This is a genomic window from Paenibacillus sp. J5C2022 (assembly GCF_025567625.1).
Classification (GTDB): Bacteria; Bacillota; Bacilli; order Paenibacillales; family Paenibacillaceae; genus Pristimantibacillus.
In genome coordinates this window covers 1-57,671 of the sequence record NZ_JAOQJC010000044.1, presented here as the reverse complement: position 1 = coordinate 57,671, position 57,671 = coordinate 1, and the positions used below count along the sequence as shown (strand labels likewise).

General features: G+C 53.7%; 43 protein-coding genes and 1 riboswitch (1 of these 44 running past the window's edge). Of the genes, 35 read left to right on the top strand and 8 right to left on the bottom strand.

The window, feature by feature from the left end:
• Both acpS and M6D81_RS26110 read left to right on the top strand, forming a co-directional pair.
• A protein-coding gene (gene acpS / locus M6D81_RS26115; protein WP_262680116.1) for a holo-ACP synthase crosses the window boundary here: on the top strand, nucleotides 1–181 show its final stretch. Its footprint begins 212 nt before the window's first position; only the last 181 of its 393 coding nucleotides appear in the window; its start codon lies off the left edge, out of view; its stop codon occupies nucleotides 179–181.
• Between the two features lie 63 nt (nucleotides 182–244).
• Entirely contained in the window at nucleotides 245–484 is a 240-nt protein-coding gene (locus M6D81_RS26110) for a hypothetical protein (protein ID WP_262680115.1), read from the top strand.
• A 17-nt stretch (nucleotides 485–501) separates the two neighbouring features.
• Here the strand turns inward: M6D81_RS26110 and M6D81_RS26105 are convergent, their stop codons facing one another.
• Together M6D81_RS26105 and M6D81_RS26100 are read right to left on the bottom strand one after the other, a co-directional pair.
• Nucleotides 502–678 (bottom strand): hypothetical protein, encoded by a 177-nt coding sequence (locus tag M6D81_RS26105; protein WP_262680114.1) that lies wholly within the window; start codon nucleotides 676–678, stop codon nucleotides 502–504.
• Entirely contained in the window at nucleotides 641–1,033 is a 393-nt protein-coding gene (locus M6D81_RS26100; protein WP_262680113.1) for a c-type cytochrome, read from the bottom strand. The genes M6D81_RS26105 and M6D81_RS26100 overlap by 38 nt, the downstream gene beginning before the upstream one ends.
• Nucleotides 1,034–1,189: 156 nt before the next feature.
• Between M6D81_RS26100 and mutY the strand changes: the two genes are divergently transcribed.
• The 4 genes from mutY (at nucleotide 1,190) to M6D81_RS26080 (ending at nucleotide 5,395) form a co-directional block, all read left to right on the top strand.
• Nucleotides 1,190–2,383: an A/G-specific adenine glycosylase gene (gene mutY / locus M6D81_RS26095; RefSeq protein WP_262680112.1), complete on the top strand. Its 1,194-nt coding sequence runs from the start codon at nucleotides 1,190–1,192 to the stop codon at nucleotides 2,381–2,383.
• Nucleotides 2,384–2,423: 40 nt separating this feature from the next.
• The gene (locus M6D81_RS26090; protein ID WP_262680111.1) at nucleotides 2,424–3,065 is read left to right on the top strand and encodes a bifunctional 4-hydroxy-2-oxoglutarate aldolase/2-dehydro-3-deoxy-phosphogluconate aldolase; all 642 of its coding nucleotides are present in this window, start codon (nucleotides 2,424–2,426) and stop codon (nucleotides 3,063–3,065) included.
• A 23-nt stretch (nucleotides 3,066–3,088) separates the two neighbouring features.
• The gene (locus M6D81_RS26085; protein WP_262680110.1) at nucleotides 3,089–4,051 is read left to right on the top strand and encodes an alpha/beta hydrolase; all 963 of its coding nucleotides are present in this window, start codon (nucleotides 3,089–3,091) and stop codon (nucleotides 4,049–4,051) included.
• Between the two features lie 126 nt (nucleotides 4,052–4,177).
• A complete protein-coding gene (locus tag M6D81_RS26080) occupies nucleotides 4,178–5,395 on the top strand; it encodes a transglutaminase domain-containing protein (RefSeq protein WP_262680109.1) in 1,218 nt (405 codons plus the stop codon).
• A 115-nt stretch (nucleotides 5,396–5,510) separates the two neighbouring features.
• Here M6D81_RS26080 and M6D81_RS26075 read toward each other — a convergent pair whose 3' ends face one another.
• Nucleotides 5,511–6,665: a conserved virulence factor C family protein gene (locus tag M6D81_RS26075; RefSeq protein ID WP_262680108.1), complete on the bottom strand. Its 1,155-nt coding sequence runs from the start codon at nucleotides 6,663–6,665 to the stop codon at nucleotides 5,511–5,513.
• Nucleotides 6,666–6,876: 211 nt separating this feature from the next.
• On the opposite strand from M6D81_RS26075, the gene M6D81_RS26070 reads away from it, so the two are divergent.
• The 3 genes from M6D81_RS26070 to M6D81_RS26060 all read left to right on the top strand — a co-directional run bounded on the left by M6D81_RS26070 (nucleotide 6,877) and on the right by M6D81_RS26060 (nucleotide 10,757).
• Entirely contained in the window at nucleotides 6,877–7,941 is a 1,065-nt protein-coding gene (locus M6D81_RS26070; protein WP_262680107.1) for an MBL fold metallo-hydrolase, read from the top strand.
• Between the two features lie 15 nt (nucleotides 7,942–7,956).
• On the top strand, nucleotides 7,957–9,027 hold the full coding sequence (locus tag M6D81_RS26065; protein ID WP_262680106.1) for a Gfo/Idh/MocA family protein: 1,071 nt from the start codon (nucleotides 7,957–7,959) through the stop codon (nucleotides 9,025–9,027).
• Nucleotides 9,028–9,134: 107 nt separating this feature from the next.
• Nucleotides 9,135–10,757 (top strand): ABC-F family ATP-binding cassette domain-containing protein, encoded by a 1,623-nt coding sequence (locus M6D81_RS26060; RefSeq protein WP_262680105.1) that lies wholly within the window; start codon nucleotides 9,135–9,137, stop codon nucleotides 10,755–10,757.
• Between the two features lie 93 nt (nucleotides 10,758–10,850).
• Here the strand turns inward: M6D81_RS26060 and M6D81_RS26055 are convergent, their stop codons facing one another.
• Nucleotides 10,851–11,009 carry a hypothetical protein gene (locus M6D81_RS26055; RefSeq protein ID WP_262680104.1) on the bottom strand — a complete coding sequence of 53 codons (159 nt, stop codon included), beginning with the start codon at nucleotides 11,007–11,009 and terminating at the stop codon, nucleotides 10,851–10,853.
• Nucleotides 11,010–11,339 (bottom strand): DUF2306 domain-containing protein, encoded by a 330-nt coding sequence (locus tag M6D81_RS26050; protein ID WP_262680103.1) that lies wholly within the window; start codon nucleotides 11,337–11,339, stop codon nucleotides 11,010–11,012. It lies immediately after the preceding gene.
• 249 nt (nucleotides 11,340–11,588) lie between these two features.
• Between M6D81_RS26050 and M6D81_RS26045 the strand changes: the two genes are divergently transcribed.
• Together M6D81_RS26045 and M6D81_RS26040 are read left to right on the top strand one after the other, a co-directional pair.
• Nucleotides 11,589–12,485, top strand: coding sequence for a cation diffusion facilitator family transporter (locus M6D81_RS26045; RefSeq protein ID WP_262680102.1), 897 nt, complete (start codon nucleotides 11,589–11,591; stop codon nucleotides 12,483–12,485).
• A 371-nt stretch (nucleotides 12,486–12,856) separates the two neighbouring features.
• A complete protein-coding gene (locus M6D81_RS26040) occupies nucleotides 12,857–13,936 on the top strand; it encodes a C40 family peptidase (RefSeq protein WP_262680101.1) in 1,080 nt (359 codons plus the stop codon).
• Between the two features lie 86 nt (nucleotides 13,937–14,022).
• Here the strand turns inward: M6D81_RS26040 and M6D81_RS26035 are convergent, their stop codons facing one another.
• Nucleotides 14,023–14,628, bottom strand: a complete 606-nt coding sequence (locus M6D81_RS26035; RefSeq protein ID WP_262680100.1) for a YqaA family protein — start codon at nucleotides 14,626–14,628, stop codon at nucleotides 14,023–14,025.
• Between the two features lie 265 nt (nucleotides 14,629–14,893).
• On the opposite strand from M6D81_RS26035, the gene M6D81_RS26030 reads away from it, so the two are divergent.
• The 16 genes from M6D81_RS26030 to M6D81_RS25955 all read left to right on the top strand — a co-directional run bounded on the left by M6D81_RS26030 (nucleotide 14,894) and on the right by M6D81_RS25955 (nucleotide 45,915).
• Nucleotides 14,894–17,014 (top strand): hypothetical protein, encoded by a 2,121-nt coding sequence (locus tag M6D81_RS26030; RefSeq protein WP_262680099.1) that lies wholly within the window; start codon nucleotides 14,894–14,896, stop codon nucleotides 17,012–17,014.
• A 70-nt stretch (nucleotides 17,015–17,084) separates the two neighbouring features.
• Complete coding sequence (locus tag M6D81_RS26025) at nucleotides 17,085–19,358, top strand: helix-turn-helix domain-containing protein (RefSeq protein WP_262680098.1); 2,274 nt, start codon at nucleotides 17,085–17,087, stop codon at nucleotides 19,356–19,358.
• 113 nt (nucleotides 19,359–19,471) lie between these two features.
• Nucleotides 19,472–20,611, top strand: coding sequence for a sialidase family protein (locus tag M6D81_RS26020; RefSeq protein WP_262680097.1), 1,140 nt, complete (start codon nucleotides 19,472–19,474; stop codon nucleotides 20,609–20,611).
• An 18-nt stretch (nucleotides 20,612–20,629) separates the two neighbouring features.
• The gene (locus M6D81_RS26015; RefSeq protein WP_262680096.1) at nucleotides 20,630–22,315 is read left to right on the top strand and encodes a type 2 periplasmic-binding domain-containing protein; all 1,686 of its coding nucleotides are present in this window, start codon (nucleotides 20,630–20,632) and stop codon (nucleotides 22,313–22,315) included.
• Nucleotides 22,312–23,205, top strand: a complete 894-nt coding sequence (locus M6D81_RS26010; RefSeq protein WP_262680095.1) for an ABC transporter permease — start codon at nucleotides 22,312–22,314, stop codon at nucleotides 23,203–23,205. The genes M6D81_RS26015 and M6D81_RS26010 overlap by 4 nt, the downstream gene beginning before the upstream one ends.
• Before the next feature lie 25 nt (nucleotides 23,206–23,230).
• Nucleotides 23,231–24,115 carry a carbohydrate ABC transporter permease gene (locus M6D81_RS26005; RefSeq protein WP_262680094.1) on the top strand — a complete coding sequence of 295 codons (885 nt, stop codon included), beginning with the start codon at nucleotides 23,231–23,233 and terminating at the stop codon, nucleotides 24,113–24,115.
• 97 nt (nucleotides 24,116–24,212) lie between these two features.
• Nucleotides 24,213–26,024 carry a glycoside hydrolase family 55 protein gene (locus M6D81_RS26000; protein ID WP_262680093.1) on the top strand — a complete coding sequence of 604 codons (1,812 nt, stop codon included), beginning with the start codon at nucleotides 24,213–24,215 and terminating at the stop codon, nucleotides 26,022–26,024.
• A 106-nt stretch (nucleotides 26,025–26,130) separates the two neighbouring features.
• Complete coding sequence (locus M6D81_RS25995; protein ID WP_262680092.1) at nucleotides 26,131–27,363, top strand: Gfo/Idh/MocA family protein; 1,233 nt, start codon at nucleotides 26,131–26,133, stop codon at nucleotides 27,361–27,363.
• A gap of 1,126 nt (nucleotides 27,364–28,489) precedes the next feature.
• The gene (locus M6D81_RS25990) at nucleotides 28,490–29,437 is read left to right on the top strand and encodes an ABC transporter permease (protein WP_410795796.1); all 948 of its coding nucleotides are present in this window, start codon (nucleotides 28,490–28,492) and stop codon (nucleotides 29,435–29,437) included.
• Nucleotides 29,438–29,481: 44 nt separating this feature from the next.
• Nucleotides 29,482–30,366, top strand: a complete 885-nt coding sequence (locus M6D81_RS25985) for a carbohydrate ABC transporter permease (RefSeq protein WP_262680090.1) — start codon at nucleotides 29,482–29,484, stop codon at nucleotides 30,364–30,366.
• A gap of 53 nt (nucleotides 30,367–30,419) precedes the next feature.
• On the top strand, nucleotides 30,420–32,120 hold the full coding sequence (locus M6D81_RS25980) for an extracellular solute-binding protein (RefSeq protein WP_262680089.1): 1,701 nt from the start codon (nucleotides 30,420–30,422) through the stop codon (nucleotides 32,118–32,120).
• Nucleotides 32,121–32,147: 27 nt separating this feature from the next.
• Nucleotides 32,148–33,170, top strand: coding sequence for a DUF4838 domain-containing protein (locus M6D81_RS25975; protein ID WP_262680088.1), 1,023 nt, complete (start codon nucleotides 32,148–32,150; stop codon nucleotides 33,168–33,170).
• 40 nt (nucleotides 33,171–33,210) lie between these two features.
• Nucleotides 33,211–34,989 (top strand): sensor histidine kinase, encoded by a 1,779-nt coding sequence (locus M6D81_RS25970; RefSeq protein ID WP_262680087.1) that lies wholly within the window; start codon nucleotides 33,211–33,213, stop codon nucleotides 34,987–34,989.
• A 14-nt stretch (nucleotides 34,990–35,003) separates the two neighbouring features.
• Nucleotides 35,004–36,578 carry a response regulator gene (locus M6D81_RS25965; protein WP_262680086.1) on the top strand — a complete coding sequence of 525 codons (1,575 nt, stop codon included), beginning with the start codon at nucleotides 35,004–35,006 and terminating at the stop codon, nucleotides 36,576–36,578.
• A gap of 54 nt (nucleotides 36,579–36,632) precedes the next feature.
• Complete coding sequence (locus M6D81_RS25960; protein ID WP_262680085.1) at nucleotides 36,633–43,784, top strand: DUF2341 domain-containing protein; 7,152 nt, start codon at nucleotides 36,633–36,635, stop codon at nucleotides 43,782–43,784.
• Between the two features lie 169 nt (nucleotides 43,785–43,953).
• Nucleotides 43,954–45,915, top strand: coding sequence for a DUF4838 domain-containing protein (locus M6D81_RS25955; RefSeq protein WP_262680084.1), 1,962 nt, complete (start codon nucleotides 43,954–43,956; stop codon nucleotides 45,913–45,915).
• Between the two features lie 412 nt (nucleotides 45,916–46,327).
• Here the strand turns inward: M6D81_RS25955 and M6D81_RS25950 are convergent, their stop codons facing one another.
• Together M6D81_RS25950 and M6D81_RS25945 are read right to left on the bottom strand one after the other, a co-directional pair.
• Nucleotides 46,328–46,876 (bottom strand): phosphoribosyltransferase family protein, encoded by a 549-nt coding sequence (locus M6D81_RS25950; RefSeq protein WP_262680083.1) that lies wholly within the window; start codon nucleotides 46,874–46,876, stop codon nucleotides 46,328–46,330.
• 54 nt (nucleotides 46,877–46,930) lie between these two features.
• A complete protein-coding gene (locus M6D81_RS25945; protein WP_262680082.1) occupies nucleotides 46,931–48,013 on the bottom strand; it encodes an NCS2 family permease in 1,083 nt (360 codons plus the stop codon).
• A 114-nt stretch (nucleotides 48,014–48,127) separates the two neighbouring features.
• Nucleotides 48,128–48,229: riboswitch (purine riboswitch) on the bottom strand.
• Nucleotides 48,230–48,333: 104 nt separating this feature from the next.
• Here M6D81_RS25945 and M6D81_RS25940 point away from each other — a divergent pair.
• From M6D81_RS25940 to M6D81_RS25900, 8 genes are all read left to right on the top strand, one after another.
• Complete coding sequence (locus M6D81_RS25940) at nucleotides 48,334–48,564, top strand: hypothetical protein (RefSeq protein ID WP_262680081.1); 231 nt, start codon at nucleotides 48,334–48,336, stop codon at nucleotides 48,562–48,564.
• A 452-nt stretch (nucleotides 48,565–49,016) separates the two neighbouring features.
• Entirely contained in the window at nucleotides 49,017–49,913 is an 897-nt protein-coding gene (locus tag M6D81_RS25935; protein WP_262680080.1) for a sugar phosphate isomerase/epimerase family protein, read from the top strand.
• Nucleotides 49,914–49,915: 2 nt separating this feature from the next.
• Nucleotides 49,916–51,676 carry a Gfo/Idh/MocA family protein gene (locus tag M6D81_RS25925; protein WP_317259168.1) on the top strand — a complete coding sequence of 587 codons (1,761 nt, stop codon included), beginning with the start codon at nucleotides 49,916–49,918 and terminating at the stop codon, nucleotides 51,674–51,676.
• Complete coding sequence (locus M6D81_RS25920) at nucleotides 51,666–52,865, top strand: N-acetylglucosamine-6-phosphate deacetylase (RefSeq protein ID WP_262680079.1); 1,200 nt, start codon at nucleotides 51,666–51,668, stop codon at nucleotides 52,863–52,865. Before M6D81_RS25925 ends, M6D81_RS25920 begins: the two co-directional genes overlap by 11 nt.
• Complete coding sequence (locus M6D81_RS25915; RefSeq protein WP_262680078.1) at nucleotides 52,862–53,713, top strand: sugar phosphate isomerase/epimerase family protein; 852 nt, start codon at nucleotides 52,862–52,864, stop codon at nucleotides 53,711–53,713. The genes M6D81_RS25920 and M6D81_RS25915 overlap by 4 nt, the downstream gene beginning before the upstream one ends.
• Before the next feature lie 32 nt (nucleotides 53,714–53,745).
• A complete protein-coding gene (locus M6D81_RS25910) occupies nucleotides 53,746–54,669 on the top strand; it encodes an AraC family transcriptional regulator (RefSeq protein WP_262680124.1) in 924 nt (307 codons plus the stop codon).
• A gap of 16 nt (nucleotides 54,670–54,685) precedes the next feature.
• On the top strand, nucleotides 54,686–55,789 hold the full coding sequence (locus M6D81_RS25905) for a Gfo/Idh/MocA family protein (protein ID WP_262680077.1): 1,104 nt from the start codon (nucleotides 54,686–54,688) through the stop codon (nucleotides 55,787–55,789).
• Between the two features lie 528 nt (nucleotides 55,790–56,317).
• On the top strand, nucleotides 56,318–57,574 hold the full coding sequence (locus M6D81_RS25900) for an MFS transporter (RefSeq protein ID WP_262680076.1): 1,257 nt from the start codon (nucleotides 56,318–56,320) through the stop codon (nucleotides 57,572–57,574).
• Nucleotides 57,575–57,671: the final 97 nt, after the last annotated feature.

The following is a 57,671-nucleotide window of genomic DNA, read 5'->3' as shown; positions in this document are numbered from 1 at the left end:
CGCCGTGCTCGGCTTTCAGGATGTGGAGATCTTGCCTGATGCGAACGGCAAGCCGGTCTGTACGATTGGCGAAGCGGCGTGGAGCAGATTAGGGTTGCAGCCGGAATATATACGGCTCCATCTGACAATTACGCACGAGAAGAGCATCGCTTCCGCATTTGCGGTTGCGGAGCGGGTATAACGGTAACCTTTTGCCCATACTTGGAATGTATTGTAGCAAGCGGGGCGAAAGGAGTGGTCCTTGATGGATAGTTATAACAACCGCGGCGCAAGGCGAAGCCGTCCGCATCGCTTCAAGACGGGGGATTGGGTGCAGCTAGGCGGCCTGTATTGTGATGATTGGGGAGAGAATATTATGCTTCTTCAAGGCGATCTGTTCCCCGGCAACCCTCAGATGGGAGATACAAGCTGGACGCTGCATGGACCTTCCATGGGCATAAGGCAGTCGCCCGGCGGCTGGAACAGGTATGATGCGGGCTTCTAACCGGCCGCACTTCTTCATTAGGCCGAGAAGCGGGGGATCTCGTGCTCTTGCCGATCAAGCAGCGATAGAAAGGATATGCCGGGGTTGCCGTGAGCAAGCCGTCTGGACATATCCTTTCTCTTCGTGCGGGAGCCGTCTCCCGTCAATCCGTTCGTCTTACTGATCTTGCCCGGAGCCTGCAAGCCATGTGGCAAGCCCGTTAATTTCCTCCTCGCTCAGCACGTCCTTGTACGGCTGCATAAGTCCGCCGCCCTCCTCTATTTGCATTGCAATCGCTTCGTAGCTCATGCGCTCTCCTACCTGCTGCAGATTCGTGTTGCCGCCGACAAGACCTTGAAGCTCGCTGCCGTGGCAGCTCAGGCATTGGGCTTTATATACGGCTTCAACCGCGGCTGGCGCATCCTTCAGTCGGACCTTGTCTCCTTCATTCACGCTCTGGCCGCAGCCAGCGGCAAGCGTAAGCGATGCGGCCGCTATGACTGTAATGAGAGGCATGGCGATACTTCGCTTCTCTTGTATTCGTGTACGTTGACGAGCAGCCTTTCCCATAAGCGAATCACTCCTATGTACATAGCCTGTTACCCCGTATAATATAGGATAGGGAATGAACAAACAACATAGAGCGCGCGGAATGTGCGATAATGGACACAATCCGTGTAACGCAATGTACACAATCGTGGAAGGCATAGGGGAAAGGGAGTCATAATGACAATATCAACAGAGCAATATTTCAGCACGGAGCTGCTAGCCTGGTACCGAATGCAGAAGCGCGATCTGCCGTGGAGACAGAATCGCGATCCCTACCGAATATGGGTATCGGAAATTATGCTGCAGCAGACGAGGGTGGACACGGTCATCCCGTATTATCTGAGGTTCATGGAGAAGTTCCCGACTGTGCGCGCGCTGGCGGAGGCGCCGGAGGAGGAAGTGCTCAAGTGCTGGGAAGGGCTCGGCTATTATTCCAGGGCAAGGAATCTGCAGGCCGGCGCCAGAATGGTCGTAGAGCTGTATGACGGCATCATTCCGGACGATACGGCCTCCGTATCGGGTCTGAAGGGAGTGGGGCCCTATACGACGGGCGCCATTATGAGCATCGCCTTCAACCGGCCCGAGCCTGCCGTGGATGGCAATGTGATGCGCGTGCTGTCGCGTTACTTCTGTCTAGAGGAGGATATCGCGCGGCCTGCTACCCGCGTCGGCATTGAGAAGCTTGCCGCTTCGCTTATACCGGAAGGAGAGGCGGGCGATTTCAATCAGGCGCTGATGGAGCTTGGAGCGCTCGTATGCACCCCGAAGTCGCCGAGCTGCCTGCCTTGCCCGGTCATGGAGCATTGCGCAGCGCGCATAGCGGGCCGCGAGCTGGAGCTGCCCGTCAAGACGAAGGCGAAGCCGCCACGAGTGGAGCTGCGCGCGAGTGTCATCGTAACGGGACAAGGCGAACACGAGGGCAAGGTGCTCGTCCGGCAGAGAGCGGATTCGGGACTGCTGGCAGGCATGTGGGAGTTGCCTCATCTCCTGATACCGGAAGGAGGCAAGGTGTGGTTCCCGGAGGCGGAGCGGGAGCGGAACGGCGAGGTGGCTGAGCAGTTGGCGCGAATGATCGACGAGGAAGCCGGCGTGTTGATCAGACCGCATGGCTTGCGCGGCGATGCGGATCACATATTCAGCCATATTCATTGGAAGATGCGCATATATGAAGCGGATACGGGCATGGCGGACAAGGTCAATGCAGACAAGGTCAATGCGGTCGAACCGCTTGCCGCGGCGGAAGCGCCGGCTGTCTATAACGTGTCTTCGCCTTATAGATGGATCGGCAGGGAGGATATGGACGAGCTTCCGTTCCCTAATCTCTTCTTGCGCATACTGAACGGCTTCTGGGAAGGCAGTAGGCAGCAGTAATAAGCAATCATATTCTTAGATGATGAAGGAGATGGCAATCATGGCATTCGAGGGCAATATGCAGGAGCTGCTGGTGAAGCACAAGATCGTTGCGATTCTGCGAGGTGTGGAGAAGTCTTACGCCGACGATACGGCCAAAGCGTTGATCGAGGGCGGCATCCGGCTGATGGAGATCACGATGAATACGGAAGGCGCTACCGGCATGATCGAACGCTGGCGGACGGTATTCGGAACGGAAGCGGCGATCGGTGCCGGCACCGTAACGGATATCGAGCTGGCGGAGCAGGCGGTGGCCGCCGGAGCGCAGTTCCTCATCTCGCCTAATTTGGACGAAGAGGTGATCGCGTACGGCAAGGAGCGCGGCGTTGCGGTGTGGCCGGGAGTGATGACGCCGACCGAGATCGTGAAGGCCTGGAAGGCGGGAGCGGAAGCCGTCAAGCTGTTCCCGATGGGAACGCTGGGCGTCGGCTATCTGAAGGAAATTCGCGCACCACTTAACCATATCCCGATCATGGCTACCGGCGGAGTCGATCTGCACAACATTCGGGATTACTTCCAGGCCGGCGCTTGCGCGGTCGGAATGGGCGGCAAGCTGGTCAATCTGGACTGGGCCAGAGCGGGCGAATTCCATAAGATCGCGGCAAGAGCCAAGTCGTTCACGGATGCTGTTAAAGACCTGTAAGGTGAGGAGGCGCATCTAGCGCAATGGGATTATTGGTAGCAGTAGTACTACTGGCAGCCGCGGCAGCGCTTCTCGCCGCTGCCGCGTTATGGCGCATCGGAGCTGCGAGCCAGCAGCCGAGAATCGTGCAGAACGACGCCCTGCCGGATGAGCGAATCGAGTGGAGCGAGACAACCTTCACAAGCGGCAGCTCCCGACTGGCGGGATGGCTGCTGCAGCCAGTTGGCGGCGCGCGTGCGAGCAATCCGCTGGTCATCGTCGCTCACGGCTGGGGCTCCAATCGTTCCAGAGTGCTGCGTTATGCCTATCCACTGTGCGAGGCGGGGTATGCCGTACTCATGTACGATGCCAGAAGCCATGGGGAGAGCGAGCGGATTAAGGCTCCGTCTGCGCTTATGTTCAGAGACGATGTGCTGGCCGCTGTGCGCTATGCCCGGACGCTGCCGGGTATTGATCCCGAGCGGATCGCGCTGCTGGGCCATTCGTTGGGCGGCTTCGGCTCCTTGCTGGCAATTGCGGAAGGGCTGGACGTAAGCGCGATCGTGACGGATTCCATGCCGGTCAAGTTCGAGACGATGCTGCAGGCGGAATTGAAGCGCAAGGGGCTGCCGAAATTCCCGTTAGCGTATGTAATTCCGGCGGTATGGCTGCTCCGGGCGGGCATATCGCGGGAGCAGTTCCGCAGGGCGGATATCCCCGCGATCCTGGGGGATTGGTGCCGGCGCACGAAGTCTCGCATCCCGATACTGATGATTCATTCCCATGGAGACGATTTCATCCCGGCTACGGACTTGCAGCAGCTGGAGAAGCAGCAGTCGGCGGGATGCTTGCAGACGTTGTATGTGTCGTCGGAAGGGCATAGCGCTTCCCAGCAGGACCCTGCGTTCTGGAATAGCGTGCTGCCGTTCCTGCATGCTGCGCTCGTTCCATGCGGGCAGGAGAAGCAGCCGGATAAGCGGCTTGAAGCGAGAATCGGAGAGAGCTGAGCAGGGGTCGGAGCTAAGGGGTCCGGTAATTCAGGATGTTGAGTTTCTGATCCGCCTGCAGCGTTCCGGGCATCATTTTGCAATGGCAGCATAAGATGGGTATGAGGACAAGGGAGGTGATGACGGTTGAGAGGGACGGTAATGAAGCTTGTATTGCTGCTGCTTGCCGTGGGAGCGATATACGCCATGGAGCTCAAGCTGGACTTGTTCCCTGCCGCTATGGAGGCGGAGGACAGCATGTCCGTCCATTATCGGCCGCCGGAGACGACGCAGGCTCCGCCTGCCGCTGAGCGAACCGAGCATCACCAGGTTGTCTCCTCCCCTGTCGACAAGGAATACGAGGAGCTGGAATTGGAGATCGCCGAAGGCTTCCGTTCCCGCTTGGACCGGTTCACCCTCTCCCATAAAGGGGAGAGAGAGAAGCTGTCGGAGAAGATGGGCGATATTGTTCGAGCTGCGCTCAGGCGAGACGATTACTCCGCCTATATTCTGGAGTCGTATATGTATACGATCCGCAGCTTGGGCAATCTGTCCAGAATTACGATCGAGGCGCGTTACCGGGAGACGAAGGCGGAGACGGCTGCGGTAGACCGAAAGGTGAGCGAGACGCTGGCGGAGATCATAAAGCCGGCTATGAACGAGCACGAGCAGGTCAAGGCTATTCACGACTGGATTGTTACGCATGTCGCTTACGATGAATCGTTGACCTATTACACCGCTTACGACGCGATTGATCACGGACAGACGGTATGTCAAGGTTATACCTTGCTGGGGTATAAAATGCTGAAGGAGTCCGGTATTCCCGTTCTTATTGCGGAAGGATCGGTGAACACGGGCGAACATGCGTGGAATATGGTTCAATTGGATGGCAAGTGGTATCACCTGGATATGACGTGGGATGATCCGGTAGGCGCCGACCCCGATAACGGAATAAGCTATTCGTATTACTTGAAAAGTGATGATGAGCTTCGCAGGGATCACGACTGGACGAGAGATTATCCCAAAGCCGGCTCAGTCTATGCGGATACACTGACTGCACTGGCGGAATCGGGCAGCGAGCGGGAAGCGCAGCGGTACGGGAAGCTGAAGCTGGCGTTGGGACTGCACTGGCTGGATGCAGAGCGAACGGTAAGCGGAAAGGAGCAGTTAAAGCGAATAATTGCAGAGGCGGTGCGTACCGGCACGTCGCAATTGCAGTTCCGCTATGTGGACGGAAGCTCCTTCCCCGACGCGCTCAAGGCTGCCGTCCAGCACGAAAGCGGCTCGTACGGGTACAGAGCGAGCTACGAGCCTTACGGCGGCGACGGCTCCCTGCTCGTAGATTTGCAACTGCAATACCGGTAAGCTGCGCATGAACTGCTCTTACGCGTTGTGCTGCACGGCAATCCTCCCGAAGACGAAGGAAGGACGCCTGGAGGCGTCCTCGTCCTGAGGCTACTTAACAGACGGACCCTCAAGCTTATGCTTGGGGGTCTTCCTTGCGCGCGGCGGTCATCTGCTGCCATATCGTGCCGGCCGCTTCTTCGCCGCGCTGGATGCGCTCCATCGCGATCTTCGCTTGCAGTTGAACCTCGAATTCGGGATCGTTCGCCGCATTCTGCAAGGCAGGAAGCGCAGTATCGTCCCCGACTTCATAGAGGAAGCGGGCTGCACGCCATCGAACCAGCTTGTTCTTGTCCTCCAGCGCTTCGATCATGGCGCCGATCGCATCCTTGTCGCCCAGATCGGACAGCGTGTCGCCAGCCGTCCGCCTGACGGATGCGGAGGAGTCCTTCAGCGCTCTGATCAGCAGCTGAAGCGCCTCCTTATTGGCGATATCGCCGAGATAGATGACGGCAAGCCGCCTGACGGAAGTGTTGTCATCGGCGATTGCCCGGGCAAGCAGCGGCAAGCCTTCCGGCGCGCTTACATATCTATCCAGCGCCGCGTATCGCTCCTGCCACGTCTCCGACTTGAACTGCTCCTGCACCTCTTCCAGCGACAGCGGCGCGGGACGAACGGGCAGTGAAGCCTCGCCAGTATCCGATGATCCCATCGCTTGAGCGGCCTTCACCAGCTCGTCCAGCCTCTCATCTGTATAGGAAGCTTCCAGCTCGCGTACAATCTCTGAGGCGATATCCTCCGGATCGCCGTAGCGGACGCCGAACTCTTCCAGCTTGCGTTCGCGGATCATGGAGGAGCCGGCGGCCTTGCCCACCGCTTCGGCGAATTGGGGCGGCAGCGCGGAACGGACCTCGCTGTCTCCTGTGCGTACTCGCACCTGCATCGGAATGCCGCGGAACATCTGGACTAGCACCTCCGCTTCTCCGAAGCTGGTGGCGATGCCTTCGCCGTCAGCCACGCCGTCCCCGCCTTCTTCACTGGCAAGAAGCGTTCTGGCGTCCGCCAGTATGCGCGCCCAATCCGCTCCCGGCTTGCGGTCCAGCGCAATGAAGTCGGCGGTTCGGAACAATCCTCTTACCCCGTCGATGCGCAGCAGGCTTCCGAGCGGCTCCGGAACTTCTTCATACTGCGAGGATGTATAGGTTAAGCGCCGACCGCGCGGCAGCATTTCGTCAACGTTCAGCTTCATGGAATTCGGACTTGGCGTCGGTTCTATAGAGATTAACTTCATATTGAGTATCCCCTCCTTACCTGTAACTATATCATGATTACAGAAGGACGATCAAAATCGGCTGAATGTCTATAAGCGCCTGCTCCCGGCTTCGTCCTCGCGAGGGGTTGCGGGATTTGCAATGACTTCTTGACGCTGGTATCTTTAAGGAAAGTAGAAAATGTCACCATACAGACTTTTGGAATGATGAGACGACAAGGAGGAAGACCGTTTGCGTTTAAAAAGATATGCCAATCAAGAGTTCATCGAACAGCACAATTCATTCAAGCAATTCAAGAGATGGCGTAAGGAACGCGTCCGCAAGCTTCGCCAGAAGGACTACTCTTATGTCGTTCCCAACGTCAAGCCTGATACAGCTTTCATAAAGACTAACAAGCTGCTGCCCACGATTACCTGGATTGGCCATTCCACCTTCTTCATACAGCATAGCGGTCTCAATGTAATGACAGATCCCGTATGGGCGGGACAGATGGCATTCCAGAAGAGGCTTGCTCCACCCGGCATACCGATCGGCGACGTTCCTCCCGTCGATGTCATTCTTATCTCGCATTCCCACTACGACCACTTGAATGTTGCTTCCCTCCGGCGATTGACGGGCGACAAGCTGCTGTTGGTTCCATCGGGGCTGAAGTCCAAGCTGAAGCTGAAGGGGTTCCCGCAGGTGGAGGAGCTGAATTGGTGGGAGTCTGTGACGGTAGGAGATGTCAAGTTCACATTCGTCCCGTCCCAGCACTGGACGAGACGCAATCCGTGGGACATGAACAGCTCGCATTGGGGGGGCTGGGTGATGGAGTCCGTCGGCGGCAGATCGAGCGACTGGAGCGAGGAGGCGGCCGCTCAATCCGCCGCCTCGGCTGCGCAACATCCCGCATCTGCCGGTTCCACGCCACAGTATCTGCCTGCGCACAAGGCCCGCCCGGCGGTCTCGCCGGTGCCTACTGTTTATTTCGCAGGAGACAGCGGCTACTTCAAAGGCTTCAAGGAGGTAGGGGAGCGCTTCTCGATTGATGTGGCGCTTATGCCTATCGGCGCATACGAGCCGGAGTGGTTCATGGGACCGCAGCATGTGACACCGGAGGAGGCGCTGCAGGCGTTCCAGGATGTAGGAGCGCGCTGGTTCGTTCCGATGCATTACGGCGCGTTCAAGCTGGCTGACGATACGCCGCTGGAGGCGCTGGACCGGCTGGAGGCGGAGCGGGCGAGAAGAATGATCGAAGCCGAGCGGATGATTCTGCTTCCGCATGGCGAGACATGGCGATTATGGTCGAGACAATAGACAGGGGGAGATCGTATGGGACAATCTGATATGCAATTGGGCATTATCGGCGCGGGAGCGATTGGCAACGTTCACATGGGGACATTCTCGCAAGTGGAAGGGGTGCAGGTCGCGTCGGTAACGGATGTATACCTGCCCCTCGCCAGGCAGAGAGCGGAAGAGCATGGCATAACGCAGGTGCACGACAGCCCGCAGGCAATGCTGGAGGATGAGTGTATTGACGCCGTCGTTATCGGTGTGCCCAATCAGTTCCATGCCGAGCTGGCAATCGCGGCGCTGAAGCGCGGCAAGCACGTCCTGCTGGAGAAGCCGATGGCAATTAATGCGAAGGCGGCGCGCGATATTGTCACGGCTGCGGAGCAATCGGGGAAAGTACTTATGATGTCTCATCAGATGCGCTGGCTCGGCCTCAGTCGAGCAGCGAAAGCGCTGATCGACAACGGAGAGACTGGACGCATCTATCATGCGAAGGCGGGCTGGTTCCGCAGGAAGGGAATACCGGGCTGGGGCTCCTGGTTCACGCGGATGGACCAGTCGGGCGGCGGGCCGCTTATCGACATCGGCGTTCATATGCTCGATCTGACGCTGTACTTGATGGGCAATCCCAGGCCGATATCGGTATATGGCTCGACTTATGCGGAATTTGGTCCGAATCGTGAAGGGCTGGGCAACTGGGGAACGCCGAATTGGGACGGCTATTACGATGTCGAGGATCTGGCATCGGCGCTGATCAAGCTCGACAACGGCAGCACATTGTCACTGGAGGTTAGCTGGGCTGCGCATTCCGCATCATTGCCGGAGAAGCCGTTCGTGCATCTGATGGGAACGAAGGGCGGCATCGGCATCGTCGGCGATAAGGGCACCTTCGTGACCCATCGAGACAACGAAGCGGTCGAGAGCGAGATCGCTCCGCTGGAAGGCGAAGTCGAGCGCGTATTGATGGCGAATCACTTCGCGGAGTGCGTGCGGCACGGCAAGCAGCCGATTACTTCCGCCATGTCGGGTTATGTCAACAATCGCATTCTGGATGCGATCTACGAGTCGTCCCGCACGGGCGGCGAAGTGAAGCTGAGCTGGAACGAATAAACGTTAATTCTACCAATCATCCAATATGGCATAAAGCGTAGACTGTGCTATAATAGTTCGAGAATAGTTGAATAGTGAATATGGATAAGAAGGACGGGGTTTAATTCATGATTAGTACAAACGGTGTCACGCTTCGCTACGGGAAGCGCGCGCTTTTTGAAGATGTAAATATCAAGTTCACGCCCGGCAATTGCTACGGTCTGATCGGGGCCAACGGCGCGGGCAAATCCACATTTCTGAAAATATTGTCAGGCGAGATCGAGCCGAACTCCGGCGAGGTTCATATGACGCCCGGCGAGCGCTTCGCCGTGCTCAAGCAGAACCATTACGAATATGACGAGTTCCAGGTTCTGGAGACCGTCATTATGGGCCACAAGAAGCTGTATGATGTCATGAAGGAGAAGGACGCGCTGTATGCGAAGGCGGACTTCACGGATGAAGACGGCATGCGCGCCGGCGAGCTGGAAGCGGAATTCGCCGAGATGAACGGCTGGGAAGCGGAGTCCGAGGCGGCGGAGATGCTGAACGGCCTCGGCATTACGCCGGATCTGCACGACAAGAAGATGGCTGAGCTTGACGGCAACGAGAAGGTTCGCGTATTGCTGGCGCAAGCATTGTTCGGCTCGCCGCAAATCCTGCTTCTCGATGAGCCTACGAACCACTTGGACATCGAATCCATCCGTTGGCTGGAGAACTTCCTGGCAGACTATGAAGGTACGGTTATCGTGGTCAGCCATGACCGTCACTTCCTGAATACAGTATGTACGCACATCGCGGACATCGACTTCGGCAAAATCCAGATGTACGTCGGCAACTACGACTTCTGGTACGAGTCCAGCCAGCTGGCATTGTCGCTTATGCGTTCCGAGAACAAGAAGAAGGAAGACAAGATCAAGGAGCTTCAGGCGTTCATTCAGCGCTTCAGCGCCAACAAGTCGAAGTCGAAGCAAGCGACTTCCCGGAAGAAGCTGCTTGACAAGATCTCGCTGGATGATATTCGTCCTTCCAACCGTAAGTATCCGTTCATCCAATTCAAGGGCGAGCGCGAGGCGGGCAAGCAATTGCTGCTTGTGGAGGGCTTGACGAAGTCCATCGATGGCGAGAAGATTATCGACAACTTGACCATTACGATCAATAAAGGCGACAAGGTCGCATTCGTGGGGCCGAACGGCTTGCCGAAGACGACGCTGTTCCAATTGCTGATGGGCGAGTTGGAGCCGGATGCAGGCACGTATTCCTGGGGCGTTACGACGAAGCAGGCATACTTCCCTAAGGACAATTCCGCTTACTTCGAAGGTGTCGACATGAACTTGGTGGAATGGCTGCGCCAATACTCCACGGACCCGGATGAGACATTCCTGCGCGGCTTCCTGGGCCGCATGCTGTTCTCCGGCGACGAGGCGATGAAGAAGGCGAACGTTCTATCCGGGGGCGAGAAGGTACGCTGCATGCTGTCGAAGATGATGCTGGAAGGCGCGAACGTATTCCTGATGGACGAACCGACGAACCACTTGGATCTGGAATCCATTACAGCGCTGAACAACGGGCTCATGGAGACGGACTGCACCATTCTGTTCACCTCGCATGACCATCAGTTCGTGCAGACGGTTGCGAACCGCATCGTCGAGATTACGCCGGGGGGCGTCATCGACCGCATGACGACTTACGACGAGTACTTGGAGAGCAAGGAAATTCAAGCGATTCGCGAGCGCATGTACGCCGTACAATAATAGCAGAAACGCCGCTTCGGGACGATCTCCCGCAAGCGGCGTTTGCTATTTCTGTACATGGCTGATCCATGGTATAGGAAGTTTCTGATGCTATTATTCCACTTTGGCGCTTGTGTCCGGCCTTAGTTCAAGAATGCTTCGAATGACGAATTCAGCCAGCAGGAACAATGACAAGATCGTGGCGTATATAGCGATGGAATAGCTGACCGTATAAGATAGCCCGAAGCCGTGATGCAGAATCGATGTATACATTTAAGGGGCCATGTAGCCAGATGTGAGGACGACGACAGCGACACAACTCAGGTAGAGATAACCGCTCACACGATGCCATAATCGGAATTTCCGCCATACGGCGGGGATAAAGTTAATTAGCCCTGCAATCATAGCCATGCTCGCCAATATCGCATGCACCCGCATGACCCCGAGCCAGGCGTTCATACGATCAGGACTTCTGTCATCAGGCTTATGGCTCAAGAAGGCTGTTGCGTCGGGATCGCGGAATACGTACATATATACAATGTAGCTGATAAAAACAAGCATCATCAGGAAAACTAAGCCGAACAGTTTATTTTTTTTGTTCACGTAAGCCGCTCGCTCCTTACTCCTTATACCGATAGGGGATTCACCTATTCACCTATTAGCATATCGGATCTGCTGCAATGATTTCTCGACGAAATGTTACAAAAATCTGAAGAGTTCGAAAGCCGCAAGTTGTTGCCTCCGTGCATAAAAGTGCGCATAAGGTCAACACTGTTTCTCTAGACCCACACGACTTCAATCGGGTATGATACGAAAAGACAGTTTCTAGAGATTGGCAGGAGGCGTAGCAACATGACTCAGTATGATGATATTAAACAAGGAGAGAGAGGCGCTTGGGTCAGCATCTGCGCATATTTGGTGCTATCCGTCCTGAAGCTGGGAGCGGGCTATTGGTTTTTATCCGGAGCTCTCGTCGCGGACGGTTACAATAATTTGACGGATATTATCGCATCGGTAGCTGTATTAATCGGCCTGAGAATATCGCAAAAGCCGCCGGACAAGGATCATCCCTACGGCCACTTCAGAGCGGAGACGATCGCTGCGCTCGTCGCATCATTCATCATGGCGACCGTCGGTGTACAAGTACTGATTAGCGCGGGCAAGTCGTTAATGGAGGGCACTCGGCATACGCCGGATATGATAACGGCCTGGATCGCACTTCTGTCTGCCGCGGCAATGGGCGGCGTCTATGTATACAACAGCAGGCTAGCGCGCCGCATTAACAACAGTGCGCTAATGGCCGCTTCCAAGGACAACCTGTCCGATGCGCTTGTCAGTATCGGGGCCGCTGTCGGCATTATCGGCGCACAGTTCGGCTTGCCCTGGCTCGATCCTGTAGCTGCAATCGCGGTAGGCATCATTATTTGCAAAACGGCATGGGGCATCTTCTACAGCTCGACGCACGCATTGACGGATGGGTTCGACGAGAAGGAACTGAGAACGCTGCAGGCGACGATTGAGAGAACGAAGGGCGTTCATGCGATTAAGGATATCAAGGCGCGGGTGCACGGAAGCAATGTGCTTGTCGATGTCATCGTGCAGGTGGATCCAGAGCTTTCCCTTATAGAGAGCCATCGGATAAGCGACGATATTGAGCGGCGTATGGGACGAAAGCATAATATTATGAGCGTACACGTACATGTCGAGCCGCTTGACGGCCACCTGAAGCTGCCTCAATCGCATTCCTGAATCGGCTTTATCCGGGAATCCACAGGTTAGTAAATTAAGGGAATTCCCTTATTTCTGATCGAAAATGAGTCTTAAGACCCATTACATTAATGAGAGAGTCCTAATGTATATGAGAAAATGCTCATGATGACAATGCCACTTATCGCTTGAATAATCGTCAATTAGCACATGATGGGAAAGGCGTCTCCGATAAGGGAGACGCCTTTTATTAATTTTTTCTTAGCAAAAAAGGGTAATCCGCTGTTCCCATAAGCCCCTATGCCTATTTAGGAACATCGGTCGATGACTGCCTCCCCGCATCCCACTTACAATGAATGCGAAGCGCCGGACAAGCGGCAGCAACAAACACTTCTTAGGGAGGCGTATTCTACATGAATTATTCCATAAAGCAAAAAGCTGTTACCGTAACCTTATCGGCAGCGCTGTTATTCGGATCGGCGGCTATGCTGCCTGCTCCTGCGGCTTACGCGGCTACAGCAACTGCCGAAGTGCAGTGGGGTGTGAATATGCGAACCGCACCTTCCACATCGGGATCAGTCATTCGCATGCTGAAGAAAGGCGAAGAGGTTACGATTATCGATCAGGCTAGCAGCGGCTGGTACAAAGTAAGCGACAGCAGCGGCCGGACAGGCTATATCTCATCATCATCCAAGTATACGAACGTGACAGATTCCGGTTCTTCATCTTCCGCATCAGGTCAAGATGCTGTAGCCGCTATGAATGCAGTAGTGAAGCGCTCCGTATCCTTCCGTCAAGGACCGTCGACGTCTTCGGATCGTATCCGCTATCTGAAGAGCGGCGAGCAACTTCAAGTAACAAGCAAGTACAACAGCTACTGGTACGAAGCAGTTGATTCGAGCGGTGTGAAAGGCTATGTATCCGCCAGCTCCAAATATGTGGATGTGAACGGCACTGTTTCCGGAGGGACTGGCAGCAGCAGCAATACAGGCAACGCGAATACAGGAGGAAGCGGCTCGACGAACTCCGGCCAGAATGCGGGTACGGCAAGCAATGCTTCTGTCGAGAAGGTCATTGCGGCCGGCCTGAAATATTTGGGTACGCCGTATGAGTTCGGCTCCAACCGCAGCTCCACCAAAACGTTCGACTGCTCCGATTTCGTAAGACGAGCCTTTATTGACGGCGTAGGCGTGACGCTGCCGGCAGATTCCCGTCAGCAAGGAGATTATGTGAAGAAGAAAGGCAAGACGACAACAAACATTAATAACTTGAAGCGCGGCGACCTGATGTTCTTCATGTCCTACAAAGGCTCCAGCGCGTCCGCATACAGCGGCATCAACAAAGCTTCTCAGCGCATTACGCATGTCGGCATCTACCTCGGCGACGGGAAGATTCTGCATACGTACTCCAAGGAGAGCGGCGGCGTTAAGACGAACAGCATTAAAGGCACGCATTGGGAGCAACGCTTCCTGTTCGGCGGGAGCGCATTGTAATCCCGGCGACGCATATCCAACATGAAAAGAAGTCTCCAGTTTCCACAGCAAGCTGTGGAAACCGGAGACTTCTTCTTTAAGAAGCATTACACCGATAATGAGTCCGTTTGTTTGGCTTGCTCGGCGAGCTGTTTCTTCTTGCGTATCTTGGCGCGTACAAACAGGAATATTAAAATGATCGGCGTTGCGATCAGGAAAATATAGAGCGACACGTCCTTCACCATCGATTCGGCAGCGCGACCATAGAAGTAGAACAAGGCTCCGACGACGTAGAACTTGGCAGCCCGGCCGATTGCGGCATAGGCCATCAAGCGCCATAATGGGAAATTGAGAACGCCGGACAGGATCGTAAACACTTTAAAGGGGATCGGCGTGAAGGAGCCAAGCAAAATGGCGGCCTCGCCGTTCTTCTGAAATCTAGCGGTAGCGGCGTCAATCCACTCCTTCTTCAGGAAGCGATACAGGACGGACTTTCCCATCAGCTTACCCAAGTAGTAACCGATCGGAGTGCCGACCAGGCAAGCAATGTAACCGAGGGTAGCAAGCCATAAGGCCGAAGTAGGATTAATCAAACTTAAGGATACCTGTGTGAAAAAGGCCGGGATGGGAAAAATAACGGCATCCAGAAACGAGTGAATGACGAGTCCCCAAGGGCCGTAATCCTTCAAAAAATCGATTACAGCTTGAAACATGTAAGAGGCTCCTTTGTGTTCGACTTATCTGTTAAGTATAGCATAACGTTATTCGACTGATGTGACAAAAATAAATGGAACTTCCAATTCTATGCAAGATGTCAAGTTCAGAAAAACTCTAAAATTGCGCACATTAGTGACTACGCAGCAGCAGAACCAAGGTTTCAAGAAATGTTAAGGTATTGCCCAGAAAATTCGCTTGACAATTTGTAAGCCCTTACATTAATTTGGAAGGGATTACAGCACCAAACAGGAGGAATTGCAAATGAAGGAACTTTCCTACCAATTTCGAAGGCGGCTTGAGGAAGTGCATAAGCGAGGAAGGCGCAATCCCGACCTTAAGCCGAAGAAGCATGAAGCAGAAGTATCGGACGAGTGGACAATTGTCATTGCCGCAAATGCCAGTCCTTATATGCAAGGAATTGCAAAGGATCTCCAAGACTATTTTTGGGTTTCTATGGGGGTGTCTCTGCGTCTGAGATGCAGAGACAGCTTGCCGAATAGCACGCAGACTGCGGAGAAAGCGATTATTGTTGCGACGAAAGAGGAGCTCCCTGAGCTTGGCGCAGCATTAAGCGAAGCCCGGAGCTATCGGATCGTGGCGGAGCAGCAAAAGATTATTGTAGCAGGTTATGATGAACGCGGCGCCGGACAAGGAAGCTATTATTTGGAGGATCTGATGAATTTGCGCGAAGCGCCTTATATAGCGGAGTGCGATCAGGTCCGGAAGCCGCTGTTCTCGCCTCGCATGGTTCACTCCGGCTGGGGGATGGATCTATATCCTGACGCTCATCTGAATGCGATGGCTCATGCGGGGATTGATGCTATTCTACTGTTCGTCAAGGATGTGGATGAGACGCCTGAAGGCGTGCGAGACTTCAATTATTTGATCGATCGTGCGGATCATTACGGGATTGATGTATATATGTACAGCTATCTCCTCAGTCGCAAGCATCCGGAAGAGGACGGCGCAGAGGAATACTACAATCGCACCTATGGCAAAATTATGGAGGCTTGCCCGAGGTTTAAAGGTGTCATATTCGTCGGCGAATCATGTGAATTCCCCAGTCGGGATGAACGGACGACAGGTGTGCCGCACACGGAATGGCCCAAGGATCAGCCGAGATCGAAGCCTTATCCCGGATGGTGGCCTTGCAGAGATTATCCGCAGTGGCTGAATATGCTGAAGAAGGTCATTCGCAAGCATAACGAGCAAGCGGAAATTATTTTTTGGACGTACAACTGGGGTTGGGCGCCGGAAGAGAATCGACTGGAGCTTATCCGCAGCTTGCCATGGGACGTAACGCTCCTCGTCACCTTCGAAATGTTCGAACAGCGGAAGCGGGAAGGCGTTACTCATGTATGCGTGGATTACACGGCCTCGTTCGAAGGGCCTGGACAATATTTCGCGAGTGAAGCGAAGGCTGCACATGAGCGTGGAATAAAGCTGTATACGATGAGCAATACGGGAGGGTTGACTTGGGATATTGGCGTCATTCCGTATGAGCCGATTCCTTATCAATGGGCAAGAAGACATGCGGCGCTGCACGATGCCCGAGAGCGATGGAGCTTGTCGGGATTGATGGAGTCGCATCATTACGGATGGTGGCCTTCTTACATAAGCGATATGACGAAATGGTCGTATTGGAGCGGCGGCCCGCCAAAAGAACGATTGTTCGAGGCGATCGCGGCCAGAGATTTCAGCCGGCAAGCCGTTCAGCATGTATTGGAGGCATGGCGCTGCTGGAGCGAGGGGATTCGCCATTATATCCCGACGAATGAAGACCAGTACGGACCGTTCCGCGTCGGACCGTCATATCCGCTTGTATTCCGCAACCGCATCGAGATGCCGGACAAGAAGCATTCCCTGTTCGGCAATCGGATTGTCATGACAGACTACATTCCGCGCGAAAGCGCCCGTCAATCTCTCGGTATTCAGCGGATCGATGTGGAGATGAACAGTCTAGGCAAAATGTTGGAGCTGTGGCAGCAGGGCAACAACGTCCTGCAAAGAGCGATTGCTCTCACTCCCGTGCATAAGCGGGAGGAGGGAGAGAGGCAGTGGAATATGAATGCATTTATTGTCTGCTGCATTCAAACGACGATTCATGTAAAGCAATGGTGGAAGCTGAAGCAACAATTGTTCCGTGAGCCGGACAGGACGGCCGCATTGTCACTATTAGAGCAATTGCATGAGTTGGGAGAGAAGGAAATTGCCAATGCCAGCGCAGCCATTCCGCTAGTCGAGCGCGATTCCCGTCTAGGTTGGGAGCCCAGTATGGATTATATGACCGACCGTGCCCATCTGGAATGGAAGCTTGCCCAGGTTCGCACAGTATTGGAGCATGAGCTGGTTGAATATCGGTCATCGCTTCTGCTGGAGTAAAGGAGATATTTTACAGGCAGATACATTTTATAGGTGAAGAAGCGGCTGCATAAAGGGGGAACTTTTGGGAATGGTCTTTCGGACAAAGCGGACCGAAAAAATGTTTATAAGCCTGAAAACAGTTCTGGTAGGTTCGTATTTTCTATTGGCACTGTTCATACTGCTGACCATTGTCGGCGTTACCAGCCATGTATCCTCATCGATTATTAAAGAAAAAGAAAGCAAGGCCGTCATGAATCAATTGCTGCATATGGAAGAACGAATGAATGCGCTGATGCAGAAATATTCCGATATTATGCTGTCCCTCATTTACGATAAAAACACGCAAGCATTATTGCATGATTTGGAGAGCTTAACTGAAGAACAGCGATTATCGCTTGCATCAACTTTAAATGATGCAATGAGCGAAGCCAGCATTATTACGACGGAGATCGGTTCGATTTATTTCATGGATAAATTCAACAACACTTACGCTTATGATTTTAGCTTGTATTCCAGAGACGATATCTTGTCGCATTATGAGGTGTCCGGCTGGTATGAGGAGGTCGCTGAACGGAAAGGCGGCTTATTCGTCGATTACTCCGGTACAATTTTGCGAAATTCAGATTTGATTACATTGGCAAGAAGTATTGTCAGAGGCAACAAGGAGATCGGAGTGCTGCTGCTTAACATTAAGAAAGAAGCATTGCTTGCTCTTGCCAGCGACAACAGGTTCGACAACATTATGCTGTTAGATCAGCAACAGCAGCTGTTTTTGGACTGGAACGAGTCCAATGATCATGCGAACGCGCACATTGAATATTTGAAGCATGCGGGGCTGCAGGGCTCATGGGAGCCGGAAGTGAATGGCCAGCCCTATCTCGCCACTTATTTGAAAAATGGCAAGTACGGCTATACGCTTCTAAGCATGGTATCGGAGAAGGAGCTGCTCAAGGACGCGGCTTACATCTATAAAGTGACAGTCATTACGGTTGTATTCATATTGACAAGTGTAGCCTTGCTCTCCTACTTTCTCTCGCAATCCTTGGTAAGACCGGTTCACAAGCTGGTCCAATTAATGCGCCGTGTGGAGCAAGGCGATTTGAACATTGGAATGAAGCGAATTCCGGGCAATGAGCTGGGCATATTGGCGCATCAGTTCAATCGGATGGTCGCGTTGCTGAAAGAAAGCATGCCGCTTAGAAGGGAGCGTTTTCTGGGGAAGCTGCTCTTTGTACAGCTGACGGAACAAGAATACGGGGAAGAATCGCTTCAACTGGGCATTCAACTGGAGGCCAAGGACAATTACACCGTAATATTTGAATTGTCCGGCACGGTCAAAGACGCTGCGCCCGGTATTCGCAAAGTGGAAAAAGTGCTGGCGGAACTGGCGGACACACTGGGAGAAGAAGTGTATATTTATGCGTTCGATGACCGTAGGGTTATCATGATTGCAGTACTTCCGTCGAATGTCGGACGTGAGGAACAGCTTGGCGGACTGCTGACACAGCTCTCCGGGCAGCTGGCGATGCCGATGAACATTGGTGCCGGATCTGTTGGCAGTGGATATGAGCATGTACGCCACTCCTATCAACAGGCATCCTCCGCGCTGAACTACGCCTTCATTTACGGGGAGAATGAGATCATTTATTGGGAGAGCATTGAACAGAGGGATTATACCTACGAAATGCTTGAACAATTGGAGGACGAGATCGCTGACGCTCTTCAATATACGGAGAAGAATCGTCTGGAGACTGGCGTCAAGCAATTATTTGATGTATACCGCAAGCAAAGCATCAAGAAGGAAGTGGTCACCTTCTCCGTCTCCCATCTTTATATGAAATGTATGAAAAAGGTTGCTGGAATTGGCGGCAATGGAGAGGAAGGAATGATGGACAAACTTCGATTTATGGAGCAAATTCAAGAGCGGGTAACGCTAGATGCTCTGCAGATCGAGTTATTGCGAATGCTGACGGCGATGCTGGATGACATCTATGCCGGCAGAAAGAAGGGAATGAATGAGGTTGTCGTAAGGGCGATGAAAGCCATTGAAGAACGATATGGGGATAGCGGCCTTACCCTCGGCAAGCTTGCTGCGGAACTGTTTGTAAGCGAGAACTACTTGTCGAAGCTGTTCAAAAAAGAAACGGGACAAAATTTCTCGCAGCATTTATTGAAACAGCGAATGGAACGGGCGAAGGAATTGTTGAAAACGACGGACTGGAAGGTAAGCGACATTTCGGATCAAGTTGGCTATAACGACGCCAATTATTTTAGCACTTGTTTTAAAGCGCTGATGGGCGGTTCCCCGGCGAAATACCGTGATGTCTGCAGAAATAGCGACGCAGAGGGCTCTCTTGGTTGAGTTGGATGGAATTATTAAGCTCCAACCCAGAAATTTATATATTGCCTGCGGCTGTTTTTATATACATTTGGGTTGCAGGGCGATTCCAAATTCAATCAAGGGAGGCAAAATGCATGAATGGATTCAAGAAAGCGATCTCGCTCGTTTCTGTGCTGGCAATGGTCTTCACCATGCCGCTGCAGAGTGACGCTGCGCCGGGAGTGAGAAGCAAGATTGGACCCGTTGTAGAGAGCGTTGTCGTACAGGCGGATGAGTACTCGGCTACGAAGCGGGCATTCAACGGCGCTATTATTGAGCTGAAGCACAACAGGCTGCTGCTTACTTACGACGATTACAGCGATGTGAAGGATGATTCACCAGGCGTGATTTCAGGGAAGGTGTCTCATGACGGTGGAAGAACGTGGGGGGAGAAGTTTCTCATTCAAGACAATATCGGCGAAAAGAACGTAACGAATCAAGGCATTATTCGTTTGAAAACAGGAGAGCTTGCCCTCTTCTTCGCCAAGCAGGATGAGCATGCCCAAATAGCTATGTACATGAAAACCTCTGACGACGAAGGGATGACATGGGACGAGCCGCAAAATATTACGCCATTCGAAGGCCATCATGTAACAGCTAACGATCGTGCCGTGCTTTTATCCTCTGGAAGAATCATTATTCCGCTCGGAGGGAAGACGGATGCCAGGCCAGGCAAGTCCGGCGCATTCGCTATCTACTCTGACGATAACGGGGATACGTGGCACATCGGGGATTTCGTAAATATGCAAGAGGGGGCTCCTGCCGAGCCGGTTGTAGTGGAGCTTAAAGACAAGCGCGTTATGATGTATATCCGAACGACTCTGGGGTACATCTACAAGGCATATTCCCATGACGGCGGAGCGAGCTGGGACGATCCGATCCCGACAGAGCTGGAATCGCCTTATGCTCCTGTCATGATTAAACGCATTCCCGACAACAGCAACGGGCATCTGCTGCTCGTATGGAACAACACGAAAGGCCCTTCAAGAAGGCCGCTCTCTATGGCCGTATCGCGGGATGACGGGATGACGTGGTCACAACCGGTTAATCTGGAACCGCCTGATCGAGGAGTTAACAGTTATCCTTCTATTGCAACGCATCATGGCGAGGTTCTCATTACATATTACACGTACAATCCATTGCCCGATGGCTCATATACGCTTCCGATGAAACTGCAAATATGGCGAATGTCCGATCTGTTCAAACTAAAGCCTGAATCTTCATCGAAATCGTAAAATGAGGGGATGACTGCAATGAAAAAGGGAAAATATTTACGCTTTATGTTAACACTTCTCTCAATGGTATTGGTGTTCTTGTCTGCAGCTTGCAGTTCGGATACGGACAACACCAACAGTAACGGACAAGTTCCACCTGCATCAGGAAGCACAACCGGAACTGAGCCGGCATTGCCCGACCAATTGCCTGACAAATATGACCCTGCCATTGAACTGACTACGGCCAGCTATTATTTTTCGGGCATCAAGTTTCCGCAAGGGGAGGATATAAACCATAATGTTTGGACCCGAGCTTTGGAGAAGGATTACGGCATCAAAGTAAAGCATTTATGGTCCGTTCCGTATGGCGACTTCGAGAAAAAAATGAATTTGACGATATCTTCCGGTGATCTTCCCGATATTTCACTGGTCACTCCGACACAGTTCAAGCAACTGCACGAATCCGGATTAATCGAGGATATGACGGATTATTATGAGAAGCTGGCTCCCGATGCCGTGAAGAAAGTAATGCAGGAAGCGGGCGAGGAAGTGAAGCAGTCCGCGATGCTTGACGGTCGATTGATGGGCATTCCTTTTACCGGATTAGCCAAAGAGCAGGTTTCGATTTTATGGATACGTGAGGATTGGCGGAATACCTTGAACTTGCCAGAGCCGACGACGCTGGACAATTTGCTGCAGATCATAGCTGCGTTCACCGAGAGTGATCCCGACCGGAATGGTCAGGCGGATACGATCGGGCTTGGGCTTGATAAGGACTTGGCAAGCGCGAAGAGTTTTATGAACGCTTTTCATGCTTACCGGGATATATGGATAGAGGACGATTCCGGCAAGCTGGCCTACAGCAGCATTCAGCCAGAGATGAAAACTGCGCTGGAAGCGCTTCAGCAGCTTTACAGCAGCGGGCATTTGGATAAGGAGTTCGGGGTGAAAAATGCGACGCAGTTGGCTCAGCATATTACTGCCAGCAAGCTGGGCGTATTTTTTGGAACGATGAACGCAGGCGTCACGCCGCTTGGCAATACGAGAGATATTGATCCCGCTGCGGAATGGAAGGCATACCCTGTGCCTTCGGTCGACGAAGAGCCACTCCTCTATCAGCATGACTTGAATATTTTCTACGGGTACTGGGTCGTGAAGAAGGGCGTTAAGCATCCGGAAGCCGTCTTCAAATTGCTGGAGAAGTGGCTCAATTCCTTTTACTTCAATACGTCGGACGACGTATTTACGAACTTCAATGAAGCTCCGGACAACAATACATTATGGATGTACGCACCGATGAAGATGTACAGGTCGGAGAAAAATGTAAGCGTATACCGTAACCTGAAGCCGTTGCTGGAAGGGACGGGAGGCGATGTGAATCAGCTGACGCCGGAGGAGCGCAGCATTTATAACAACATTTTGAAGTATAGGGAAGGCGATCTTCAATTCTGGGGACAGGATCTGAGCTTTGGACCGAACGGCGGCGGCAAAGTCATCGATCAAATCATGCGCAACAATCAATACAAGCCGACCCAGTTCATTACAGCGCCGATGCAGGTGATGACGGACAGAATGTCCCAGCTGGAGAAGATGGAAGCAGAGGCGTTTACGAAAATCATTCAAGGAGCTCCAATTAGCAAATTTGACAGCTTCGTTGCGGACTGGAAGAAAGCGGGCGGCGAGGATATTACAAATGCGGTTAATGAATGGTATATGGGAAAATGAGAAAGCCCCATTTTGAGCTGCCTCTGCACTTCATGCTGCTTCCGCCTGTCATCATTGTCCTTATTTACAGCTACGGACCGATACTCGGGCTGGTGATCGCATTTCAGCGCTATGTACCGGCCAAAGGAATCAGTGGTTCAGAATGGGTAGGGCTCGATCAGTTCAAATATGTATTCAGCCTGCCCGATACGATGAATGTCATTATGAATACATTGTCCATATCCGTTATGAAGCTGGCAGCGGGCCTAGTCGTGCCCATTGCCGTTGCATTAATGCTTAATGAGGTCAGGAAGCATGTGTTCAAAAGGCTGGTTCAGACGTTCATCTACTTTCCATACTTCCTGTCGTGGGTGCTGCTGGGGGGCATATTAATCGATATATTATCTCCGGAACGCGGAGTCGTTAATGCCATGCTGGGGTGGGTTGGCGTGGAGCCGATCTACTTTCTCGGCGATAATGGCTGGTTCCGGTATGTACTGGTTATTACGAATGAATGGAAGGAGTTCGGCTTCAGCACGATCGTTTATTTGGCAGCTCTGACGGGGATTAATCCGACGCTCTACGAAGCGGCTGTCATCGACGGGGCGAATCGCTGGCGGCAGACTTGGCATGTGACGCTTCCCGGCATCCGTCCAATTATCGTGCTGCTCATGACGCTCGCGCTAGGCCAGGTGCTGAATGCAGGCTTTGATCAAGTGTTGAATTTGTACAGTCCGCAAGTTTATGAGAGCGGAGACATTATCGATACGATGGTTTATCGGATGGGTCTGCTGGATGCCCAGTTCAGTGTTGCCGCAGCAGTAGGATTGTTCAAGTCCGCCATATCTCTATTGCTTATATCTGTCGCCTACTACCTGGCTTATCGCCTCGTACACTATCGTATTTTTTAGATTGCCGCAAAGGAGACGGTGCAGCTTGGTAGAACAACGGTCATTATCCAGGAAAATGTTTATTGGTGGCAACTATGCAGCACTGAGCATTTTGACATTATTGTGTTTATTGCCTGTTATTCATATATTCGCCGTATCGCTCAGTGCCAGTTCGGCTGCGAATGCCGGTTTGGTCGGCTTATGGCCGGTCGACTTTACATGGAAGGCCTATAGCTTCGTGCTGCAGAAGGAAGCCTTCCTGCAATCCTTTCTCGTCTCTTTGCAGCGGGTATCGATTGGACTTGTGCTGAATATGTCGCTTATCGTTCTGGCGGCTTATCCCTTGTCCAAGGAGGCCGGGGCGTTCCGTTTCCGTACATGGTATGCATGGTTTTTTGTGTTGACGATGTTGTTCAATGGGGGACTGATCCCTACTTATTTGACGATCCGGATGACGGGGCTGCTGGATACGATATGGGCATTGCTTATTCCGACAGCCGTTCCGGTATTCAGTGTCGTCTTGCTGCTTAACTTCTTCCGCGGACTTCCGAGAGAGCTGGAGGAGGCGGCGTTCATGGATGGAGCGGGGTACATGAGAACCTTGCTTCAGGTATATATTCCATTATCAATGCCGGCTATAGCTACATTGTCGTTATTCTCCATCGTTATGCATTGGAATAGCTGGTTCGACGGTTTGATCTATATGAACAGCCCGCAGAACTATCCACTGCAAAGCTATTTGCAGACATTGATAATTCAGCATGATATGAGCGCTGTGACGGAAAAAGAGCTGCAGCTGCTGAAAGAACTGTCGGACCGGACGGTCAAGTCGGCTCAAATCTTTTTGGCGATGCTTCCTATTCTTTGCTTGTATCCCTTTATGCAAAAATATTTTATCCATGGCATTGTGTTGGGGAGCGTGAAGGAATAAGCAGTGCTGAAGCAGGGGCAGTTTACCCAGCACGTTCATTTGATTCAGAAATGCAGGCAGAACTGAACGGAATGAAAAAATAGCGGGAGGGATAGCTATGAAGCATTCAAACGAGAGGCAACAGACTGCTGTCAGTGACTTGATGAAGAAGGATAGTGAAGTTAAAGTCGAAGCGAATGAAGAAACGGCTGCAGAAATCGGGACGGGGGAGCGAAAGGGCCAAGAGGAGGCTATCACTGCTAGTACCAATGGAAGGATAAGCCGCAGGAAGCTGCTGGCATCGCTAGGGGCTGCAAGCATTGTCCTCGCTTCGGAAGGGCTGCTTCGCAGCTCTTCCCGGTTAGTCTCGGCGGATAATAACGATGATGACGACGATGACGATGATAATGGCAATTCTATGGAGCAGAACACATCCTGCGGCTGGTATAACGTCCGAACATTCGGAGCTGCAGGGGACGGTATAACGAACGATTATTCCGCTATCAACGATGCCATAAGCGCAGCCAAGGCAACAGGCGGAGTCGTCTATTTCCCGCCGGGCACGTATGCGATTGATATTTACTTGTCCGAGCTGCGGCAGGAAACGGCAGTGACCGTACAGGATTTGCATCATATCGTATTGATGGGCGACGGGAGAAGCTCGATTATAAAAGGAGTCAGTGCCATCGGGTTCGATGTATTCCAGCTTAACGGTGTGAAAAATGCAACAATTCGGGATCTGGCTATTACTTCGGTGAAAACAAATGCAAATGATACGACGCATGGCTGCAACGGCATCTCCATGACGAACGGCACAAGTCATATTACGATTGAAAATGTGCATGTGTACGATCTTCCTCATGTCGTGAAAAGCAATTACGTGGATGGAGGCAAAGCGTTCACGATCCAGCAAGGAAGCGGCGGAGGTCAAGCGTGCAGCCATATCGCCATTCGCAATAGCGAATGCACCGGCTGTGCGATTGGCTTCGGCATGGATTTGAACGGCAGCTCAACTGAGATTCCACATGAAATAACGGTGTCCGGAAATATGCTGCATGCCTTTTATCGCGGCATGTATGTAAGTGCGTCGGCCTCCTCCAGTGGCAACTACATTGAGATGCTCTCTTGCCAGCTGACTGGCAATACGGTCGTTGGCGCTCAGTATAGTCTTGTTCTTGGAAGAGGGTCGGGCGTCGTAGCAACGAATAATCAGTTTATTAACCATCATACGTCGGCCGGTACAGAGGTGTACTTCGATACAGGTATAATCCCCATTGCAATCAGCGGCACAGACAGCTGTGTCATTGCGAACAACTTCATTTATTATGCCTACAGCGAGCAATTCATGTTGCTGGATAATTTATACTCTGGCTATTCCAGGCAATGTCAAGTGCTGAACAACCAATTTACAGGCGCGTCCAACGGCTATGGGGTTAAGCTGTTGAATACAAGCTCAAGCGGTTATGCCCGGCAATGCGTATTTGTCGGCAATACGTTCCGCAATGCGGCAATGGGGGACTATGATCCCGTTGTATTCGCAGAAGGAGTAAGCAATGTCGTTGTAAGCGATGCTGCAAGCCGATTTCAGTCTATTGGCGTAAAAACGAATGGCGTGCCAAGCGGAGCAGATGCCGTCATTAATGGCAGCCTTGGATTTGCTTATACGGATGGCAAGACAGCTCATAACCATGTGTACAGAAGCGGTGTGGCGTTGGCGGTGAAGCAGACGGCAAGCAGCAGCGGTACGGCAGAAGTGATCAAGCTGCTCTCGCATCAGGATCAACCATTGTTAACCGTTCTGAACAACGGAGCGCTTCAGTTATCTGCGATAGAGTCTGCCAGCATACCGGCTAATCAGACGAAGCGTATCGCAATCTATCATTCCGACGGTTCTCTTGCCGGATACATTCCGCTATATAACAGCCAGTAGATCAATTATGACTTCCACATTCACTAACTTCCTTCACAATATTATAAAAATATGATTGAAATTGCTATATAATAGAAAGAAATGCTTCATCTTGGAGGGGAAAAAGTTGAGAAAGTATCGCGCAGCGTTAATTGGCATTGGAGGATTTGGGGCAAGGCATGTGGAAGTGCTGCTTCAACTGGTGAATGAAGGAGAAATGGAAGTGGCGGCATTCGCCGAGATGAATGCCGCGGCCCATCAGGAGTCCTATGGAAAGCTGACTGAAGTTGGAGCCAGCCATTACATCGATTACGAGGAGATGCTGAAGGCTCATCCGGATATCGATTTCGTCGTCATCTCGACACCGATCGCCACCCATAAGCCGATTAGCATACGCGTTATGGAGTTAGGCTTCCACGTGCTTGTGGAGAAGCCGCCTGCGGTGACGATTCAAGATGTGGATGAGATGATCGCAGCAAGCCAAAAACACGGAAAGCGCTGTCAGGTCAACTTCCAGATGACTTCAGGAAATGCGTTCCGCAAGATGCTCACGGAGCTTAGGAACGGAGCGATCGGGGAGTTGCGGCAAGTGACGGGCGTCGGCATGTGGCATCGGGCGCAAAGTTATTATAGCCGGACCGGCTGGGCGGGCAAGCTCATCTTCAACGGTCAATACGTATTGGACGGCACATTCATGAATCCGCTTGCACATACGCTGAACAACTGTCAAATCGCCGCCTGCGCGGCTTCGGAGGACGTCTTGTCGGTGCACCCGCAATGGGTGCAAGCGGAGCTTTATCATGTGAATGATATCGAAGGCGATGACGTATCTTGCATTCAGACCCGCATGTCCAACGGCGTCGAGGTGAACTTCTACGGGATGCTGTGCCACCATCTGAACGATCATCCCTATATCGTGCTGCGAGGAAGCAGCGGCGAGATGCGCTGGCAATATGATCATACCATGACCATCAGCAGCGGCGACAGGCAGGAGAAGCACACCTTCGACGACGGAGATCTGATGAGCAATATGTACCGGAATCTGATGGATGCCATCGATAATCCGGAGACTGAGCTATTGGCATCGCTGCAGGCTTGCCGCAATTATGTGCTTGTAGCCAATGGGGCATATGAATCCGCGAAGAAGGTGAGGGACATTCCACGGCAATATGTGGTGGAAGAACAGCTGCCTGAGACGAGTGTCAGACTGCTGCCGAGTCTGTCCGAGAGGATGCCGCACATTTCGAACGCCGGCATATTGTATTCGCAGGCTAAGCTGCCTTGGGCGGTCGCCACGGACAGAATCGATATGACAGATTACCGTCATTTTGAACTGCCAGAGGCTTTGAGACAAGCATAGAATATACTGCTTTTACTGGGTTGGGTGACAGATCATTTTGTAGCATCAGTGATCCTCCTGCAATGCCTTTCATACGATTTTTCGCACGAAAAGGGGCTGGGCGCAGCGCATATTTGGCTGTTCAGTTCAGCCCCTTCATTCTGGAGTCTGCACTATCAAATAGTGTGCGCTATCGCTCAAAATGCTCACATAGCCCCGCCAAGAGTGCCTCGTCCGCCCCAAAAGTAACCTCTATCGCTCAAAATGCTCACATAGCCTCGCCAAGAGTGCCTCGTCCGCCCCAAAAGTAGCTTCTATCGCTCATTATGCTCACATAGCCCCGGAAGCGGGCCGAAAAGTGTGCGCTATCGCTCAAAATGCTCACATAGCCCCGCCAAGAGTGCCTCGTCCGCCCCAAAAGTAACCTCTATCGCTCAAAATGCTCACATAGCCCCGCCAAGAGTGCCTCGTCCGCCCCAAAAGTAACCTCTATCGCACAAAATGCTCACATAGCCTCGCCAAGAGTGCCTCGTCCGCCCCAATGTCGCTGTCTATCCACCAGAGATTGTACGAATTATCGTACAAAATCCACCCTATAAGCGCCTGCAGGAGCCGTTTTGTACGATTTTTCGTACAACTGCGTCGAAGTTACGCCAGATCCCGAGTACTTTGTACGAATTATCGTACAAAATCCGCTCAACAAGCGCCTGCAGGAGCCGTTTTGTACGATTTTTCGTACAACTGCGTCGAAGTTACGCCCGATCCCGAGCACTTTGTACGAATTATCGTACAAAATCCACCCTATAAGCGCTTGCAGGAGCCGGTTTGTACGATTTTTCGTACAACTGAGTCCAAGCTGCGCCCAATCCCGAGCACTTTGTACGATTTATCGTACAATGTTTGCTGCCCTACCGTCGGTTGAAAGTGTCTGTTTGGAATCCCGATCACCCCTTCCTCCACACCTGACCATCTCTCGTAAATTAGACGCCGTTAGGCGTCTTTTTGCATTTTCCCCTGTTATTCTTCTGCAATCTCTCCGGTTTTGTCCCTGGCCGTCTCTCTCTATAATGGAAATTACTTCAGATGCTTGCGAGAGGAGGAGGACATTATCGCACCACATACGACCGCATCGAACGGCGCATCCCCTATGGCGCAATCCGACCAACGGACGAAGCAAGCGGCTGCCGGAAGGGGATGGAGGAAGCTGGTCTCGCAATACCAGCTTATGCTCATGTCCGTTCCGTTCGTTGCCATTCTAATCGTGTTTAGCTTCTTTCCGTTATGGGGATGGATTATGGGCTTTCAGGATTACGCCATACCGAAGGGAATTGCCGGAAGCCCATTCGTAGGCTTGGACCAGTTCGTCAAGCTGTTCAGCGACGATTGGTTCTACATCGTGCTTCGCAATACACTGGCGATGAGCCTGATGAGTCTGGTGGCCAGCTTCGTCTGCGCCATAGGTCTGGCGCTGCTGCTGAACGAAGTGAGAGTTGCTCTGTTCAAGCGTACGGTGCAGACGATTACGTACATTCCCCACTTTGTATCGTGGGTCGTCATCGCCAACATTGTCACCTATGTGCTGTCTCCGGACGGCGGACCGCTGAACGAGCTGCTGATCTCGCTCGGCTGGTTGGATGAAGGCATTTACTTTATGTCGAAGGAGCACTGGTTCTGGGGGATTCATACGCTTGCCAGCCTGTGGAAGGAGCTTGGTTGGAGCACGATCATTTATTTGGCTGTTCTGACCGGCATTAATCCGGAGCTGTACGAAGCGGCAGATGTAGACGGAGGGGGACGCTTCCGCAAAATGCTGCATATCTCTCTGCCGGGACTGATGCCTACAGCCGTCATGCTGCTTATTCTTTCCGTCGGCTATCTGATCTCGACAGGCTTCGAATCGCAGATGCTGCTGGGCAACAGTCTGGTCATGGAATATTCGCAAGTGCTGGATCTCTATGCGCTGGAGTATTCGCTGGAGATCGGAGATTATTCCTACGGCGTGGCGATCAGCATGTTCAAGTCGGTAGTCAGCATCACGCTCGTTCTTCTCGTCAATGCTTGGGCAAGAAGGCTCGGCCAGTCCCATATTCTATAAGCGGGCGGGCGGCCGGACCACTATACAAGGAGGTGCTGCTAACTATGCGGAGGCGATCACTCGGAGGCGCTTTGTTCCAAACTTGCAATATAACCTTTCTTATGCTGCTTAGTATGGTGACGCTGTACCCGTTCCTGAATTTGCTGGCGATCTCGCTGAATGAGTCGTTGGATACGCTGCGGGGAGGCATCCATATCGTACCGCGCGCCTTCACACTCACCAACTATGAGCTGATCTTCCAGAATCCGCGCCTGTTCACGGCGGCGTGGCTGTCCGTAGCGCGTACGGTGCTTGGCACGGTGCTGTCAGTCGGCGCCACCATCATGGTGGCTTATACGCTGAGCCGAAGGGAATATGTGCTGCGCAAGGGGCTTAATGCGGTCATCGTCGTCAGCATGTATGTGAACGGAGGCATTATTCCGTACTATCTGCTTATCAAAAGCTTGGGACTGACCAATTCGTTCCTCGTGTACATTATCCCTACGCTGCTGGTCGCGTTCAACGTCATGATCATGCGAAGCTACTTCGAGCAGCTGCCGGAAGGCTTAATCGAGTCGGCCAAGGTGGAGGGGGCGAACGAATTTCAGATTCTGATGCGCGTAGTGGCGCCTGTCAGCTTGCCTGTCATTGCGACAATCACCTTGTTCGTATCGGTGCAGCACTGGAATTCGTGGATGGACAACTTTCTGTTCAACAGCCGCGAGAGCCTGACGTTGCTCCAGTATGAGCTGATGAAGATTCTGCTGCATTCCACGGAGCAGATCAATGCGACGCCGGGCAATGTTGACGATGCGCTCATGCGAATGACGACGCCGCAGTCGATCAGAGCGACGATGACGATTATCGTCACGGTGCCGATTCTGTTCGTGTACCCGTTCATGCAGAAGTACTTTATTAAAGGGATGACGCTTGGCGCTATGAAGGAATGATATCTACGGGCTAGTCCCGATGATATAATGAATAGAATGGAGAGGGTGTTGACATGAAGAAAGGGACCGCATTATTGCTTGCTGTCATGCTCATGCTGGCCGCGCTGGCGGGCTGCGCAGGCAATGAAGGAAGCAACGGCAACGGCGGGAACGAGGGCAAGCCGGGAGCTGCAAGCGGCGAGCAGGCCGGCGAATCGACGAAGGAACCTGCGGCTGCTGAGAAACCGAAGGAGCCGATTACGATTCAGGCCGCCAACCTGTTCCCGAATCTGGACCCGAATAACCCCGTCATGCAAGAGATTGGCAATCGGGCGGGCGTGAAGTTCGACCTGGTGACCGTGACGGGAGACCGCAATCAGAAGTTCGATCTATGGCTCGCTTCCGGCGATTATCCGAAGGACACGCTTATTCTGAAGCCGGACTATATCTCGAAGTACAAGGAAGCCGGGGCCATTATCCCGCTGGAGGAGCTTATCGAGGAGCACGGCAAAAATATTAAAGAAAAGTATGGCGAGTATTTCGACCTGCTAAAGGATGAGAACGGGCACATTTACTCCCTGTACGTGCCGAATATTGCGACGGAGCCCGCTCCGCAAATTCAGGCGCCGTTCGCGATCCGCTATGATGTGCTGGAAGCTGCGGGGTATCCGGAAGTGAAAACGCTGGATCAATTGTTCGACGTATTGAAAGCGTTTTATGATAAAAATCCGACGATTGACGGCAAGGCGATGATTCCGTTCTCCGGGTTCAACACATCCGGCAGCGGAGGAGAAAATTTGGGCGGACCGTCATTTAATATCGCCGGACTAACGAATCATGGCAGATTTTATATCGATGACAGCGATCAAGCACGACTGATCTACGTTTCCGATGCGATGAAGCAGTATTATCAATTTTTGAACAGGCTGTACAATGCCGGTATGCTGGATAAAGAGTTTTTCACGCTTAATATGGATGGCTTGACCAAGAAGATTACGGAAGGTCGCGTACTGGCTGGATACTTCCCGGATTGGTATGTGCAGCCCGAAGTGGAGAAGACGATGCGGGCAGCCGGAGACACAGATCTGATGTACGCTTACTTCCCGCTTATGCAAGATGAGAGTATCAGGGATCGTTCATTCGTCTCTCTTCGCACCCGCTCCAACTGGAACTGGGCAATATCGGACAAGTCCGAGCATCCGGAGGAAGTGATCAAGCTGCTGGATTATATGTTCTCCGATGAAGCTCAGATTCTGATCAATTGGGGAGTGGAAGGCCGGCATTATGAAGTTGCAGACGGCAAGCGAAGAGTGACGGATTCTTACAAGCAGCAGTTGAAAGACAATCCGGACGCACTCTGGAGCGAGCACGCCTCCATCTTCTACGGCACTTCGATGTACTTCGCTCACGGAACGAAGCTTGCCGACGGCGACTATGCAACACCGCTCACGAAGGATTCTATTAAGGAAGGTTATGATGAGCGAACGAATGAAGTGCTGGCGCAATACGGTAAGCAAGTATGGTCGGACTTCCTGCCGGAGCTGGAATACATTCCTGCCATCCTGAGCCAGCTTGGCGAAGTGGAGGATGTGCGTGCGGAGATGAAGCGGGTAGAGCAGATCTGGCTGAAGGAATCCGCCAATATGATCTTTGCCGGTACATCCGATGAGTTCGATCGGTTATGGACGAATTACGTTCAGAAGATCGACAAGGCCGGAGCAGTGAAATTGGAAGATGCTTATACCGAGCTGTGGAGAAAAAATACGAAGAAATAGAAGCACCTTGCCCCAGGGGGAGAGGGTGTGAAATGCGAATGGCAATGGAGTGGTTATCCGATGATAGGGAGAAGAGGCATCATACTGGATCTGCACGATCTGCACGACGCTTGGCCGGATCTGCTGCATGAGGCCGGGATCAACGTGCTGGGCATTCACAATTGGAGCGGGAGCAATCAATTCAGTGAGAAGATTGACGAGATTGCCGCATACGTCCATTCTCCGGAAGGCAGTCAATGGATGAATCGTCTTCAGCGGCTCGGAATTGAAGTGGAATATGAGCTCCATGCCATGAGCTGGCTTCTGCCCAGAGACTTGTACAGCCGATATCCTGAGTGGTTCCGGATGGATGAGCATGGCAATCGAACGCCGTCGGCCAATCTCTGTCCGTCCCACGAGGATGCGCTTGAGATGATTCGCGGCAACGCCGTTCGTCTGGCCCGCTTGCTGCCGCCTACAACGGAGCGCTATTACATGTGGCAGGATGACAATCAGCCATGGTGCAAGTGCGAGCGGTGCCGATCGTATTCCGACAGCGATCAGACGCTGATGGTCAATAACGCCATTGTGGAAGCGATTCGTACGGTAAGGAGCGATGCGAAGCTGTCTCATCTTGCTTATATGCATACCCTGGAATCGCCGCCGCAGCAAGTGACTCCGGCGGAAGGCATCTTCCTCGAAATAGCCGGTCCGATCATCCATCGCCATGAGCATCCGAACTATGCAGACGGATCGCCTGAAGAGCTAAGCCGTCTGCGGGATGACCGCAAATTCGTTAAGGCATTGGAGCGGAATCTGCAAGTGTTCGGTGCGGAAGACGCTCAGGCGCTTGATTATTGGCTGGACGCTTCCTTCTTCAGCAAGTGGAAGAAGCCGGCTGGAGAGCTGGCCTTTCACGAGGAGCAGACGGCTGACGATATTCAATTCTACCGGGATATGAATATTGACTCGATCTCGAGCTTCGGCGTATTCCTGGATCGGGAATATTTCGACCGCTATGGGCATCCGCCGGTCGTTCAGTATGGCGAAATACTGGGTCGTACCAAGTAATTGGACAATGTACAATCAGTCAGACGGGAGGCAAGCGACAATGCGAATACGAACAAAGCTGTTTCTGACCAATAGCGCGGTAGTCATTCTGTTGCTTGCTTCCCTGACTTTCCTGATGGAGTCGCATGGGCGCAATTCCATGTTGAAGAAAATGATGGAGAATACCGGTTATTCCCTGTCTCAATTAACGGAAAATGTGGACAAGCTGCTGGGCTCGTACGAGCAGCTTGCCGATTTTCTGTATATGGAAGATTTGCTGCAAGACCGGCTTATGCATCAGTATGATTCCTTCCCCGATGCTCATCGGGATTACTTCGACCATGTGCTGCCGCTGCTGACCGCGCTGCGCTCGTCGAAGGATATCGCAAGCTTGATGCTGTATACGGACAATGCCTCGTTCCATGTCGGCGATATCCGGCCGCTATCGGAGTTGCCGTCGCTTGCGGACGAAGCGCGATGCTCCCGAAGATCGGGCCCTGTCTCGGACAAGCGATGGAGCGTGCTGGCAGGCGAGGAAGGCGAGCTGATGCTGCGGCTGACGCAGCGGCTGAATCATCTGTATTTCGACGCCTGCCAATTCGCCGTTATCGATATGGAAGCGGACATTGTGGCCGATCTGATCCGCAAGGAGAATGACAAGACGAACTTCGTCGTGTACTTGCCTGACGGCAGCATCGTACTGGATAACTTCCGGAGCGGCGATCCGGCAGCTGGCGACCGGGGGAGTGCCGAGGGATATTGGTTCTATCCGGAGCTGCTGTCTGCCGAGGGGGATCGGGTGGTATACCGGGACGAACAGGCATATCTGCTGGCTCACCGGACGATAGACTCGCGCAACAGCGTTCGCGGCATCGGCGTCGTATCGCTTGTGCCGCTGGATGAGCTGGAGGCGGAGACGAAGGAAATTCGAAGCATGGCGGTCATTCTGTTCCTCGCGGCGCTAAGCGTCTTCGTAGTAGCGAATATATTGATCTCGACAGGTCTTACCCGCAGGCTGACGGAGCTGTCGCTACGCTTGCGTCGCACTAATATGGACAATCTTCAGCCCATTCCGCGAATTACAGGCAATGACGAAGTGAGTCAGCTGGGACATATGTTCAACGGCATGGTGCAGCGGATGCAGCGTCTCTTGCGCGAAGTGTACGACTCCGAACTGGGCCGCAAGGAGCTGGAGCTGAAGACGAAGGAGTCGGAGCTGTACGCGCTGCAGACACAGATCAATCCCCATTATTTGTTCAATACGCTCAATGCGATCAGGGGCAATCTGCTGGAGAACGGAGATCGGGCCAACGCGGAGATCGTCAATCTGCTTGCCCGTTCGTTCCGCAATGTGCTGGGCAAGGGCGGCGGTCTGGTCACGCTTGCGGAGGAGCTGGATATCGTGGAGACTTATCTGAAAATCCAGTCATTCCGCTTCAGCGACCGGCTCAACTATCGCATCGAGGTGCCGAAGCCGCTTCATCGGGTGAAGGTGCCGAAGCTCGCGCTGCAGACGCTCGTCGAGAATGCGATCATTCACGGTCTGGAGCCGAAGGAGGATGGCACGACGATCGCGATCCGATCCGTCATTAACGATCAAGGGGAACTGCATGTCATCGTGGAGGACGACGGACTGGGCATACCGCCGGAGCGTCTCCAGGAAGTGCGCAGCGGCTTGAACGATGCGGGACAATCGCTTGCCGCCAAGCATATCGGCTTGCGGAACGTGCATCAGCGTCTGAAGATCAGCTTGGGAGAGCCGTACGGCATTTTGATAGAGAGTGAAGTCGGTCGAGGGACCAGATTGATCATGGTGCTGCCTTTGCAAGATTTCGTGTGATGGGAGTGGGAGGAATGTATCCGATATTGCTGGTAGACGATGAGCCCGGAGCATTGAAATCGATGAAGTATTTGCTGGATTGGGAGGAGCTCGGCTTCACGATCGCGGGAGAGGCGCGCAATGGGAGACAAGCGCTGGAGATGTACCGGGAAGGACATTATGCGTTGATCATTACCGATATCCGCATGCCGGTGATGGGCGGATTGGAGCTTATATCGCATATACGAGCGGAAGACGATGTGCCGATCATCATAATGAGCGGATACGAGGACTTCGGCTATGTGAAGAGGGCGCTTCTGTACGGAGTGAAGGACTATCTGCTCAAGCCTGCGGAGGCGGAGGATGTGCAGCGGCTGCTGGAATCGGTAGCCAGAGAGCTGGAGGAACGCCGCATCATGCATCAGAAGCTATACCACGGCGGGCAGGCGCTGCTGGAGAATACGGTGAGGAACTGGGCGACGGGCGTGATCGCGCCGGCGGAAGCGATGAGGCAGCTATCTCTTCTCGGCAAGGCACCGAAGGCGGAGCCGGGCATCTGCTGCCTGGCGGCGGAGCTGGACTTGCCGCAATGGGACGATCCGGACTGGAGCGACAAGGAACTTCAGACGAAGCTGTTCGCCGCCCGCAATGTGCTGGAAGAAGCGGCGGGATCGTCAGCCGTCTTATTCCCGCTTGAGGAGATGCGCTTCGGCATCGTCATCAGCTCAATGGAGGAGCCGCTGCGGCAGGATATGATCGTACAATTGGCCGAAAAAATGAAAGCGCATACGAAGGGATATGCGAAAATCGGCGTTACAATCGGATCGGGCAGCGTCGTATATGCTGCGGCGGACGTTAGCCGCTCCTTGGAGGAAGCGCGCCGCATGCTGGAGAAGGTGCTGTTCCTCGGCGAGCATAGCTGGACCGGGTACTCCTCTGCGGCGGATGCGCAAGCGGGAAGCTTGGCGTATGCACATGACATAGCCGCTATCGTCGGAGCGATGAAGGAAGGGCAGTTCCGGCATGGCGAAGGGCTGCAGCAGCAGCTGTGGCAAGCAATCGCAAGCGGTCAGGCGCCGGCGTCCCATGCGAAGTCCGCGGTCGTGGAGCTGTATGTGGAGCTGCTTCGGCTTGTCAGGGAGCTGGGCGCTCCCTATGAACGGCTCATTAGTCCGAAGCGCGACGACTATGAGACAATTATGGGCATGAAGACGCTTGCCGGCTTGCAGCAATGGTCGGAGCGGAAGTGCAAGGAGGCCGCAGAGGCGCTGGAGCTGCTAAGGCGATCGCCTGCAGAGCAAATGGTGGAGACGGCAATCAGGTGGGTCAATGAACGCTACGGGGAAGCGATCAGCATGAAGAGCATCGCTTCCAGCCTGTATGTCAATGCTGCCTATCTGGGCCAGCTGTTCAGGGACGAGACGGGCACGTCGTTCAACGAATATCTGCTTCGCGTCCGGATGGAGAAGGCGAAGGAACTGCTTGCCGCAACGGACCGGAAGGTGTACGAGATCGCGGCAGCGGTCGGCTACAACGATATCGACTGGTTCTACAAGAAGTTCAAAGGCTATGCGGGCGTCAGTCCGAAGGAATATCGCATGAAAGGATAGAGATAAGGAGAGAGCACTGCTGCAGGTTTGAATCAAACAGTGGAGGTGCTTCATATGAGAAATCGGAACTGGAAAAAAGTATTCTGCGCATGGCTGGTTATTGGAATGACAGTGGGGGTGCTGCCTTTTGGAGCGGCGCCGCTATCGGTCGCCGCTTCCTCCGACACTAATGAAGTAAGCAGTTGGTCGGGGCAGGATCAGCAAATCCTGTTCCATGATGACGGTACAAGTCTGCAGGAGGCAGGCTGGATTTTGAATGCTCCGCCAGTGGAGGGGGTGTATATTACGGATTCAACCACATCGCCGGGCAATCCGAATGGCGTGGATCTGAAGCAGGTAGAGGAGGGTCATTATCTCTTATACGGCAATAAAACAGCTAGCGACACCGTGAAATATTCTACGATGACCAAGTCTGTTCCGATCGGATCTGGCGCATGGACAGTCGCTTTCAAGGCGCGCTTCGTCGACCTGATGAAGCCGAGCCAGCATCCCGCGTACCGTGGAGTAAGCTTTGAGGTGTTCGCGGGCGGACAGGAATATAAGATTACTTTCAACGACCAGAACAAAATATTGGCCATGACGAATCCCGGCGGCGCATATTTGCAGGAAGAGGTGATCATGCCGGCTGATGATGCTTTCCATCAGTGGGAGCTTTCCTATGACGGCAGCCGGAATGTGTCCGTCAAGCTGTATGGGGAGGTTGTCGCTTCATTCCAGGATATAGCGATCCCAGTTAGCGGCAGAGAGGACGCTATCGTTATTTTGAATGCGCCTCTGAACTGGGAAGCTGGAACGAATGAAGTATATATCGATGATCTAACCGTCTTGAAGGGCAATACGGACTTGTTGTTCATGGACGATGCCTCCAGCTTGCAAGAGTCGGGTTGGAACAGGAGTGGAAATCCGCTGAATGGGGTATATATTACAGATGCGGAGAATACGCTTGGAAATCCGAACAATGCGGAGATGAAGATGGTAGAAGCAGGCCAATATTTGGTTTATGGCGACGAGAGGGCAAGCCTGGACAGAGCCTACACGACTCTCATGCGTCAAATGCCTATTGGAGCAGGAGCCTGGGTGCTGGAGTTTTCCGCCCGCTTCGTTGATCTAATGAAGCCGTCTGCCTATCACGCAGAGCGCGGACTTTCTTTCGACATCCATGCCGACGGGAAGCGGTATAAACTGACGTTCAATGACGATAACAAAATATGGGCGCTCAGCGGGAACCAACGGCAAGAAATCGTAATGCCCGAAGATGATGCCTTTCATAATTGGAAGATCATGTACAATGGGCACGATACAATCTACGTGCAGCTGGATGATGCGACGGTTGCCCGCTTCGATAATGCTTCGGTGGCGACGACGCAATCCGATCGGCTCTCGATTGTCAACGCGCCGTTGGATTGGGAAGCGGGTACGACCGAGGTATATATAGATAGCATGAAACTGTACAAGACGCCATCCGGAGATCCATATACCCTTATTGCCGACGATGCCTCCAGTCTGGAGATTGCAGGTTGGACGGTAACGCCGCCTGCAGAGACGGCTTACTTCCGGGATCATGCCGGGACGGGCGGTACGGGAGGTACGGTGGATGGTATGCTGCCGGTTGATGAGGGGATGTACTTCACGTTCGCGAATACGTCGGCTTCGACACCTGCCGCTATCTCGATGGAGAAGGCAATTGGAGATGGGCCATGGGCATTGGAGATCGAAGCCAGAATGGAAGAGCTGGTGCAGTCGGCTGCTTCGGGGCCTGAGCAAGGCTTAATGCTGGAAGTGGCAGCCGGCGGAACGCTGTACCGCATCGTATTCAACAATGGGAATCAGTTATGGGTCGGCAATAGTGACGGAGGCTACGAGCGGATAGAAGCTGAGCTGCTCTCTGAAGCGTTTTTTGATCAGTGGGGAATTGCCTACGATGAGCATGGTCGGCTGATGATCACCCAGAACGGAATCAAGCTTGGCTTGCTGGAGAATGCCGGAGTGCCTACTGACGCACCGGACCACCTTTCTATTATCAACAATGCGGTAGGGGCTTGGAGCGGTGAGACGCGTGTCTTCTTTGAACATATTTCACTCCTGAAGGAGGAGTTGCCGGAATGGAGCCAATTCCAGCCGGTGATTGCCGGGGTAACGATGCTGCCGACATCGCAGTCTGATCATCTGGAGACGATCGTATCGGTATATGATGCCGATCCGCTGCGGTTTCATGACGGGGGCAATCCGCTCTTGCTGGAGGCAGAGCTGTATAAAGGCGAAGCGGGTGAAGGAGGGCTGCTGTCTGAGTGGGCTCAGCCGGCAACGGGAGCTTCGAGCAAGCTGACGCTTCAAGCCGGCGGGGAGACGGGACGCATGCTGCTTAAGCTTCGTCTGGTCGATGGGGCTAAAGTCGTTAGTCAGACGGATCATAATGTAGAAGTTTATGCCAAGGTGAATAGGCTGGAACCGAAGAAAAAGGCGACGGCGGGGCCGGGAGAAATGTATTTGTTCACCGCGATGGAGCAGGCTGAGGCAGGGCATAAGCAAACAGCGGCTGAAGCGGGATGGAATACGGCGGGTTATACTTATGAAGGTACGGATAGCGGCGGCGTCTATCTGGAAAACACCGACGAAGCGCTGGAGCTGAAGCTGCCAGTCAAGCTGAAGGGCTGGTTCGGCGTAGTGATCGGTTATGTGACGGGGACGGAAGGCTTCATCGTATCCGATAGCAAGGATGGGCAGGAGCATACGATAGTCATGGATGGAGATATGATCGCCGAGGCGTCGGAAACATATGGTGACAAAGCGATGAATGAAGTGTTCGCATTCGCCTCCAAATTCCAGAACGGCACCTTGCGCATAAGCCCTATGGACGGCAAGAAAGCGCGTATTGCCTATGTGAAGTTAAAGGGATTGTCGGATGAAGAAATCCAATTGTATCAGAAGCAGGATGAGGGAGTGAACGGCAAGCGCGTCATTTATAATAATGACGGCTATAGCGATTTCTTCAGCGGCATGTACGATACGGAAGAGGGACTTTACCAGCATGCCGTAGATCTATTCGAGAATCAAGATGTGAGCGCTCTGCACTGGGCGTTAGGCACGACGATGAACGTGCTTCGGGACAGCGCTGCCGCCGGAATGCCTTATGCCGGAATGACGCCGGAGCAAGAAGCTCTGATGCGGGATGGAGACAAGCATGTGCGGGATACGGTGTTGTCTTATATAGAGGCAGGCAATGATCCGCTTACGCTGGTGGCGAACCGAGGCAAGGAAATCGGCTTGGAGACGGTCGCATCCTTGCGGATGAGCGCCTTCTACAACGAGGCGCAATATCCATGGCTTAACGGCAACCGCTACGGAGAGTTTACGGATAAGGGCTACCGCCAGGTACGGAAAGACGGCTCGCAGGCCGTACAGATGAGCTATGCTTTCCCGGAATACAGGCAGTACGTGATCGATGTGCTGAAGGAAGCGGCAACGGTGAGCGATACGGAAGGGAATGCGCTTGTTACGGGAGTAGAGCTCGATTATTGCCGATATCCTTATGTGCTCGGTTATGAAGCGATACTGACAGATGCTTATGAAGCGGAATACGGCGTCGACCCGCGCAATGAGACGTCGGCGGAAGGGCTGCAGAGATGGCAGCAATTCCGTGCGGATATGATGACAGCCTTTATGCACGAAGTGCGTGATGAGCTGGAAGGCAAGTCGATTGCCGTCCGCATCCCGAATGTGGATTATTTCCAGTATGGACTGGATATTGATGCATGGATTGAACAAGAGCTGGTCGACATGCTTGTACCGTGCACAATCGGACATGAGGATTTCTTCGAAGAGATTGGACAGTTCCATGAGCTGACGGACGATACGGGAATTAAGCTGTACGGCAATATTAACGGTACGTTGTCGGGACATGATTTGACGAAGCGGGAGGAAGAATTGCTCAAGCGCGGCGTCAGGCTGAAGGTCGGTCATACGCGAGTCAGCAGAGCACAATATCTTCTTAGAGCTCATCAATATTACGAGGCCGGTTATGACGGAATATATATTTTCAACAGCTGGAAGGGGATTGCCTCCGAAGGACAGTCAACGCTGGGGCTGCTCGGCGACAAGGTAAAGGTTGAGAAGTGGTACGGCTTGTCCTATCCAGCGGAATGGGTGCAAAATCTGGTAACGGTGGAGCCGCCGGGCAGTCCGGTTGTACCCGGAACGGATGTATTGGCCGCATCAATTGGATTCACGCTGTCTGATCATAATCCGAGCACAGGAGCGCTTTCTGATTTCGGTGCAACGTACGGCTTCGCGCTGGATTACGATTATCGCAGTGTCGGCGCCGATCTGGGGGAGGAGCAATCGTTCAACTCTATCGAGTTGTTAGGCACCCAGCCTTTGAGCCGCGTGGAGAAGCCGGATCTGTCGCTCTATGTCAGTAACGATAATGCGACTTATACGAAAGTGCAGGATTGGGATTTCCTGAAGTTAGGCGAGAGAATCATCCTGTACAACTTCTCGGAGACGGCAGGGTATGTCAAGGTGCATAATCACTTCGATGATTCCAGCTTTACGTACCAGAATGCCAACCTGCAGCAGATGATGAAAGTATTCAATATGCCGGCCGGGAGCTGGACGGCATCGGGCGGCGGAGACTGGAGCTATAGCAAACAGATTCAGGTTGCGAACTCCGGCAATGGCATATTGTATGATCACGCCGTATATGTCACGAAGCAGTCGCTTGATACAGCCGGCCTTATAGCGGCCGGCAAGCTGCAGAGCGATTACCGCGATGTGCGGTTCGCCGACGATAACGGACGGGAGCTGCACTTCTATATGGACGATGACGGCTTCTTCGTCCGCATTCCGGAGCTGGCTGCCGCTGATGATGCGACGATATGGATGTATTACGGCAATCCGGCGGCTTCGTTCCGCGGCGCGGCGCAGGAAGCGCTGCAGGTGGAATACGGCAACAAGACGCTGCAGCAGCACGATTCGCAAGGCGAGCTTGGATTCGGAGCCAATGTGAAGCCGATCCGGCTGCAGGACGGCACGCTGGTGCTTGTGGCGCAGACGACGAAGACAGAAGGCATCCATGCTCAATACTCCATCGATAACGGGCGCACCTGGTCGGCTCCGGAGCCGTTCATCTCTCCCGGCAGCCGAGCGGGCGTCTCGCTGGACAGCCCCGGCGGGGCATATGTCGATCCGGCGACGGGGACGGTGTACGTCATGTTCTATTCCTATCATTACTTCAACGTATGGAATAACGGTGCGGCGGATTGTCTGGACGCCTCGCAGTGCCGGACGGATCTCTACTTCGTGAAGTCGACCGGCTTCCAGCAGGGCAAGCCTGTATTCGGGCAGCCCGTGCAGGTGACGGGCATGACGACGGCGGGCGGAGATCCCGTGCATTACGCGCTTACGTACGCCAATCCGATCCGGACGGACTCGGGCCGGCTGGTTGCTCCGATCTCTTACGTCATCGGAGCGGACGGTACATTCGGAGGCGGAGTGGTCTATTCGGATGACGATGGAGCCACGTGGACGAAGAGCGTGAACGATCTGAGCATTCCTGCCGTTGGCGGAGAAGGCGGCATCTCGGAGAGCGCGGTCGTGGAACTGGCGGACGGTTCCTTGAGGATGTACTTGAGGCAGCAACGGTCGGATAAGTTCAGTTTCGCCTCCAGTGTATCGACAGATGAAGGAGCGAACTGGACGCCTGTGGCCGATAGCGAGGTGATGAGCACGAATACGATGCCTGCTCTCAGCCGGATGGACAATGGCGATATTCTGCTCAATTGGTCGGGACATAATGCGATGAATAGCGGCAGCTATTACCGCAATGATCTGACCGCGGCATACAGCTCGGACGAGGCGGGCAGCTGGAACGGCTATCGCGACTTGCTGGGCCGGACGCGCCTGTCCGCGCCGGGGTGGTACGCCTTCGAACAATCACGACGTGTTACGGAAGCCGACCATGTGCCGGCGGGGAGCGGCGATTATTTGTTCGCTTGGTCGGGCGAGGGAGCGCACTCGATGCTGATTGAGGATTTCTACCGTTACCTCTACCGCAGCCACGGCGCTATGGATGATTTCGAATATGAGAACAACGGCTTGACGGAGAACGATGGCAGCCGTCTGGCGAACGACTACTGGTGGCAGACGACGAAGTTCGGCACGCTGGAGTCGAGTGCGAACCGCGCCAAGCAAGGGCAGCGTTCGCTGAGGCTTCACGATCATGAAGAGACGAAGCGGGTGACGGCGGGTTCGCGTATGTTCCCGGCGATGAGAGAGGGCAGCGTGTCGTTCTGGCTGAATGGCGCCAGCTTTGACAGCGATGTGCATATTTCCTTGCAGGAAGGTTATTCGACGCACTGGAATGCGGTCGGCACTGCTTTCATGCTGCAGGTCGATGAGAACGGCACCGTGCGCTATTCGGACGCTTCCCAGCCCTATGTGGATGTGGTGGCGGGCTACATTGCTGACGATCTATCGCCTGCGACGAGCAACTTGACGCATCTCGGGTACTCGGGCGGCTTCGCTCTGGACTACAAGGACAGAAGCATCGGCGTCGATCTGGGCCGCGTGGAGACGGTGCTGGAAGTGAAGCTGAAGGACAACGACGGCAGCAGCCGGATCGAAGCAGGCGACCTGGAAGTGTACGTGAGTGACAACAACGACGGCGACTGGACGCTGGCAAGCGGCTGGACGTTCGACAAGACGGGCGGCAATATTACGCTGTCCGGCATGTCGGTTCAAGCTCGTTATGTGAAGGTGCATCAAGCCTATAGCGACACAGCCTTCTCATTCGTAGGCGAGCTGCAGGACATGATGGAAGTGACGACGCAGGGCAATCAATCGGGCTCGCAATTCCAGCCGTTGCCGGTGCCGACGAATGTCGCGCTGAACGAGTGGTTCAAAGTGACGATCGACTTCGATCTGGCGGCGGACCATGCAGATATTTACGTGAATGGCGATCATAAGGGAACGGTCGCGGCGGCCCATCCGGGCGAGGCGGTAAAGCATCTGATGATCGCCGCAGGAAGCGGTACCGGCACGGATGTGTACATGGATGAGCTCATCATTCAGGACACTTCGCTAGGCAAGCCTCAAGTTACCTTGGTAGGGTCCGAGTGTTCGGTGCTTCCGTCGGAAGACGGCTGGAAGGATCGGGACGAGGCCATGGATGAGGATGATAGTGAAGAAGACGCTAGGAATGAGTGGTAGAGGAAGGTGGGGCTGAAAGCGGCGAGACTCAAAGCAATGCGGCATCTGTTGAAGCATGTTGGCAGCCAACGAACCAATTGTCTATCTTAATCTTAGCGATATGCCGCTCAATTCCTATGAAGCCGCTCTCTATTGGCTAAACCACTACTTGGAGTTGGAGGATGAGAGGATGAACAGACGGATTGATATCGCAGTCGTCGACAGCGCGATGAAGCAGGAGCCAACCCGTTTCGCCGTAAGCGAATTGGAGCGGTATGTACACGCAATGACAGGGATGCCAGTTTCCGTTAGAAGCTTTGAACAATATGACCATCTCATTCCGGCTATATGGGTGGGGGAATATTCGCAATTCTCCCTCCTGGCTAGCTCGAGCGGTTTTTTCTCTCCTTACGATGATGAGATAACCGTGAAGATGACGGGCTGCGAAGGAATTATCGCGGGACTTCATCCGCGCAGTGTCCTGCAAGCGGTCTATCGTTACTTGACGGAAGCAGGCTGCAGATGGGTGCGCCCGGGAGACGATGGCGCGTTTATTCCTTCCAAGCCGCTATTTCATACCAATGTGGATCTGCAAGAGACTCCGTCCTACCGCCATCGGGGCGTATGCATCGAAGGCGCCGTGTCCATCGACCATGTAACGGCGATGATTGATTGGTTGCCCAAGGTAGGGATGAACAGTTATTTTATTCAGTTTAGGGAAGCTTATGTATTCTTCGCCCGCTGGTACCGGCATGCTCATAATCCCCTTGTGCCGGAGGAGGAAGACTTTGATCTGGCAAAGGCGGAAGAGTATGTGGCCCGAATCGTTCGCGAGCTTGCCAAGCGAGGCATGATCTATCACGCGGTCGGACATGGCTGGACGTGTGAGCCGTTCGGCATCCGCGGCATCAGCTGGGACGAAAAGTGGGAGGGAGATGTTCCGGAGGAAGCACTCTCCAGCATGGCGATGATCGGCGGAGAGCGAAAGCTGTTCGGCGGGATTCCGCTCAATACGAATCTATGCTATTCAAATCCATCCGTTCGCACAAAGATGGTAGCGGAGATCGCAGAATATGCCGGCCGGCATCCCGAGATCGATCTGCTGCATGTATGGCTGTCCGACGGTTCGAACAATCAATGCGAGTGCGAGGCATGTGCGATGACCACCCCGTCGGATTGTTATGTGAAGCTGCTGAACGAACTGGACGCAGCGCTGACTGCGAAGGCGTATCCGACGAAAATTGTCTTCCTGCTTTATATCGATTTGCTATGGCCTCCCGAGCACGAACGAATACAGTGCACGGATCGCTTCATGTTGTTGTTTGCTCCCTATACAAGATCGTATCGTCAATCTTTCGGGATGGAGGAGAAGATCCCGCCGCTCCCAGCCTACCAGCGCAACAAGCTGGAGCTTCCGCCGACAGTGGCAGGCAATCTGGCTTTCCTTCAAGCTTGGCAACGCTTGTTCGAAGGTGAGGGCATCGATTTCGACTATCCTTTTATGTGGGCACACTATCTCGATCCCGGCCTGATGCGAATTTCACGCATCGTCAGCGAGGACATCAAGCACTTACGCCACATTGGCTTGAATGGTTACATGAGCTGTCAAGTCCAACGCTCCTTCTTTCCGCATGGCTTGGGCATAACCGTAATGGCGCGCACATTGTGGAATGCCGATACCAATGTACGGGCAGAGGCAGAGGATTACTTTCACAGCGCATTTGGCGATGACGGTCTGTTGGCTCTCGAATATATGGAAGCTTGGTCAGACTTGTTTGATCGCATTAATCTTGAGCAAGCTGGAGAAGCAAATCTCGAACTGCTGAAGGAAGTCCCGGTACTGATTCAGCGCTTCAGCGAAGTGCTGAGAAGAAACCTCAGCAATGACAAGGATTCCTTGCAGAATGTTCATATTGTGTCTTGGAACTACATTGCGCTGCACGCGGAGATTTGGAGCAGCATTGTTTCCGCCATGAGAGCCTTCATTGAGGAGGAGTCCGAGCGGGCCGACCTGTATTGGGAGGCGGTGAAGCTCAATATTTGGGAGAAGGAACCGGACTATGTGCGCGTGTTTGATGCCTTTCATTTTATCCGAACTTGCGACAACATGATGCAGACCTTAAGGGAGAAAGGATCTTTACGAAGCTTGTAAAAAAAACCTCTGACACTGTACCGGCAGTCGTCAGAGGTTTTTATTTGCATGATTTGTATACTGTAACGGATGCTAGAGAGCCTAAGAGTCTAGTTTCTCCTGTGATGCCATTGTAACGGTCACAGCGGAGCTTAATTTGTCTCATTTCGTTACGATGGGGCAAGTTTGCAGCAAATAGCGTCAGTCACACCCGTTAAAGTCAGATTTGGACGTATAAGGCTAAAATAGCATCAATGGCACCCGTTAGCGTCGGCAGTCGGCCTAGCGTCAATGGCATCCGGCCCAGCGTCGTGTGTCCAGCCCCAAGCGTCAGCGTCTAGCACGGCGAGCTAGTCCCCGGCCGAGCCCTGCAGCCAACCCTCGCACGCCCAGTGCCGAGGGCCAGCACCGAGCCGACCTGCGCACAAGCGCTCTACTTCGACTGGTGCTGGAACAGCGGCAGTTCGCCGAGGAAAATAATGTCGTCCCGCTTCGCGGCATCGCCCTCGGCCAGAATAGCCGCTCTTGCGACAACCTCGCCGCCTGCTTTCGCCACAAGCTGCTCCAATGCCAGCAGGGATTCGCCCGTGCTGATCACGTCATCGACAACGGCGATGCGTTTGCCGCGAATGAGCTCCGCATCCGACTTTTCCAATATGAGCTCCTGCTCCTTCTGCGTTGTAATGGAGTTCACCTTGTGGGATATCGTCTCGCCCATGTAAGCTTTCACGCTCTTGCGCGCAACGACGTAACGCTTCATGCGAAGCTGCTTGGACAGCTCATAGACGAACGGAATGCCCTTCGCCTCCGCTGTTACAAGTAGGTCCACCTCAGGAAGCTTGGCTGCCATATCTTGCGCAGTCTGCGTCACAAGCTCCGTATCGCCGAGAATGACGAAGCTCGCGATGCTGAGCGAATCCGATATCGGTATAATGGGCAGCTCTCTTGTCAGCCCGCCAATGTACAACGTATATGTGTTCATGCTTGCTCCTCCTCTGCCAAATCCTGCTTTTTACTATTTCTATGCCCTTCTATGCTACATGCCGAACCAGTTCATCAAGGTCTCTACCACGATGCCGGACAGCATGCCGATGAACGGATCGGTAATCGCAGTCATCACCATTGTAACGCCGCCCACGATGCCGGAGCCAGCCCCTTCGCCTGTCAGAGCCGAGGCTGCATTGCCCGGCAATGTTACCATAGCGCCCAGAATCATCAGGAAGCCTGCAATTGACGAGCTCGGAACATATTTGCCGATCTTCGGCAGCATTCCTGTAAACAGGATGACGGCCATTATGATCATCATCAGTACACCGGACCACACGGCATGCGGTGCGCTCGCAGTCGCGGAAATAATAATTTCCACCGGCGCTCCGCCGAACAGAGACGAAGCCATATCCGCCAAGCTGCTGATGACCGACAACGTATCGACATTGACGGATTGGCCGGCGATGCCTTCATTAATTCTGCCGAAAGCGATATTCGCTCCGATGTTGAGACATGCCATGGCAAGCGCTCCCCGCACTACGGTAGAATTGAGGATCAACTTTTGCATTTTCAGCCCTTCTTTAGGAACGGGCTTGCTTTCTTGCTTGTCGGAGCCGCTCTTCTTCTTCATTATATTATACACGATGCTGGAGAGGATGACGGATGCGGTGATCGTATAGACGAGATCCTTCGTCAGCATGTAGACCATTAGTGCGCTGAAGATGGAGGTCGCGCCGATAATCCGGTCGTTCTTCGCCATATCCCAGGCGACCTTGGACAGCATTAGGCCGACACCGGCCATCATCCCGCTTGTAATGACGGGACCGATCCAGTCGATAACGCGCTCCAATACGCCGAACAGACCGATAATAAGCAGGATGGATGCGCCGAAGAAAATCATCGACAGCCGCTCCCGCATGTTTTTGCCCATCGTCCCGGCCAGTGTGATAGTCTCCGCTTGATAAGAGATGACCGCTACGTTGCTGGTAGCGGCATTGCCGACCGCGCCGACGACGAAGGCCAATGCGGTGGGAATGGAGGCGAAGCCGAATGCGAGCGCCAGCAGTCCCTGCGGCAATCCGTTGAGAACTACGCTGATCGCAGCAAGAATGTCCTGAAGTATGTCTTCCATTGTTCGTTCCTTTCTTTTTTGCCCCTATCATCAGATGAAGTGATCAATTGTAGAAGATGCCGCCTCGCGAAAAAACATTCTGATCCCATGGTTTGGAAACCAGAATGCTTGCGTAAACAGTAACTCCAACTCCATAGTAGAAAAATTGACGGTTTCTCTGTAGAAACTCCCGAACCGTATTTTCGGGAATATATGGGGGAGACTTTCATTTATATTCGGTATGAATACCTATAGAAAATTATCATATTTTTCGACATTGTTCAACATCTTTTTTACCAAGTGAATTTATTAATTTGAGTTGAATACCTGAAGCTAGTGGAGTGACTCGCCCGAACGCGGCTGCAGTGTATGCAGCCAACACTAGAGTGGCGAGGCTGTCTGCGATCGCGCTTGCAGTGTATGCAGCCAACACTAGAGTGGCGAAGCTGTCTGCGATCGCGCCTGCAGTGTATGCAGCCAACACTAGAGTGGCGAAGTCGCCTGTAATCGTGCCTGCAGTGTATGTAGCACTGGAGTTTTCTCATTGGAATCATACAATTTTTCGTTACTAATTAGGTCCATTCGGTACGAAGCATGCTTGGCGGGGCTATGTGAGCAAAATGAGCGATAGCGCACACTATTCTCTATTTTTCCGATTCTATGTGACCATATTGAGCGATAGCTCCTACTTTTCGGCGGTACAAGGTACGCTTGACGGGGCTATGTGAGCAAAATGAGCGATAGCGCACACTATTCTCTATTTTTCCGATTCTATGTGACCATATTGAGCGATAGCTCCCTACTTTTCGGCGGTACAAGGTACGCTTGACGGGGCTATGTGAGCAAAATGAGCGATAGCGCACAATTCCCACTACTTTTCCGATTCTATGTGACCATATTGAGGGATAAGCCCCTACTTGCTAAGTAGCTAAGTAGTAACAATTTCTCATCGTAAAAAATGTAATCAATCTCCGAAAAAAACGTCAACTTTGCTCCAGACGCAGTTGCTATAATAAAAAGCAAGTTGGAAGGCATAAACAATGAGGATGGAGGGATTACCATATCTATTCTGGAACGATTAGGCGTGCTGACGGATGAAGTGTCGGAACATTTCGAACAAGCGCTGGATTGGGCAGCCGGGCAAGAGCTGAAGCACGTGGAAGTGAGGGTCATTGACGGTGTTAACGCCGCATCTCTGACTGACGAGCGGGCCATGGAAGTGCGTCGTCAGGTGGAGGAGAGGGGCTTGTATATATCCGCAATCGCATCCCCGTTGTTCAAATGCGCGCTTGACCCCGGCAGGCAGGTAGCCTCAGGAGATACATTCGGTCAGGCGGAGGAGACGGTGGAGCAGCACTTCGCCAAGCTGACGCGCGTCATGGAGATTGCGAAGCTGCTTGGGACGACTCGCATCCGGATATTCTCGTTCTGGCGCGAGCAAGAGCCGGCAAGCTATCGGGCAGAGATTGCTGCGCATCTGAGGCGGGCAGCCGAAGCGGCGCAAGCCGAGGGCATACAGCTGTTGCTGGAGAACGAGCCAGCGTGCAACGGCGGCTTCGCCGAGGAAGTCGCTGCGATCGTAGCCGATGTCAATTCACCGGCATTAAGAGGATTATGGGACCCCGGCAACGAAGCTTATGGCGGTAGGGAAGCTTATCCGCGAGGATATGAAGTCATGAAGGATAAGCTGGCTCATGTTCATCTGAAGGATGCTTACATCGGAGAGGACGGCAAGCCGCGCTGCGTGCCGATGGGATCGGGCAACGTGCCTGTCATCGCCCAGCTCGGGGCGCTGTTGCAAGACGGCTACGACGGACTGTTTACGATAGAGACGCATTTCATTCCTGCAGGGGGAACGGCCATGACGGGTACGACGATGTCGCTGAATGCGCTTAAAGCCCTGTTAAGCGAGGTGGAGTGAGAATGAGCAAATGGAAATTCGGCATTATCGGCTGCGGCTCGGTCGCGGACTTCCACTTCGAAGCGATAAGAGAGACGGACGACGCAGTTCTGTCCTATGTATCCAGCCGCAACGAAGCGAAAGTGAAAGCGGTTGCGGAGCGTGAGGGCTGCGCCTGGACGACGAATTACAGGGAGTTGATCGAAAGCCCCGACGTCGACATCGTGTGCGTCACGACATCCAGCGGCAGCCATGCCTCTATCGGCATGGAGGTCATCGCTGCGGGCAAGCATCTCGTCGTGGAGAAGCCGCTCGCGATGAGCGTGAAGGAGGCGGCGGGACTGATCGCCGCCGCATACAATCAAGGCGTTACGCTCTCCGTTATCTCGCAGCGAAGATTCGAGGTGCAGCATCAAGCCGTGAAGCGGGTGCTGGATGACGGGGCGATAGGGCGGCTATTACTCGTTGAGGTATCCTTGCCGTTCTACCGGACGCAGGATTATTACGATACGGCGGATTGGAGAGGCACGATTGCAGAAGATGGCGGCGCGCTGATGAATCAAGGCATCCACAGCATCGACCTGATGCTGTGGATGGGCGGAGAGGTGCGTACGGTATTCGGCAAGACGGCAACCCAGACGCATCATATCGAAGCGGAAGACTTGGGACTTGCCATCGTCCAATTCCACAATGGAGCCTTCGGCACGATTATGGCTTCCACCAGCATTCAGCCCGGTTTTCCGGCATGCATCAATCTGTACGGGGAGAAGGGAACGATCAAGCTGGAGGGGAATTCCATCGTCCACTGGTCGGTTCCCGGCGTCGCTGAGCCGAAGTGGAACCAGCAAGCCCGTTACGGCGGCGTGAACGATCCGCGCAGCATAGCGGCTGACTTCCACCAGAGCCAGTTCCTCGATATTATTTCTTCTATCGAGACAGGGGCGAAGCCGCTCATATCGGGAGAGGAAGGCATGCGTGCGGTACAACTGGTAGAGTCGATCTACGAGAGCGCCGCCAGGAACACGCAGCTGAATTTGCCGCGCCTCGTAGACGCGTTGAAGGTGAATGTGTACGACAACCGTCAGGAGATGGGAATGGCTGCCGGAGCCGACGTGGCGGCCGCGATCAAGCGCTTGCTGCAGGAGAAGGAGACGATTCGCATGATATTCGCTGCGGCTCCTTCCCAGAACGAGCTGCTGGCATACTTGCGCAGCGATAAGGACATCGACTGGTCCCGCGTTACCGCTTTCCATATGGATGAGTATAACGGGCTGCCGCAGGACGCACCGCAGAGATTCAGCAACTTCCTTCGCTCCGGCTTATTTGATCAGGTGAAGCCGGGCACCGTGCATCTGATAGACAGCTCGAACGACAGTGATGCGGAATGCAAGCGATACAGCGAGCTGCTGAACGAGGCGCCGATCGATATCGTCTGCCTTGGCATCGGAGAGAACGGTCACTTGGCCTTCAACGATCCGCCGGTTGCCGACTTCCGCGATCCGTTGGCGGTGAAAGTGGTGGAGCTGGACGAGGCGTGCAGGCAACAGCAGGTGAATGACGGCTGCTTCCCGGCGTTCGGCGATGTGCCGACGCATGCTATCACACTGACGATTCCGACGCTGCTTGGCGCGTCCCAGCTGTTCTGTGTCGTGCCGGGACCGACGAAGCGGCAGGCTGTTCAGCGCACGTTGAACGGGCCGATTGCGACGGAATGCCCGTCTACTATACTAAGACAGCATTCCAACTGCACGCTTTACGTGGATCGTGATTCCTATGGCGATTAACGGGCAGCAGCAAGGAAGGGAAGTGCTGAGCGCCGTTCACTATCGGACTGGCGAAGCGGTTGCAGTCACACTGGAGAACGGACTCATAGGCAGTATCGAGAAGCTGGAAGGGATAAGCGGGGAAGAGGCAGATTCGCTGCCCATTGTCGCACCGGGACTGGTCGATCTGCAGATTAACGGCTATTGCGGTCTGGATTTCAATACGCTGCCTTACCGGGAAGGGCTTGCTTCCGAATTCATCCGCAAGCTGTGGATGGAAGGCGTCACCTCCTCTTATCCTACCGTTATAACCAATTCCGCGGAAGCAATAGAGGAGGCGATGCGCTCCATTGCCGATGCTTGCCGGCGGGACGCCGCCGTCGAAGCAGGCGTCGCCGGCATCCATCTGGAGGGACCGTTCATTACGCCGGAAGACGGGGCGCGAGGAGCGCATGGCCGGGCTTACGTCGGACCGCCCGACTGGGAGCTGTTCCAGAGATGGCAGGAAGCGGCGGAAGGCCGCATACGAATCATTACCTTGTCGCCGGAATGGGAAGGCAGCGCCGCGTTCATCTCACGCTGTGCGGAGAGCGGTGTGGTCGTCTCGATTGGCCACACGGCTGCGACTCCGGAGCAGATTGCGGAAGCCGTCGCAGCCGGCGCCCGGATGTCGACCCATCTGGGGAACGGCTCGCATCCCATGCTGCAGCGTCATCCCAATTATATATGGGAGCAGCTTGCGCAGGATCGGCTGTGGAGCTGCATCATCGGTGACGGCTTTCACCTGCCGGAGCAAGTGCTCAAGGTCGTCATGAAGGTGAAGGGCGAGCAAGCGATATTGGTCAGCGATGCGGTAGCGCTCAGCGGATTGCCGCCTGGAGAGTACGAGACGCATGTGGGAGGCTCGGTCGTACTGACGCCCGAGGGCAAGCTTCATCTGGCCGGCAACGACAAAATATTGGCTGGATCGGCGCAGATGCTTCTATTCGGCATCCGTCATCTGGCGAAGGCCGGTCTTGCAGATTGGCGAGACGCATGGGAGATGGCCTCGATCAGGCCGTCCGCCTTCATGGGACTGCCAAGCGCAGAAGGACTGAGTCCGGGATCGCCTGCCGATCTGGCGCTTCTGCGGCACAAGGAAGACGGCATCGAGCTTGTGGGCACTTATAAATCTGGCATAGCAGTGATGAAGAGGGAGGCATTGACATGAAATTCGCAGCATTTAGTGGTGTGTTAATCGAGCATAGCATCCAGGAAGCGATGAAGCTAACGAAGCAGATGGGGTTGGACGGTATTGAAATTGCGGTAAGGGAGCCGCATCTGTCACCGACGACAAGCAAGGCGAGAGTAAAGGAAATCAGCGTGTTGTCAGAGGAGCTTGGGCTTGACATTCCCGTTCTCGCCTCTTATATCGGCGGGTTCTCTACGGACAGCGACAAAGGTTGCGAGCAGTCGTTCCAGGATTTGCAGCGGCTGCTGGACATCGCGTCAGAGTTGAAGTCTACGATGATTCGCGTCTCGCCGGGCGGACCGAACGGCTTCATGTCGCAAGCTTACCATTATGAGAAGGCGGCTTACTGGATGGAGCGCTGCGCCCAGGCGGCGAAGGGATACGGCATCGATATCGTCATGGAAATTCATAATGGATCGATTGTAGAGACCGTGGAGGAAAGCATGCGTCTTCTGTCGCTAATACCAAGCGATAATATCGGCATGATTCACGATGCGGGTAATATGTACATTACGGATACGGATTACGGCAGAGATTCCGTTATCGGTCTTGGCAGCCGGATGCTTCACGTCCATGTGAAGGATGAGCTGCGGGTGAACGAAGTCGGAGCGCCGGGAACATTCCTCAATGTGACGAAGCATGGCGAGGAGAAGTTCCTGCAGAGCCGCATGGGAGAAGGCGGGGCTGATCATGGACCGCTGTTCGCGGCACTGAAGGAGACGGGGTACAACGGTTGGGTGACGCTGGAATGCCACGCGCCGTTCCCGGCGTACGAACGGCTGGAGCATGATTTGCATTTTGTGAAGAAGCTGATTGCCTCCGTATAAGACGCGGGCATGATGGGAGGCGGGTGAGCGTGATGGAGATGAGGGAGGAGAAGCGGGACGTTCCCTGCTTCGAGAGCAAGCAGCAATTGAACAGGGACTTTCCCTTCAAAATCATACGTTACTCCAGCAGCGAGCTGAAGCAGCCTATGCATACGCACGACTACACGCAGATTGCCTATGTGCTGAAGGGCGTCTGCAATCATCAGGTGCCCGGCAAATCGCTGACGGTGAGCAAAGGGGATATATTCGTCATTGCGCCGGACGCCCCGCATAGCCTCAATGCGATCGCGGAGCAAGAGTATGAAGTGGTGCTGCTAGACTTCGTTCCATCGATTGTGGGCGAGCTGCTTCAACCGTTCTCGGGTTCCCTTCCCCTGCTGCTGGAGCATTCCGGGGAGCATTATTCGCTCTCCGGCAGCTTCCCGAGCTGGCTGCATATCGGCAACCGGAAGCAGCCGTTCGTCGAGCAGCTTCTGCAGGATATTCAGGACGAATTCGAGCACCGGGAGGTCGGCTACGAGCACGCCATTCTGCTGAGTCTGGCGAAGCTGCTGCTCCTCGTCGACCGCGAGTACCGGAGAGGGCAGCGGAAGCCGGCCAAGCAGCCTGCGATTGCGGAGCGAACGCCGATCGAGGAAGTGAAGCGGTATATTTACGACAATTACAGCGGAGATATTCCGCTGGAGCATGGAGCGTTCATCGCCAATATGGCGCCGGCGTACTTCAGCCATCAGTTTAAGAAGGAGACGGGACAGACTTTCGTCGACTTTATCAACGAAGTGAGGATCGAACGGGCCAAGGAGTTGATTCTTCGCGGCACGCATACCATTACGGCGATCGGGTTCCAGGTGGGGTTTCATCATTTGAGCCATTTCATCCGCACCTTCAAGAAGCGCTGCGGGGTAACGCCCACGGAATATAAGAAGATGTTCGCCAAGGATGACCATAATAATTGAGAGCGAGGTTTTTCGAATGAGTGATCAAGTGTTAAAAGTCGGGATAATCGGCCAAGGCCGCAGCGGCCGCAACATTCATGCCAATCTGCTTGCCCAGATCGGATCGTATTACAGAATCGCCGCAGTAGCCGATTCCATGCCGGAGCGTCAGCAGCGGGCCGAGCAGGACTTCGGCTGCAACGCTTACGCCACTTGGGAGGAGATGGTGGCAAGCGAGGAGCTTGATCTCGTGGTTAACGCGTCACCCAGCCACCTCCACTTCTCCATCTCGCTGGAGCTGCTGAACAGAGGCATTCATGTGCTGTGCGAGAAGCCGCTGGCGGGATCGGTCGCGGAAGTCGATCAGTTGATCGAGGCTTCGGAACGCGCGGGCAAGGTCATCGCCATCTTCCAGCAGCAGCGTTATCAGCCGGCTTTCGTCCAAATACAGGAAGTTATCAAGTCGGGTGTGCTTGGCCGCATCGTGCAGGCGGATATCTCCCTGAACGGCTTCGCCCGCCGCTGGGACTGGCAGACACTGCAAGAGAACAACGGAGGCAGCCTGATGAATACGGGACCGCATTGTCTCGATCAGGCACTGCAGCTGCTGGGGACGGACGAGAATCCGGACGTGCTCTGCATGATGGACAGAGCCAATACGTTCGGCGACGCCGAGGATTATGTGAAGCTCATTATGAGGAAGGAAGGCTCGCCTACGCTTGATGTGGAGATTTCCTCCTGCTCGGCTTATCCGCATGAGCAGTTCAATATTCAAGGAACAAACGGCGGCTTGCACGGGAATGCGAACCGTCTGGAGTGGCGATACTTCAAGCCGGAGGAAGCGCCGGAGCAGAAGCTGATCAAGGAGCCGCTGTTCGATGCGAACGGCAATCCGGCTTATTGCAGCGAGAAGCTGAGCTGGCATTCGGATAGCTGGGATTTCGTCAAGCCAACTGACAAGACCCCCGGGGATTCGCTGACCGAACGCGTCTACATGATGCTGTATAGTACGATTATGGAAGGTGCTCCGCTGGAAATTACGCCTCAGCAAATTCGTCAACAGATGTGGGTAATGGAGGAATGCCGCCGTCAGAACCCGCATATTTATCGGACGGAGAATGAAGGAGTAGCCGCGAAGTAGAGAGCAGGCTTCGATATATTGCGACAACGCCATTCCCGTCAAGCAATCCACCGACAATAGGGGATTAGCGGCCGGAATCCGTTGGATAGGGGATTTATTAAAGAGATATCGACTTATTTGAATGGGAACACAAAAATGCGCCATCACGAAATGTGGTAAAATGGAGGGAATGGGAATACCTCCGAAACTACGTTTCGCGAGGTGCATTTTTTTTATATTTTGATTTCCGGGGTCCCCGTAAGGTACCTGAGTAAGCTTCGAAGCTGAGCTCAGCTTTGTGGGGGGATAGACTATTTGGAGTTATAAATTTCGAGTTGAATACTTGAATAGACTCGTGTGAGCGGAATTAGTGTAGGAATCCTACACTGTAGTGCTGAAAAGGGAGTACGAGCCGGGCTAGTGTACGAATCCTGCTCTGGAGCATCGAAAAACTTCGTTCGCGAATGAAGCAGGAGGAGGTGCTGGGGCTGCAGGCGATGTGACCTCGGTTGGAGGTTAGCCGTGATACATACATAGGGGGCGTACAGCGTGGAGAAATGGAAGCGAACGATGTGGATATTGTGGGTTGGCGTGTTGTTTTGCAGTGCAAGCTATACGATGTCGGTGCCGTTCCTGCCGCTGTTCCTGTTCGATCTGGGTGTGCAAGAGAGCTCAGTCAATCTGTGGGCGGGCATTGTTCATTCCTCCGCATTTCTCGTCGGTGCGGTAATGGCCCCTCTATGGGGAATGCTCGCGGACAAATACGGCAAGAGAATGATGGTCATTCGGGCCGGGCTTAGCTTGTCCGTCATCTATGCGCTTATCGCATTCGTGCAGTCGCCGGAGCAATTGGTAGGCGCAAGGATGCTGCACGGCTTCGTCGGCGGCTTCGTGCCCGCTTCCATGTCGATCGTCGCATCGATCGCTCCCAAGCAGCAGTTGGGGTGGAGCCTTGGCATGATGCAGGCAGGTGCGATGACTGGTGGCATTCTTGGGCCGCTGTTCGGCGGGCTGCTTGCGGAGCTGTTCGGCTTGCGCAACTCCTTCATAGCTGCCGCCGCCATTATTCTAGCTGCGACGATTGCCGTAATTACTTGGGTCAGAGAGGGCGGAGAAGGGCAGGCTGCGTTGGACAAGCAAGCGGGCAAGAAGGAAGAAGGCTCCGTTGCCCCCAAAGCTGCCCCGATTACTTTCCGTATGGCGTTCCGTAACCGCTCGTTGGTCAATATGCTGCTTCTGCTCGTCGTATTCCAGCTATCGATCAATATGATTCAGCCCCTGATGGCTCTGCATATCGCAGGTATGTCCGGCAATGGAGCAGGGAGCGATGGCGTCGTGCTGTCGGCAGGCCTGGTGCTGTCGTTAATTGGCATTGCAGGCATATTGGCATCGCCCCTGTGGGGGCGGCTCGGGGAAAGAAAGGGCTACTATCGCATCCTGGTATTATGCTTCATGTGTGCGGGGACGGTCATCTGCATGCAGTATTTCGTGGAAAAGCTCTGGTTATTCGCCATCGTTCAATTCGTATTCGGGCTATTCGTGGCTGGCATCGGACCGATCGTCAATACGCTAATGGTGCAAAGCACGGATGAGCAGTTCAGAGGCAGAACGTTCGGACTAACCGCCAGCGCCAATCAGTGCGGCGGCATGTTAGGCCCACTTATTGGGGGCGTGTTGGGAATGGCGCTGAACATTCATTGGATATTTGTGACGACTGGCGTCATTATGATGATGGCCGGGCTTGCCGTATTGCGAATGCGCCATACGACGGCGAAGCGGACAAGCAAGGTGCATGTGGCGGGCTAGCGTGTGGAAGGTAGGGCTGGTAGCGTGCGTTGCGAATTGAGCTGCGCACGTAGTACGTTGAGCTGGGGTGTACGAGTATATCTAATGTAGGAGGCAT

Excerpts from the sequence above, each read along its gene's own strand:
- M6D81_RS26035 (WP_262680100.1), bottom strand. The coding sequence starts at position 14,628 with ATGTTTCAAGCTGTAATCGATTTTTTGAAGGATTACGGCCCTTGGGGA.
- M6D81_RS26090 (WP_262680111.1), top strand. The coding sequence starts at position 2,424 with ATGGCATTCGAGGGCAATATGCAGGAGCTGCTGGTGAAGCACAAGATC.
- M6D81_RS26075 (WP_262680108.1), bottom strand. The coding sequence starts at position 6,665 with ATGAAGTTAATCTCTATAGAACCGACGCCAAGTCCGAATTCCATGAAG.
- M6D81_RS25980 (WP_262680089.1), top strand. The coding sequence starts at position 30,420 with ATGAAGAAAGGGACCGCATTATTGCTTGCTGTCATGCTCATGCTGGCC.
- mutY (WP_262680112.1), top strand. The coding sequence starts at position 1,190 with ATGACAATATCAACAGAGCAATATTTCAGCACGGAGCTGCTAGCCTGG.
- M6D81_RS26110 (WP_262680115.1), top strand. The coding sequence starts at position 245 with ATGGATAGTTATAACAACCGCGGCGCAAGGCGAAGCCGTCCGCATCGC.
- M6D81_RS26015 (WP_262680096.1), top strand. The coding sequence starts at position 20,630 with ATGAAAAAGGGAAAATATTTACGCTTTATGTTAACACTTCTCTCAATG.
- M6D81_RS26020 (WP_262680097.1), top strand. The coding sequence starts at position 19,472 with ATGAATGGATTCAAGAAAGCGATCTCGCTCGTTTCTGTGCTGGCAATG.
- M6D81_RS25970 (WP_262680087.1), top strand. The coding sequence starts at position 33,211 with ATGCGAATACGAACAAAGCTGTTTCTGACCAATAGCGCGGTAGTCATT.
- M6D81_RS25920 (WP_262680079.1), top strand. The coding sequence starts at position 51,666 with ATGGCGATTAACGGGCAGCAGCAAGGAAGGGAAGTGCTGAGCGCCGTT.
- M6D81_RS26045 (WP_262680102.1), top strand. The coding sequence starts at position 11,589 with ATGACTCAGTATGATGATATTAAACAAGGAGAGAGAGGCGCTTGGGTC.
- M6D81_RS25950 (WP_262680083.1), bottom strand. The coding sequence starts at position 46,876 with ATGAACACATATACGTTGTACATTGGCGGGCTGACAAGAGAGCTGCCC.
- M6D81_RS25985 (WP_262680090.1), top strand. The coding sequence starts at position 29,482 with ATGCGGAGGCGATCACTCGGAGGCGCTTTGTTCCAAACTTGCAATATA.
- M6D81_RS25905 (WP_262680077.1), top strand. The coding sequence starts at position 54,686 with ATGAGTGATCAAGTGTTAAAAGTCGGGATAATCGGCCAAGGCCGCAGC.
- M6D81_RS26085 (WP_262680110.1), top strand. The coding sequence starts at position 3,089 with ATGGGATTATTGGTAGCAGTAGTACTACTGGCAGCCGCGGCAGCGCTT.
- M6D81_RS26010 (WP_262680095.1), top strand. The coding sequence starts at position 22,312 with ATGAGAAAGCCCCATTTTGAGCTGCCTCTGCACTTCATGCTGCTTCCG.
- M6D81_RS26030 (WP_262680099.1), top strand. The coding sequence starts at position 14,894 with ATGAAGGAACTTTCCTACCAATTTCGAAGGCGGCTTGAGGAAGTGCAT.
- M6D81_RS26025 (WP_262680098.1), top strand. The coding sequence starts at position 17,085 with ATGGTCTTTCGGACAAAGCGGACCGAAAAAATGTTTATAAGCCTGAAA.
- M6D81_RS26100 (WP_262680113.1), bottom strand. The coding sequence starts at position 1,033 with ATGGGAAAGGCTGCTCGTCAACGTACACGAATACAAGAGAAGCGAAGT.
- M6D81_RS26065 (WP_262680106.1), top strand. The coding sequence starts at position 7,957 with ATGGGACAATCTGATATGCAATTGGGCATTATCGGCGCGGGAGCGATT.
- M6D81_RS25925 (WP_317259168.1), top strand. The coding sequence starts at position 49,916 with ATGAGCAAATGGAAATTCGGCATTATCGGCTGCGGCTCGGTCGCGGAC.
- M6D81_RS25960 (WP_262680085.1), top strand. The coding sequence starts at position 36,633 with ATGAGAAATCGGAACTGGAAAAAAGTATTCTGCGCATGGCTGGTTATT.
- M6D81_RS26000 (WP_262680093.1), top strand. The coding sequence starts at position 24,213 with ATGAAGCATTCAAACGAGAGGCAACAGACTGCTGTCAGTGACTTGATG.
- M6D81_RS25990 (WP_410795796.1), top strand. The coding sequence starts at position 28,490 with ATGGCGCAATCCGACCAACGGACGAAGCAAGCGGCTGCCGGAAGGGGA.
- M6D81_RS26040 (WP_262680101.1), top strand. The coding sequence starts at position 12,857 with ATGAATTATTCCATAAAGCAAAAAGCTGTTACCGTAACCTTATCGGCA.
- M6D81_RS25955 (WP_262680084.1), top strand. The coding sequence starts at position 43,954 with ATGAACAGACGGATTGATATCGCAGTCGTCGACAGCGCGATGAAGCAG.
- M6D81_RS25915 (WP_262680078.1), top strand. The coding sequence starts at position 52,862 with ATGAAATTCGCAGCATTTAGTGGTGTGTTAATCGAGCATAGCATCCAG.
- M6D81_RS26060 (WP_262680105.1), top strand. The coding sequence starts at position 9,135 with ATGATTAGTACAAACGGTGTCACGCTTCGCTACGGGAAGCGCGCGCTT.
- M6D81_RS25910 (WP_262680124.1), top strand. The coding sequence starts at position 53,746 with ATGGAGATGAGGGAGGAGAAGCGGGACGTTCCCTGCTTCGAGAGCAAG.
- M6D81_RS25965 (WP_262680086.1), top strand. The coding sequence starts at position 35,004 with ATGTATCCGATATTGCTGGTAGACGATGAGCCCGGAGCATTGAAATCG.
- M6D81_RS26055 (WP_262680104.1), bottom strand. The coding sequence starts at position 11,009 with ATGTATACATCGATTCTGCATCACGGCTTCGGGCTATCTTATACGGTC.
- M6D81_RS25945 (WP_262680082.1), bottom strand. The coding sequence starts at position 48,013 with ATGGAAGACATACTTCAGGACATTCTTGCTGCGATCAGCGTAGTTCTC.